A 55484-nucleotide genomic window follows, 5' to 3' on the forward strand; every position below is an offset into this window, starting at 1 on the left:
GAGAACTCGTAAAATAACGCCACTTGCGCCTCTTGCTTCGGTCCCAGCATCGCAGATCCCCCCGCTTCACTACCAAAAGTGAATCAGCGAACAGGCCCCAAATCAACAAGAGTTTTTCAACAAAATAGGCCGGGAGCGGACCGGGTCGATCTGGGCGGGAGGCCGACATTCTCCTCGGGTGCCAATGCATCAGGTGCAGACCGAATAGCGGACATTCGAGAGCCTCCTCAAGCTGCTTCGCCAGTTCAACGCCGCGAAGCAAACAGAAGCGTTCGCTCTGCGAAATCAGTCAGTTCGGCGTCGTTGTTTACTGCTGTCTGCCAGGCGGCGTTGGTGTCGTGGTGGGATTGGTTCGCATAGCCGAGCAGGACTTTCAGTTCCGCAATGTCGCCCGCTGACAATATCTCGGTGTGCCCGCCCACCTGACCACTACGCTGCACGCGTTGCTCGACGGTCATCCCGAAAGCCGCATCGACGAAGTCATGCGCTGAAACTTTGCAATCGCGTCAAGTCACGCCGCATAGAGGAGGTTTCAACACCAGCAGATGCCGGCGCCAGAATGCATCCCCATCGCATCTTGATGGATTTTCTAGGACTTCGCTTTCTCCATGGGCGCCGCCTCCAATGTCTGCGGGAATGTCGAGCCATTCCCGCTCGGCGGAGCGGCATCAAACCGTGACAAGCTCAAACTGTATCAGCGGAACAAGGGGATGCAGGGCTGGCAGGCTGCGACCGTTCATTCAAGCACTATCGCTAGATGTCTAGCTGCTCAGATCCGAAGAGAGACCACCATGACCGCGCCTTGGTTGAGGCCATCTATGACGATCTTGTGTCCTCGGACTTTGACCCCGTGCAGCTCAATGGGCGCATTACTGTGGTGGCTCGGAACGAAGGCCATTCCCAATTCAGTGCGCGGCTGGTCTCTCCGGCTCTGGGAAGACAGTTGCCGACGTATCCAGCTGCACAGCCAAATAGCTGCTTTGGGGAGGGGCGGGGTGTTATCCGGCGCTTCATCCTGTTCTGGGGCCGAACGTGTGTAAACAGGTGCTTTGGGATTGTGCGGAGGTGGCAGTCTGACTGTGATGGCGTCTCAGCGCGCTCCTATGGACGAGAGATGACGCGATTGCTCTGGGCGAGTCATTTCACTCTTCCACCTATCAGGTCTGGTCGACAACGGCGCATGATGCTGCCGGATAAACAACCTGCACTTAACGAATTAGTGCAATGCGGACTGCGGTGTGAAGTTTTCCTTTCGCATTCATGCGCCGGCAACCACTTGGCTGAACCTCCTAAGTCTTCTTTTGTGGGATCTGAGCTGTTCCGACTTAGAATGCGGAAGGCAAAAAATTCGTTTTGAGGCGAATTTTGTCAACATAAGGTAAACATAGGGTAAGCATCGGGCGCCTGTTGCTGTCGTTTTTGACCGGAATTCCAGCGGTGAATGTTTACGTCACAATCGCCAATGTTGACGGATGTAAACATGGCGTCAACATTCCTGTGCCATACATCTTGATATCTCCTGATGGTTGGGAGCCGGCGAAGCGCCGCGATGCAGCCATTCCCGCACCGCGACTTCGGTATTTCTTGCCCTTATGCCCTTCTGGTCTCACAGATGCGCCGCAACAGCTGCACGCGCCGCAAGGTGGGGCAAGGGTCGGTGTCATGGCTCACCTCTCTCAGGAAGCGCAGCCAAGCCCTCTCATTGGCTCTCAGTCCTTCACTCCCATACATTGCACTCACCTCCGAAAGATGGACCTGAGGGCCGTGCTGGACCTGCTGGTCATGCGTGGATCGCTGTTTCCGGAGGCGTCGCGGATCTCTTCGAGCCAGGCGCGTTCGTTGGCCGTAACGGCCGTGCCGAAGATTTCGAGGATCGCCTGGGCCGCGGTGTCGCCGACAGCCTGCTCAAGGGCGAGCCGCATCAGAAACGCGGGGTCACATTCGAGCGCGCGCGCCATCGATGGGACGCGGTCCAAGGCCAGCTTGCTCGAGCCAAGTTTGATCATGGTCACCATGTTCGGGTTCTTGAAACCAGCCGCATTGGCGATCTCCAGCTGAGACTTTTTCGATTTCAGCTCGAGCACGCGGCGCTCGATATACTTCGCCAGCTTGGTATCTTGGTGTGGCTTCTTTGGCATCGCTCTCTCCTGAAGTGACACAGCATGTGCTGCTTGCTTCAGTTATAGCGATGCTCTGAATGGGTATGCGCGGCGGGAAGCAGTCGGGCCGAATGGACCAGTTGGACCACAGACTGTTTGCAGGCAACATTTATGTGGTCCAACTGGTCCGAATATTGATTGATCGGCGGAACACGAAGCTTAGCTCTACTCCCCTGCCGCGACTACGCCGACTAAGTTGAGCCGAAGACACCTCTTCCCGCCCATCGTCAAGCGAGCCCCGCTCATGGATTGCGCCCTCGATATCGGTAGGAACACCATCGACAACGACGGGCTTCGTGCCGATGACCTTGGAGTCCTCCAAGACAAAAGCGTCGAAAGATCCATCGGTCCAACCCAAACGATCGGCGCTCAGATGACGTTTGTTAAGGCGCCAAGCGGCCGAAAGCTCCAGAACGCTTTTCGCGGCTTTATCTGCAGATGAGAGCATCAAGCCACATTCGAGCAGGCTATCCAGAACTACGCTCGAACCCTTCAAAACGTGCTTCTTGTCGAGGATGTGTTCATGCCAGACTCCGTCCGGCTCCTGAACAGCACGACACGGCCCCAACGTCCACCTTTTGCGGCTCGACAGATACCCTCGACAATCATTGGCGACCAAATCCGAACAGGGAGGACATCTTCGTCATCTTCCAAACGAAATTGAAAAACTCCCGTGGTCAATGAGAAATCCGAGGACATACCATCAGGCTCGCCTAGGGCGGCACACATCTCGGCCGGCTGCCGCGCGACCTGGACACTATTGGGAAGGCTGGTGACATTGCCGGTAGTGCCGAAGTCGGCGGGATTGGTCTGATTGGTCATTTGCTGCTCTCATGGCAAAGGTGAATTGTTCGGCGCGAGGGGCATCGCGCCGTTGGGTCAGTGCAGTCGCGCCCCTCAAGGGGCGCGACATAGGGATTGACTTAGGCTTAGACCGCTGCGGCTGTCTGTGGCCTGAAATCGAGGCTGGTCATAAAGCCGCTTACCAGGCAACCCTCCCACTCTTCGATGTCGCTAAGGCGCCAGCGCGTGGTCGTGCCGCCAAGCTTGACAGCGGCAGGGAAATCACCATCGCGCTTCCAGCGCCAGATGGTGTCCTTTGAGACGCTGAACCGCTTGGCGACCTGTTCAGCAGATAGATAAAGAGTATTCGAGGGCTGGCTCACTTCCGTATGTCTCCTGTTTGCGCACGCAAATTTGCCCTCTGCGGACGACAATAGCGCGTCCGGAGAAGATTGGTTTTGGTGCTGATTGAGTAGAACCGAGCTTATAGCATACTGTTTTGAGAATTTCCTGCGAATTCGGAGCGAATTCTCATTTTCCATACTTGGAAGTAGCAGCCAGAACACACTGAGCCAATGGCCGACCAGTTACATTGCTGACCTTGGAAGATCGCCAAGCTATGCTGTTGTTCTGCACAATGCAGCAGACCGTTGCAACAAACTGCGAACCAACGCGGACTTAATGGTGGTATGTATGGTGGCATAGCAGAATGAAAGTGAGTATAAACTATACTTTTCAAACGCTTAAAGGGAGGTTGTGGCGGACCGAGGAGGATTCGAACCCCCGACCCCCTGATTCGTAGTCAGGTACTCTATCCAGCTGAGCTATCGGTCCACGGGGGCAGCGTTTAGCGGCAGCGGTGGCGGTTGGCAAGGGGGGCGGGCGGAAAACTGCGGGCTCAGCCGATGTCGCCCTTGGGCAGGGTGATGACGAAGGTGGTCCCGTCGGGGCCGGTCTCCTCCAGCGTGAGCTCCCCGCCATGGCCGCGCACCAGTTCCGCGGAAATCGTGAGGCCGAGACCCGCGCCCCCCTTGCTCGCCCGTCCCTGGAACGGCTGGAACAGGTGTTCACGCGCCTTGGGCGGCAGGCCGGGACCGGTATCGGCGACGCGGATGATCCAGGCGTCCTCGGTCTCCTCGGCCGAGACCGCGATCTCGCCGGTCTTGCCGCTGGCGATGATGGCCTGGCGGGCGTTGCGCACGAGGTTGGCCAGCACGCGGTAGAGCTGTTCGCGGTCCGCACGGATCGAAAGCCCCGCGGGCACGTCCTCCGCAAAACTGATATCGGCGTCGTCCACCGACAGGCGCTCGCTCTCGATCACGTCGCCCAGGATGTCCCAGAGCAGGAAGCGGCCCAGCACCGGCGCCGGCTCTTCGGCCTTGCCGTAGGCGAGCGTCGATTCGCACAGGTGCACCGCGCGGGTGATGGAGTTCACCAGCTTGGGCGCCATGCGCTTGACGGCCGGGTCCTCGGACTGGCCGAGCCGGTCGGTAAAGAGCTGCGCCGAAGTGAGGATGTTGCGCAAATCATGGCTCACCTTGGCCACCGCCCCGCCCAGTTGCGCCAGCCGCTCCTTCTGGCGCAGCGCGCCGGTCAGCTCGGTTTGCAGAAGTTGCAGCGTCTCCTCGGCCTCGCGCAATTCGCGCACGCTGGCATTGGGTTCGATGAAGCCGCGGGCGTCCTCGGGGGCGAGCGCGTAGCTCTTCATCGAGTCGATCACCCGCTTGATGGGGCGCACGATGAAAAGCCGCGCGGCAAGAAATAGCAGCACCGCCGTGACCCCGGAAATCACCGCCGACAACATCAGGATGCGCAACCCGTAATCGATCATCGCGGCGCGCAGCTCCCCGGTGTCCATCGTGATCTCGATCAAGAGCCCCGCCATGCGCGAGGGCGCGCCGATCACCCGGATCACGCGCGGCCCGGGGTCGGCCAGCCGCGCCATCGCGTCGCGGATCAGAACGAGCGCCGAAGGATCGCGCAGGTCATAGGTCGCCGAGATCGGCGTCGGGATGGGCGAGGACAGGACGAGCTGGCGCGCCTCGTCGCGCCGCAACACCACGTTGAAGACCCCGGCGTTGAGCAGCAGTTCCTCTTGCAGATCATCGCTGATCTCGTCCGCCGCCAGCAGCGCCAGCGACGCGATCTGCGCGCGTTCCAGCCTTGATTCCAGGAAATCCGCGCGGAACCGCGCGACCGAGGGGACGAAGATCAATACTTCGGCCAGCATCACGAAGATCGCCGTCAGGATCAGGAAACGTCCCGAAAGTGTGTTCATGCCCGCGCGTTCCGGTTTCGGATCAGGGAAGCAGGCGCTGGACCAGGCCCACCGCCCGCCTGATCCACACATTATCGAAAAGCCGGGGCGAGAAATAGGCCCCCGCGGCGCGTTTGCCGACCTCGCCGATGGTCGGATAGGGCGACACCATCGCGGCGATGTCCTTCATCTTCATGCGGTTGGCCAGCGCCAGCGCCCAGAGGTTCGCGACCTCCCCCGCCTGCGCGCCCGCGATCGAGACGCCGACGGGGCGGCCGCGATGGACCATCACCTTGATGAGCCCCTCGGTCGCGCGACCGGCGATGGCCCGGTCATTATGGGCAAAGTCGAATCGCGCGACCTCGATATTGCCGTGCCGCTCGCGCGCCTGCGCCTCCGTGAGCCCGACCTGCGCCAGTTCCGGGTCGGTATAGGTGGCCCAGGGGATATGGTCGCTGCGCGCCTTCGAGGGCAGCGCGAAGAGCGCCGAGCGCAGGATGACGCCGGCATGGTAGCCCGCCACGTGGGTGAACTGCATCCCCCCCGCGACGTCGCCGATGGCGTAGACGCGCGGATTGGCGGTCTTGAGGCTGGCGTCGGTCCTGATGCCGGTCTTCGTCACCACGATCCCGGCCTTGTCCAGGTCGAGCCGCTCGGTATTCGCCCGCCGCCCCACCGCCATCAGCAGGTGCGAGCCGGCAAAGCTGCGCCCGTCCTTCGTCTCCACGGTGATGTCGCCGGGCTTGCCGCGGATCGTCGCGGCCAGCGCGTTCTCCGCGATCTCCACGCCCTCGGCGCGCAGCCGGTTCAGCACGATCGCGGCGGTCTCGGGATCGTCCTTGCCCAGCGCCCTCTCGCCCTCGATCACCGTCACCTTGCAGCCCAGCCGGACATGCGCCTGCGCCATCTCCATGCCGATGGGACCGCCGCCGACGATCAGCAGGTGGCGGGGACGCTCGCGCAGATCAAACAGCGTCTCGTTGGTGAGATAGGGCACATCCTCCAGCCCCGGCACGGGCGGCACCAGCGGCGACGACCCGGTGGCGATCACGATGCGCCGCGCGGTGATGACATGGTCGCCCGCCTGCACCTCGGTCGGTGAGAGAAAGCGGCCGTGCTCGCGGATCACGGTGACGCCCAGCCCCTCGAACCGCTCCTGGCTGTCGGTGGGGGCGATGGTGGCGATCACGCCCGCGACGTGGTCCATGACGGCGGCGTAATCCACCTTGGGCGCAACCGGGGCGACGCCGAACTTTTCAGAGGTCGCCTGCGCGTGGGCGGTCTTGGCGGCGGCGATCAGCGCCTTGGACGGCACGCAGCCGTAGTTGAGGCAATCGCCGCCCATCCTGTGCCCTTCCAGCAGCACCACCCGCGCGCCCATCTGCACCGCCCCGGCGGCGACCGACAGCCCGCCCGAGCCCGCGCCGATCACCAGGAGGTCCGTCTCGATCCTGTTCATTCACGGCCCCTTCCGGCCGCGCACGGCCCTTATCACGATGGGCAGCGCCGCCAGCGCGCTGAGGCCCAGCAGCGGGCCGATCACCTGCGGCTCCCACAAAAGGCTGAGGTCCGGGCGCTCGCCGCGGTCGAACACCTCGCCCAGGCCGACGCCAATCCAGGTGAAGACAAGCGCGCCGGGGATGATCCCGAGCACGGTGGTCAGCGCGAAGTTGCGGAACTTCACGCCCACCAGCGCGGGCAGCAGGTTGGCGACGAAGAAGGGCACCACCGGCACCAGACGCATCAGGAAAAGCACGCTGATCTCATTCTCGTGCAGCCCCCGCTTGATCCGCTTCAGCGCGCCGTCCGAGGCGTCCATCCGCGCGGCGAGCATCCGCCCCAGCCCGGCGCGCGCCGCCCAGAAGATGGCGAACGCGCCCAGCGAGGCGGCGATCACGTTGAACGCGGTCCCGAGCCAGAGCCCGAACAGGAAGCCGCCGGTGACCGAGGCCACCGCCGCGCCGGGCAGCGAAAAGGCGACGATCACGACGTAAAGCGCGACAAACGCCGCCGCCAGCACCCCGTAATGCGCGTCGCGGTAGGCCAGCAGCGCCGCGCGGTTCTCGCGCAGCGTCTCGAAGCTGAGGTAATCGCGCAGGGTAAACGCGCCAAGCGCGGCGACGACGAGGATCAAGGCCAGCGGCGCATGGCGCAGGATGGGGTGGCGGGTCCGGGGCGGGGCGTCGGCCATGCAGGGTTCTGGTCCTTCAGGATCGGGGCAATGTCCCTTGATGCCGGGCGCACGGGCAAAAAGATAGCGCGCTCACGCGCGGTTGATCGCCGGTGATGGAATCGGCAGGATTTGCAACATTGCCCGGGCAAAAACCATCGGCGCGGGGTTTGACTTGGGCCGATGCCGCCTCTATAGACCGGGCTTCAGAGACATCGGGACCACCCGCGCGATTCCCTTGCGCGGCGGCAACCCCAACAGACAGTCGGAGACGGAGCGATGAAACGCACCTATCAACCCTCGAACCTGGTGCGCAAGCGGCGCCACGGGTTCCGCGCGCGCATGGCCACCAAGGCGGGCCGCAAGATCCTGAACGCGCGCCGCGCACGTGGCCGCAAGTCGCTGAGCGCCTGAGCGCCCTCCCACCCGGAGCGACGACAGACATGACACCGCCGGAGGCCCCCGCCCGCAGCGCCGGGGACAGGCCCCCGGCGGTTTCGTTATGTCTAGACATAATCCGCAAACGCGCCGACTTTCTGCGCGCCGCGCGCGCGCGGCGGCAGGGCGCGGAATCGATGATGGTGCAGGCGCGATTCCGGGATGACGATTCGGACGCCGTGCGCGTCGGCTTCACCTGCTCCAAGAAGGTCGGCAACGCGGTCGCTCGCAACCGCGCGAAGCGCCGCCTGCGCGAAGCCGCACGCCTGGTGCTCCCCCATGCCGGGCGGCCCGGCTGGGATTACGTGCTGATCGGCCGGCGCGGCGCGACGGCGGAGCGCCCGTTCGAGGCGCTCAAGGCCGATCTCGCCCACGCCCTGCGCAAGCTGCACCGCGACGCATGACCCCGCTGGCCCATATCCTCGCCCTGCCGGTGCGCGCCTACCGCCTGGTCCTGAGCCCCTGGGTCGGGCACGGCTGCCGCTTCCACCCCACCTGCAGCGCCTACGCGCTCGAGGCGCTGGAGCGCCACGGCGCCTTGCGCGGCGGCTGGTTCGCCGCGCGGCGCATCCTGCGCTGCAACCCCTGGGGCGGCTCGGGCGTGGACGAGGTGCCGAAGTAGCCGGTCGGACCCGGCGCGCCCGGCCCCTTCTTCTTGCGGATCGCACCCTTGGCCATCCCGGCGCGCCGCCCTATCCTTGGGCGGGTCCGCATCCGGCAAGGAGACAAAATGGCGATCCGCAAACTATACGGCATCCTTGCCGACTCTCCTGAAGAGGCGGAGGCGGGCGAGCCGCGCCGCTTCATGCGCCATCTCGCATCGCTGAGCGCGACCAAGCTCGCCGACGGGCTGATCGACCCCAAGCTGGTGCTGGCCTGGCTGATGAGCGCGCTGGGCGCGCCCGCCTACCTGATCGGGGCGCTGGTGCCGGTGCGCGAATCCGGCGCGCTGCTGCCGCAGATCCTGCTGGCGCGCGAGATCCAGAAAAGCCGGGTGCGCAAGTGGTTCTGGGCCGCAGGGTCGTTCATCCAGGGGATCGCGGCGCTTGGCATCGGCGCGTCCGCGCTGCTGCTCGACGGGGCGGCGGCGGGCTGGGCGATCCTTGGCTGCCTCGCGGTGCTGGCGCTGGCGCGCGCCGCCTGTTCGGCCAGCTACAAGGACATCGCGGCGCGCACCCTGCGCAAGGGGTCGCGCGGCACGGTATCGGGCGCGGCCGGAACCGCGGCGGCGGTGCTGGTGCTGGCGTTCGCCGTCGCGCTGGCGCTTGGCGCGATCCCGCGCGAACCGGGGGCGATCGGGACCGTGGTGCTGATCGCGGGCGGGCTCTGGATCGCGGCTGCGCTGGTCTTTGCCGGGCTGGACGAGCCGGCGGGCAATGGCGACGGCGCGGCGATGGACAGCGCCGCCGCGTTGCTGCGCCCCCTGCGCGAGGATGACGAATTCCGCCGCTACGTGGCCGTGCGCGCGCTGCTCATTCCGACCGCGCTCGCCCCGCCCTTCATCGTGATGCTGAGCAACCAGGGCCAGGGGGAAAGCCTCGGCAATCTCGGCTCGCTGATGATCGCGTCGTCGCTGGCGACGATCCTGTCTTCCTACGTCTGGGGCCGGCTGTCGGACCATTCAAGCCGCCTTACCCTCGCGCTGTCCGCCGGCGCCGCGGCGGTCGCGCTTGCGGTCGCGGCGGGGTTCGGCGTGGCCACGGGCGGGACCGGGGGGCCGGTGCTGGCGGGGCTCTTCGTCTTCGTCGCGCAGATCGCCTACGAGGGCGTGCGCGCGGGGCGCAAGATCCACCTCACCGACATGGACACGAACGGGGCAAAGCCCGTTTACACCGCGCTGTCGAACACGCTGATCGGCGTGCTGCTGTTCCTCGGCGGCGGCTTCGGCCTGCTGGCGGACGCGGCGGGGCCGGCGGTGGTGCTGGCGGTCTTCGCCGGGTTCTGCGCCGTGGCGGCGGCGCTGGCGCTGGGCCTCAGCGAAGTGCAGCAGGAGAGCGGGGCCTGAGCGTCATGCGCGGCGCGCGCGAAGCGTCGGCCCGAGGCCAGTCGTGGCGAACGGCTAGCCGCCCGCGCCCTGGCTATCAAGCCTGGGGAGGGCCGGTTCGGCGCTGCTTTCGCTTGGCGCGCCGTCGTTCAGCGCAAGCCCGGCGAAGTCCCAGAGCTTCGGGTCGAGCAGATGCGAGGGGCGCGCGTTCATGAGCGCCCGGAACATCACCTGTCGGCGTCCGGGGCTGTTCTTTTCCCACCCGTCGAGGATCTGCTTGACCTGCTGGCGCTGCAGCCCGTCCTGGCTGCCGCACAGGTCGCACGGAATGATCGGATAATCCATCGCCCGCGCGAACCGCTCGCAATCGGCCTCGGCCACGTGGGCCAGCGGGCGCAGGACAAAGAGATCGCCCTCTTCGTTGACGAGCTTCGGCGGCATCGTGGCGAGCCGCCCGCCGTGAAAGAGGTTCATCATGAACGTTTCCAGGATGTCGTCCCGATGATGGCCAAGCACCACGGCGCTGCACCCTTCCTCGCGCGCGATGCGGTAGAGGTTGCCGCGCCGCAGCCGCGAGCAGAGCGCGCAAAAGGTCCGCCCCTGCGGCACCTTGTCGACCACGATGGAGTAGGTGTCCTGGTATTCGATCCGATGCGGCACGCCCATCCGTTCCAGGAACTCCGGCAGAACGGTCGCCGGAAAGCCGGGCTGGCCCTGATCGAGGTTGCAGGCCAGCAGATCGACAGGAAGCAGCCCGCGCCACTGAAGCTCGTGCAGGGCCGCCAGCAGTGTGTAGCTGTCCTTGCCGCCGGACAGGCAGACGAGCCAGCGCGCATTGCGATCCTGCACCATGCCGTATTGTTCGATCGCTTCGCGGGCCTGCCGCACGATCCGCTTGCGCAGCTTGCGGAATTCCGTCGACTGCGGCGCGCCGTGAAAGAGCGGGTGGATGTCGTCGTCCTGGGACATGGCCGCTGGCATAGAGCAAACCTTCGGCCACGAAAAGAGGCCGAGTTCCCGCCTGCCATGTTTCGCTCTTGATCCCTTGCGACAAGGACCGATCGCCCGTTGCGCGCCGCCACGCCGCCGTTTTCGCGGCGCCGGCCTGACGCCGCGGTCGCGCAACCCCCGAAAGGAGCGCGCGGCCGCTCGTTCGACGCCGCCGGGCCGGAACCGGACCCAGAGGTTTCCGGACCCATGGCCCTACGCAATCAGCGAGGATCCGGCATCATCCGCACAAGGGCGAACCGTGTTCGCAGTTTGCGGAGGATGTGGAAATGCGTGTCTTTGCCGGATTCATCAAGAGAATTGCAGGGGCCGCCTGTCTGGGCTTGGTCGGCATGGCCGCGCCCGCACAGGCCGAAATCCCGGACGAGCTCTTTGCCGCGCTGGGGCTGGAGCGCAACGCGGCGCCCAACGTGCTCTACGAGGCCATCGTCAAGCGCTACCGCGATCCCGAACAGGGCTACAGCAAGGGCGCCTTCGCCGATCTCTGGGAACCGATCGCCTTTTCGAAATACATGAGCCCCGGCCTGTTCTACGAGGGACCGGATCTCGATTTCGAGGTCTCCGCGCGGGAATGCGTGGAATGTCACCAGGGGGTGACCCCCGGCTGGGTTCATTCCTGGGAAAAGAGCGTTCACAGCGATCTTGACGAGATCCGCAGCCTGACCCCGGCGGATTCGCGGTTCTACAAGCAGGACCTGATCAAGCAGGTGGAAACGAACCTCGTGTCGATGGGCCTGCTGGACGAGGGGCAGCAGCTTGAGGAGGTCGGGTGCGTCGATTGTCACATGGGCATCGGCGCCGAGGGCGGCAACCACAAGACCGACCTGCACATGCCCGACGCCGGCGACTGCGGGCAATGCCACCTCCAGCAGTTCGCCGAGCGGGAATCCGAGCGCGACACGGCGATCTGGCCGCAGGGCCAGTGGCCGGACGGGCGCCCGTCTCATGCGCTGTCGATGCTGGCCAACTACGAAACCGCGATCTGGGCCGGGATGGAGGAGCGCGAGGTCGCCGAAGGGTGCACCATGTGCCACACCGCGCAGAACACCTGCAATTCCTGCCACACCCGGCACGAATTCTCGGCCGTGGAGGCGCGCAAGCCCGAGGCCTGCTCGACCTGTCACAACGGCGTCGACCACCCCGAGTTCGAGAATTTCATGATGTCCAAGCATGGCGTGGTCTATACCGCCCATGGCGACGAATGGGATTGGGAACTGCCGCTTAAGGAGGCGTTCGAGAAGGGCGGGCAGACCGGCCCGACCTGTCAGACCTGCCACTTCGAGAATGACGGCGAATATGGTCACAACCTCGTGCAGAAGGTCCGCTGGGGCTTCCAGCCGATGAAATCCATCGCCGACAATCTCGATCACGAATGGTTCGAGGACCGCAAGGAAGCCTGGATCGCGACCTGCAGCCAGTGCCATTCGGACCGTTTCGCCCGCAGCTATTTCGAGGTGATCGACAACGTGACGATCGACGCCGTGGAAAAGGTCGAAGAGGCGCGGACCGTGATGCAGGGGCTTTACGACGACAAGCTGCTGGTCGGCCAGACCACCAACCGTCCGCCGCCGCCCGAACCGTCCAAGGACGCCGCGGGAGGCTTCTACGCCCTGTTCTGGGCCGAGGGCAACAATCCCTCCGCCATCGAGTATGAGTTCACCGAGATGTGGGAACAGCGGCTGATGAGCGTCTTCAAGGGCGTCGCGCACGCCAACCCGGGCGGTTTCACCTACACCAACGCCTGGTCGCAGCTGCTGCGTCAGGGCATCCGGATCCGGGACGAGGACACGCGGCTGCGTGAACGCGCGGCGATGCTTGAGCGCATCCGCAAGCTCGAGAACCCGGAATGAAACGGCGGCCCCGGTCGATAGGCCGGGGCTTCGGGGGAGGTTGAGACATGGCTTTCACGCTGGCTGGAAAATGCATCGCCGTCGCGGGTATCGCGGCGGTTCTGATCGCGGGCGGGGCGTTCGGCGCGTGGCGTCTGTCGCAATCCGCCGAAGCGGCGTCGCCGCCATACGCCTATGAGGCCGACCAGGCCGAACCCTCCGCCGAGGCCGCAAAGCTCGCGGCTTTGGCGCCGGGGGCCACGGCCTCGGTCCTCGAAGTAAAGGCGCCGGGCTTTGAGCGCGCGGTCGCCACGGCGCAGGTGTTGACGCTGCCCGGCGCCGGCGACGTGATCGTCGGCTGGACAAGCGAGGTGGGCGAACCCGTCCTGCGCTCGGACATATCCGAGCGCGAGGAACTGGCGCTGATCACCGCCCTGAACAAGCATCTGCCGCAAGGCAGCACCGTTCTGGCGATGCCCGCCGTTTCCGCGCGGCTGGCGCATTTCGTGGCCGCCGATTTCCCGCTGGCCGCCGCCGTCGGGCAGGAAGCCCTGCGCGTGCCTGCGTCCTGGGCGGGGCGGGAGGACGAGATCGAGACGCTCGAGACGCGCTGGCTGGCGGATGGGGGCGCGCCGGACGGCAGCTATGCCGATTTCATCGACGCGCTGCTGGCCGAGGACGTCTATGGCGCCGCGCGGCTGCAAACGCTGGCCGGGCCACGAGACACCTACATCATCCTGCACATGCGCGACGTCTTCGACCTCGGGCTCGATTCGCCGGATCGCCTGCTGGTCGGGCTGCGCGATTTTCCGGCCGCAGGGCAAGTGCATGACAAGTCCCGCGCGGTCAAGGAATGGGCCAAGGCGCAGGGCCATGTCGCCTATGCGGTGGAGCGCCGCGAGGGCGGCGTCATCCGCGCCTACTATCTGACCGACGCCAAGGACAAGAGCACGCTTCTGGGCCAGTTGCTGCCCTTCAACACGGCCGACCTGGGCCGGGTGGCGGGCACGACGCTGGTGTTTCAGACCGGCGGTTACTGGATCTATCGCCTGCAACCCGTCGTGGACCGCACCTGAGCGCTGGACTCATGCAATTTGCCTCTGCTGGACCCATGAAAACATAAATTTTTCATGATACGGTGGGTCCGGTGGAGGTCCAGGCAATGCAGGTCGTGCTTGCAATAAACCCAGACGATACCCGCACCCTTCAGACACAGGTCTATGAAGAGTTCCGCAAGCTGATCCTTGACGGCATATTGCCAAGCGGCGCGCCGGTGCCCGGATCGCGGACGCTCAGCGAACAACTGGGCGTGTCGCGCAACACCGTCATCATCGCCTATGAAAAACTGCTGAGCGAGGGCTATATCGAAAGCCGCGCCAATGTCGGCACCTTCGTCAGCACCAACCTGCCCGAAGCCTCAATGCGCGCCGCCGGCTTTGCGGCGGGCGATGCGCTGACCCCGCAGGACACGCCGTTCCGCCCCGAGATCGCGCCGCCCTCGCGGATCCAGAAGGTGAGAAACCCCAAGGACACGCGCCTGACGACGGATTTCTGGATCGGCGGGACCGAGCCGAAAGCCTTTCCCGCCCGCGAATGGCGCCGCACGCTTGAGGCCAAGCTGCGCTACGGCGGGGGACGCATCGCCTGCTACACCGATCCGCAGGGGCTGCCGGAGCTGCGCCAGGCGATCACGGATCACATCGGCCCGGCGCGCGGCATCAGCGCCGAACCCGACGACATCGTCATCACCGGCGGCACGCAGGATTCCATGTCGCTGATCGCGCGGGCCTTTGCCGGGCGCCACAGGGCGTTCCTGCACGAAGACCCGACCTACCAGGGCGCGCGTTTCCTGTTCCACGCACTCGGCTACGCCTGCACGCCGGTGCCCATAGACCGCCACGGGATCGAGGTGGACAAGCTGCCCGACACCGGGCCTTCGCTGCTTTACGTCACGCCGTCGCACCAGTTCCCCATCGGCGTGACCATGTCGCTGGAGCGGCGTCTGCGGCTGCTGGACTGGGCCGTGCGCACCGACAGCCTGATCATCGAGGACGACTATGACGGCGAATTCCGCTATGAGGGCGCGCCGCTCTCGGCGTTGCGCGGGCTCGACCGGTCGGGGCATGTGCTCTACCTCGGCACGTTCGCCAAGTCGTTCGGGCCGGGGCTGCGGCTGGGCTTTGTCATCGCCTCGCCCGGCACGCGCCGCCTGCTGAGCGACTGGAAGCAGCTCTTCAGCAATGGCGCGCCCTGGCTGGAACAGGCGGCGATGGCCGATTTCATGGGCAATGGCGGGTTCCGCCGACACCTGCGCCGGATCCGCGCGATCTACATGGCGCGCCGCGACGTTCTGCTGGAAGAGATCGCGCAGCTTTTCCCAGGGTCCGAGACCTTTGGTCACCGCGCCGGGATGCACCTGTCCTGGCGCCTGCCGCAACCCGACGCGGCGGAACGCCTGCAAAAGCTGGCGGCGCTGCAACGCATCGGTGTCCACCTGCCGGGCACAAGCGCCTCGTGGATTTCGCCGCGGAACCGCCGCCACCGCGATCACCTGCTTATGGGCTATGCGGCGGTGGACGAGAAACGCATCCGGCTGGCGATGGCGGCCCTTGCCGGATGCATGCAAGAGGGGGCGCGGACGCAATGATCCTGACATGGGCCAAGCTCGGACAGGTGGCGACCAGCCTGGCGCTGGTGCTGTGCCTCTTCGCGATCGCGCAGGCGGTGCTGTCGGTGCGCCGGGCCTCGCCCGCGCGGCTGACGGCGGCGCGCAACGCGATGTACGCCAATTTCGTCCTGCTGAGCCTTGGGGCGGCGACGCTGATCCATGCCTTCGTGACCTCGGATTTCAGCGTCGCCTACGTGGCGCAGAACAGCAATCTCGACCTGCCGCTGCTCTATCGCCTCACCGCGCTCTGGGGCGCGCATGAGGGTTCGCTGCTGTTATGGGCATGGTATCTGGCGCTGTTCACCGCCGCCGCGCTCTGGCTGCACTGGCGCGATCACCCGCTGTCGATGCCCTGGATCATCGTCACGCTGGCCGCCATCCAGTTCGGCTTTCTCGCCTTCATCGTGTTCCTGTCGAACCCTTACCTGAGCCTGACGCCGGTTCCGGCCAATGGCCGCGACCTGAACCCGCTGTTGCAGGATCCCGGGCTCGCCTTTCACCCGCCGGTGCTCTATCTCGGCTATGTCGGCTTTGCGGTGCCGTTCGCCTTCGCCGTCGCCTCGCTGATCCGTGGGCAGGTAGGGCTGGAGTGGGTGACGGCGGTGCGCCGCTGGACGCTCTTCGCGTGGACGGCGCTGACCTCCGGCATCATCTTCGGCGGCTACTGGGCCTATTACGAGCTCGGCTGGGGCGGCTACTGGGCCTGGGACCCGGTCGAGAACGCCTCGCTGATGCCGTGGCTTGCGGGCACGGCGCTGCTCCATTCGATGATGGTCCAGGAAAAGCGCCGGATGTTCCGCACCTGGAACGTGTTCCTGGTGATCACGACCTTCCTGCTGACGCTGCTGGGCACGTTCCTCGTGCGGTCGGGCGTGCTGACCTCGGTGCATGCCTTCGCCGTCGATCCGGGGCGGGGCGCCTATATGCTGGGATTCCTGTTCGTCGCGATGGTGGTGGGCTACGGGCTGATCATCTGGCGCGCCGAGATGCTGGAATCCGAGGGCGAGCTTGAAAGCGCGCTGTCGCGCGAGACCGCGATCCTGGCCAATTCCGTGTTGCTGCTGATCGTGGCCGCGACGGTGCTGATCGGCACGCTGTTCCCGCTGGCGGTCGAGGTGTTCACCGGGCAGAAGCTCAGCGTCGGCGCGCCCTATTTCAACACGGTGGTCGTGCCGATCATGGTGGCGCTGCTGTTCCTGATGGCGTTCAGCCCGTCGATCCCCTGGCGCGGCATGGCGCCAGCCCGCGTGCTGCGCCATTTCCGCGCGCCGCTGGCGGTGGCGGCGCTGGCCGTCACGGCCTGCCTCGCGATCGGGCTGCGCGCGCCGCTGACGGTGCTGGCGATCGCGGGCGTCGGCTTTACGGCCACGGCGACGCTGGGCGACATGCGGCTGGGGATCGCGGCGCGGCATCGCTCGGGCGGCGTATCCTGGCTCGGCGCGGCGGGAATCGTGCTGGGCCGGTCGCGCCGCCGCTTCGGCGGGCTGATCGTGCATCTGGGGATGGTGGCGATCGCCGCCGGTATGGTCGGTTCCGGCCTGTTCCAGTCCCAGGCCACGGTCGAGATGCGGCGCGGCGATTCCGTCGCGATAGCCGGCTACATCGTCACCCTGCGGGACCTGGAAAACATCACTGATCCGAACTACCGGGGCCGCCGCGCGACCTTCAGCGTGGCCAGGGACGGCCAGCCGCTGTTCGAGCTGGCGCCCGAGAAACGTTTCTATCCGATCCGCGAAATGACCACCACCGAGGTCGCGCTGCGCCAGCTCTGGGGCGGCGACCTCTATGCGGTGATGGGCGACGAATCCCCCGACGGGCGGCTGGTGGCGCGGATTTTCTGGAACCCGCTGGTGTCGTGGATCTGGGCCGGCTGGGCCATCGTGCTGCTGGGCGCCGGCCTGTCGCTGAGCGAGCGCACGCGCACCCGCCGCTCCGCGCGCAAGCCCGCGCCGGAACCCGAAGGAGTGCCCGCGGAATGACCGATACCGTACACCCCGCGAAACGCCCGATCCGCTGGAAGTATTTCCTGGGCGCGCTGATGCTGGCCCTGCCCGTGCTGCTGGCCGTCGGGCTGACGCGCGACCCCGGCAAGCTGCCCTCGGCGCTGGAAGGGCGGTCCATGCCGAGCTTCGAGATCCCATACCTCGCGCAGGAAGGCACGCTTGACTCGGCCGCGTTCAAGGGCAAGCCCTTGGTGCTGAACTTCTGGGCGTCCTGGTGCGTGTCCTGCCGGCACGAACATGACGAACTGATCCGGCTGGGGCTGAGAAGCGCGGCGCAGGGCGATTTCCGGGTCGCCGGCGTCAACTACCGCGACGATCCGGACCGCGCGCAGGGCTACCTGGCGCGCGAAGGGGCCTTTCCCTATCCGTCGGGCTATGACGGCAAGGGGCGGCTGGGCATAGATTTCGGCGTCTATGGCATGCCCGAAACCTTCTTTGTCGATGCAGGCGGCACCGTGCAGATGCGCCATGCCGGACCGTTGACCGACGCGGTTCTGGCAAGGGCGTTGCCCAAAATCGGGGTGACGCCATGAGACATGTGTTGATCCTGATCGCGCTGCTGCTGGCGGCGCCGCTCGATGCCGGGGCGCTGGTGGGGGAAGACCCGCAAGAGGCCCGCGTGCGCGAGGTCGCCACGCAACTGCGCTGCCCGGTGTGCCAGAGCGAGAACATCCTCGATTCCCATTCCGGCACGGCGCGCGAGATGCTGGATCTCGTGCGCGAACAGACGGCGGAGGGGCGCAGCAATGCCGAGATCATGTCGTTCTTCCAGACCCGCTATGGCGATTACGTGCTGCTGTCGCCGCCCGCCTCGGGGCCGGGTTTCGTGATCTGGTGGATCCCGGCGCTGCTGGCGGTCGGCGGCGCGGGGCTGGGCCTTGTCCTGGTCCGGCGACTGAAACGGCGCGGCCCGGCCGCTGGCCCGTTGCGCAATCCGCTGTCGGTTCGCGATCTGGAGGAGATGGAGCCATGATGACGATCCTCGCGGCATGCCTCGTGCTGCTGGCCACCGGCCTTGTCGTGGCGCCGCTGTTCCGTCCCGCCGCCAACCGCGCGATGGGCCTTGGCGTGGAAAGCCGCGATCCGGTGGCGCGGTGGCAGCACGAAAAGGACCGGCTGACCGATCAGCTGCGCGACAATGACATCGCCCTGGCCGAAGGGCGGATCGACGCGGCCGTCCACGGCCGCAACAACGCCCGCCTCGCCGCCGAGGCCGAAGGCGCGCTCAAGGCCCTGCGCCGTGCGCGCGAGGCCTTCGCCCCCGCCGCGCTGCGGGATACGCATATGCCCGGGGGCGTCGCGTCGGCGTTGACCGCCGCCTGCATCGTCGCGGCGGCGTTCGGCGTCAGCGCCGTCGCCTCGTCCGAGGATATCGACATGACCCGCTCGCCGCACGAGGACGGCGGCGTTCCGATCGCGACCCCCGCGGGCATGCCGGTGGACGCCGATGGCGCGCCCGACATCGCGGCCATGGTCGCGCGCCTGGAAGCGCGCGTCTGGGACGGCGATGCCTCGCCCGACGATTACCGCATGCTTTTGCGCAGCTATGGCGTGCTGGGCCGCGAGGCCGAGGCGCCCGAGGTGCTGAAAGCCGCCGCCGATCAGTATCCCGATGATCTGGAATTCCGCATGAATTATCTGCGCATGGTGGTGGAATCCCCGGACGCGCCGCCGGCCGTCGAACTGCTGGCGCAGGTCGAGGACGTGCTTGAGGCCGTTCCCGACATGGCCGAAGCGCGCTGGTATCGCAGCCTGCTGAACCTGCAATTGGGCCGACCGACCGCGGCAAAGACCGACCTGGAATGGCTGGTCGTGCGTTTGCAGCCGGATCATCCGGCCGCCGGGGAGGTAAGGACATTGCTGACCGAAATCGGGGGAGGAAAGCCATGACGTTCGACGACAGCCATCCCGGCATCGCCGGATTGCCGGATTACGCCGGCCTGATGCAGCAATCGGTGGACACCCTTTTGAGCGAAGGTCGCTATCGCGTCTTTCAGGAACACAACCGCATCGTCGGCAGCTTTCCGTGGTCGATGGCCGTGGCGGGGGCCGAGAACCGCCGCATCGCCGTCTGGTGCTCCAACGATTACCTCGGGATGGGCCAGCATCCAGAGGTGCGCGCCGCGATGAAGCGCGCGATCGACGATTTCGGCGCCGGCGCGGGGGGCACGCGCAACATTTCCGGCAATCACGGGCCGATCGTGGCGCTGGAGCGTGAACTGGCCGCGCTGCACGGCAAGGAGGGCGCGCTGGTCTTCGGCTGCGGCTACCTCGCCAATCTCGCCACCATCTCGACGCTGGGGCAACTGCTGCCGGATTGCGTGATCCTGTCGGACGCGCTGAACCACGCCTCGATGATCCAGGGCGTGCTGGCCAGCCGCGCGGAAAAGCGCATCTTCCGGCATAACGACATGAACCACCTGCGCGAGTTGCTGGCGGAGATCCCGCGCGAGCGGTGCAAGATCATCGCGTTCGAGTCGGTCTATTCGATGGATGGCGACATCGCCCCCATCAACGAGATCGTGGACATCGCCCGCGACTTCGGCGCGCTGACCTATCTCGACGAGGTGCACGCCGTGGGCATGTACGGCCCGACCGGCGCGGGCGTCGCCGAACGCGAGGGGCTGGCCGACCGGATCGACATCATCCAGGGGACGCTGGCCAAGGCCTACGGCGTGATCGGCGGCTACATCGCGGCGCGCGCCTCCGTCATCGACGCGATCCGCAGCCACGCCAACGGCTTTATCTTCACCAGCGCCATTCCTCCCGCCGTGGCCGCGGGCGCGCTGGCTTCCGTCCGCCACCTGCGCCAGAGCGAGACCGAACGCGCGGCCCTGCGGGAACGCGCCACGCGCCTGCGTGGCCTGCTGCGCGACAACCGGATACCCTTCCTCGACGCGCCCAGCCATATCGTGCCGGTAATTGTGGGCGACCCGGTCAAGTGCAAGGCGCTGTGCGACCGGCTGCTGGACAACCACGCCATCTATCTTCAGCCGATCAACTATCCCACCGTTCCGCGCGGCGCCGAACGGCTGCGCATGACCGCCTCGCCGCTGCATACCGATGCGATGATGGACGATCTGGCGGCGGCGCTGGCGCAATGCTGGAAGGAGTTGCAACTGCCCTTTGTCCATGCCGGGAGGGCGCCCTGATGGCCAGCCTGCGCAAAGCCCGCCGCGTCCGGCTGATCGCGTTCGCCAGCGTCGCGCTTGTGCTGGCGACGACGCTGATCGGCTATGCCATGCGCGACGGCATCCAGTTCTTTCGCACCCCGTCCCAGGCGCTGGCCACCGCGCCCGACGCCGCCGAAATTTTCCGGCTGGGCGGCATGGTGGAACCGGGAAGCCTCGTGCGGGACGGCGCCTCGGTCCGGTTCAGGCTGACGGACGGGGAGCAGGCCATCGCGGTATCCTACAGCGGCCTGCTGCCCGATCTGTTCGCCGAAAACGAGGGCGCCATCGCGACCGGCGCCCTGCGGGACGGGGAATTCCGGGCGACGGAAATCCTCGCCAAGCACGACGAGGATTACATGCCGCGCGAACTCGCCGATCTTTCGCCCTGAGCCGGATCACTAAAATACGACGGAGATTCCAGCGCGCCGCCCGGTTTGCGTTAAGCATGCATTGAGCCGCGCGCGCTAGCGTCACGAGGCAAGCTCGAAGGGGAATTGCCTTATGAAACCGTGGCGCAACCCGTTTCCGCCCGAACTGGGCCAGCATCTGCGCGATGGCCTTCTGGGGCCGCCCGCGCTGGCGCTGCTGCCGGCCGGGGTGCTCGCCGGGTTCTGGATCGGCGGAGAGGCGGCGCTGATCGCGGTCGCGCTGGGCTACCCGGCCTGCCTTGCGCTGGCCCGGTTGCGACCGCCCCCGGCCCCCGCGACGGGCGAGGTCGAGGGGCGCGCCGGATTCGCCGAAGCGGTCGCCGCCAACCTGCGCGTTGCGGTGGATTCCTCGCGTCATACGGGGTGCATCCTGTTCGAGCTGGACGATCACGCCGAATTGAACGCGCGCCACGGGCAGGCCGCCACCGATGAGATGATGCAGACGCTGTTCGCGCGGATGCAGTCGGTTCTGCGCAGCCGCGACGTGACCTGCCGGCTCGATCCGCCGCTCTTCGCGGTGTCGGTCGCGCCCGTCCGGCGGCTCAACCTCGGCGACGGGTTGCACATGGCCGGCCGGGTGCAGGCCGCGCTGGAGGAGCCTCTCGTGCTTGACGGAACGACCGTCTATGTCAGCGCGTCCGCGGGCCTCGCGCTCGACACGCAACTGCGCCGCAGGACCGGCCCCGCGCTGATCGAGGCCGCGGAAACCGCGCTGGCCGAGGCGCGCCGCCACGGCCCCTCGGCGCTGCGCGCCTATTCGCCCGAGATGCACGCGCCCCCCGTCCTGCGCGACGCGGCGTTCGCCGACGCCGCATGCGAGGCGCTCGAGAACGGGCAGATCGGCCCGTGGTTCCAGCCGCAAATCTCAACCGATACCGGCAAGGTCACCGGGTTCGAGGCGCTGGCGCGCTGGAACCACCCGGTCCGCGGCATGGTCTCGCCGGCGGAATTCCTGCCGGCGCTGGAACAGGCGAGCCGCCTCGAGCGGCTGGGCGAGGTGATCCTTCACGGCGCGCTGGGCATGGTGAAATCCTGGGACGCCGCGGGAATCGACGCGCCCACTGTCGGCGTCAACTTCGCGCCCGACGAACTGCGCAATCCGCAGCTGCCCGAACGGATCGAGTGGGAACTGGACCGCTTCGGCCTCGCGCCCGAGCGGCTGACGGTGGAGATCCTCGAAACCGTGGTGTCGACCGCGCCGGACGATACGGTGGCGCGCAATATCGCCGCGTTGTCGCGGCTCGGCTGTCGCATCGACCTAGACGATTTCGGCACCGGCCACGCCTCGATCTCGTCGATCCGCCGGTTCGACGTGCAGCGTCTCAAGATCGATCGTTCCTTCGTGATGAAGGTCGACCGCGATCCCGAACAGCAGCGGATGATCGCGACCATCCTGCTGATGGCCGAGCAGCTGGGGCTCGACACGCTGGCCGAAGGCGTGGAAACCGCCGGAGAACACGCGATGCTCGGGCAGTTGGGCTGCGGGCACGTGCAGGGTTTCGGCATCGCCCGCCCGATGCCGCCCGAACGGACCATCGACTGGGTCCGCGCCCACCTGCAGAAGCTGGACCTGCCTCCGCGGATCGGCCGCCGCACCGGCTGAGGTCGCGCGCGGCGTGGTGAAACCCGCGCGGGCGACGGGGATTCAGGCAAATCCGCTTGACCTTTGGCCGCACAAATCGTTGAACCCTCCCGACCCTCATAAAACAAGTGGTGGCCGGCCGGCATGGACGATCAGAACAAGAACCTCATTCTCGCAACCGCGCTCAGCTTCCTCGTGATCCTGATCTGGTTCGTGCTCTTCCCGCCGCCCGAGCAGGCGCCGGTCGAGCCGAACGCGCCGATCAGCGCGCAGGACGACCAGGCCGCGGCGGATGCGAACGCCCCGGCCTCGGCCCCGGCCGCGGCGGACGGCGTTGTCACGGAGGAAACCCCTGCCCCCGAGGCCAAGGCGAGCGACGCGCCGCGCATCGCCATCGACACGCCCAGCATAGAGGGGACCATATCGCTCGAGGGTGGGCGGATCGACGATCTGTCGCTCAAGAACTACCACGAGACGATCGATCCCGAATCGCCGGACGTGGAGCTGCTGACCCCAGTGAGCGGCAAGGAGCCGCATTACGCGTTGTTCGGCTGGGCGCCGGGCCAGGGCCTGAGCGCGGACACGGTGCCGGGCGCCAACACCCTCTGGACGCAGGAGGGAACCGGCGCGCTGACCCCGGATACGCCGGTCACGCTGACATGGGACAACGGCGCGGGGCTGACCTTCCGCCGGGTGATCTCGGTCGACGACAACTTCATGTTCAACGTCACCCAATCGGTCGAGAACACCGGTGACGCGACCGTGACGCTCGCGCCCTACGGCATCCTCGCGCGGCACGGGATTCCTTCGGACATCAAGCAGTTCTTCATCCTGCACGAAGGCGCGATCCGCATGGTCGACGGCCAGCTGAGCGAAATCGACTACGACGATTTCGAAAGCGCCGGAGAGCACAAGAATATCGCGGTCGCCGCCAATGGCTGGACCGGGTTTACCGATCACTACTGGATGACGACGCTCATTCCCGAGCCGGGAAAACCCTTTTCCCTCAGCATGTTCGAGGACAAGAGGCGCAACATCTACCAGACCACGACCAAGCAGCCGACCGTCAGCCTCGCCCCCGGCGCGAGCGCCAGCGCCGAAACCCGCCTCTTCGCCGGCGCCAAGGAATGGGACACGATCCGCCATTACCAGAACGAGGAGGGCGTCGAGGGCTTCGTCGATTCGATCGACTGGGGCTGGTTCTTTTTCCTGACCAAGCCGATCTTCGCCGTGCTGCACTGGCTGAACCAGCTCATCGGCAACATGGGCTGGGCGATCATCGGCCTGACCGTTCTGATCAAGGCGCTGCTGCTGCCGCTGGCCTATAAATCCTACGTCTCCATGGCGCGGATGAAAGAGCTTCAACCCGAGATGGAGAAGATCAAGGAGCGCGCCGGCGACGACAAGCAGGCGATGCAGAAAGAGGTGATGGCGCTCTACAAGAAGGAAAAGGTGAACCCCGCCTCGGGCTGCCTGCCGATCCTGTTGCAGATCCCGATCTTCTTTTCGCTCTACAAGGTGATCTTCGTCACGCTCGAGCTGCGCCACGCGCCGTGGATCGGCTGGATCCGCGACCTGAGCGCGCCCGATCCCTCGTCGCTCTACAACCTCTGGGGACTGCTGCCCTGGGCCGCGCCCGAACCCGGCTCGATCCTGGCGCTGATCTTCATCGGCGTGCTGCCGCTGTTCCTCGGGATCTCTATGTTCCTGCAACAGAAGCTGAACCCGTCGCCGACGGACCCGACGCAGAAGATGATCTTCGCCTGGATGCCCTGGGTATTCATGTTCATGCTGGGCAGCTTCGCCAGCGGGCTGGTGCTCTACTGGATCGCGAACAACACGATCACCTTCATCCAGCAATACGCGATCATGCGCAGCCAGGGCTACAAGCCCGACGTCTTTGGCAACATCAAGGACAGCTTCGCCCGCAGCCCGTCCGGAAAATCCGGCGACGGCGGCGGCAAGACGGACAAGGGGGGAGGAAAGTAAATGGCCAATGTCGCCGCGCTCTGGCGCCACCCGATCAAGAGCCACGGCCGCGAGGCGCTGCAAAGCGTCGAGCTGACCGCCGGCGGCACGCTGCCCTGGGACCGCCGCTGGGCCGTCAGCCACGAGGCCACCCGCGCGGAGCCGGGCGAATGGGGGCCGTCGGCCAACTGGACCATCGCCGCGAAGGTGCTGCCGCTGATGGCGATCACCGCCACGTCGGACGAGGCCGCCGGAACCGTCACCCTGCGCCACCCGGAGCGGCCCGATCTGACCTTCGATCCCGACACCGAGGTCGACGCCTTCCTCGAATGGGAAAAGCCCCTGCTGCCCGAGAACCGCGCCCAATCCACCGGCATCGTGAGAGCGCGGGAGCGGGCGATGACGGATACGGAGTTCCCCTCGGTCAGCATTCTCAACCTCGCCAGCAGCACCGATCTGGGGATGCACATGGGGCAGGCGCTGTCGCCGCATCGCTGGCGCTGCAACATCCACCTCGAGGGGCTGGCCCCCTGGGAGGAGAACGGCTGGATCGGCAAGACGCTGCGCATCGGCGAGGCCGAGTTCGAGGTACGCGAGCCGATCGAGCGCTGCCGCGCGACCACCGCGGACCCCGAGACGGGGCGCGCGGACGGCGACACGCTCAAGGCGCTGAACGCCAATTTCGGCAACCAGAACTGCGGCGTCTACACTTTCGTCACGAAGGGCGGGCGGGTCAGCGTCGGGGACGAGATCGAACTGCCGTGAGCGCCCTGCCCTTTCCCCTGGCGAAGACGCCCGACGCGGAGATCGCCGAGCGGGGGCGGCGGCTCTTCGCGGGCGAAACGCGCTTTGTCAAAGGCGTCGTCGACATGGCCGGCCTACCCTCCGGCGACCGCCCCGAGGTGTGTTTCGCCGGGCGTTCGAACGTCGGCAAGTCGACGCTGATCAACGCGCTGACCGGACGCCGCGCGCTGGCGCGGGCGTCCAACACGCCGGGGCGCACGCAGGAGATCAACTTTTTCGCACTGGGCGAGGAATGCTACCTCGTCGATCTGCCGGGCTATGGTTATGCCAACGCGCCGCTGCCGGTGGTCGAGAAATGGCAGCGCCTGCTGAAAAGCTACCTGTCGGGGCGTCAGACCCTGCGCCGCGCCTTCGTGCTGATCGACACCCGCCACGGCGTGAAGCCGGTGGACGAGGAGATCATGGCGCTGCTCGACAGCGCCGCCGTCACCTTCCAATGCGTGATGACCAAGGCCGACAAGGTCAGGGGCGCCGAACGCGACCGCGTGCTGGAACAGGTGCGCGCCGCGCTCGCCAAACATCCCGCCGCCTTCCCCGAGATCGTGCTGACCTCGGCCGAGAAGGGCGAGGGCGTCGACGTGCTGCGGTCCATCATCGCCGGCATCGACTGAGCGGCGCGGCCTTGCGCGCCGTCGCGCCAGCGGCGATAACGGCGCGACGAGGGACAACGAGATGAAGCAACGCGACATGAACCGCGACTGGATCGCCACCGCCCGCACGCTGTCCGAGGCGCTGCCCTACCTGCAACGCTATGACGGCGCGATCGTGGTCATCAAGTTCGGCGGTCACGCGATGGGCGACGACACGGCGATGGAGACCTTCGCGCGCGATGTGGTGCTGATGCGCCAGGTCGGGGTGAACCCGGTGATCGTGCATGGCGGCGGCCCGATGATAAACGAGATGCTGGCCAAGCTCGCGATCAAATCCGATTTCGTCGGCGGCAAGCGCGTGACCGACGCGGCGACGATGGAAGTGGTCGAGATGGTCCTGTCGGGCCGCGTGAACAAGCGCATCGTACAGGCGATCAACGCGCAGGGCGGCCGCGCGGTGGGGCTGTCGGGCAAGGATGCGAACCTCGTGACCTGTACGCCCGCCGACCCGGCGCTCGGCCTTGTCGGCACGCCCTCAAAGATCGACCCACGCCTGTTGCACACGCTGTTCCAGGACGATGCGATCCCGGTGATCGCGCCGCTTGGCGCGGGAGAGAGCGGCGAGACGTTCAACATCAACGGCGATACGATGGCAGGCGCCATCGCCGCCGCGCTCAGGGCCGACCGGCTGTTGCTGCTGACGGACGTGGACGGGGTGCGCGACGCCTCGGGGCGGGTGGTCACGGAACTGACGGCGGACCAGATCCGCCGCATGACCGCCGAGGGAGTCATCGCCGGCGGCATGATCCCCAAGACCGAGACCGCGCTCGCCGCGATCGAGGGCGGGGTGCGCGCGGTGGTGATCATCGACGGCCGCGCGCCCAACGCGACGCTGCTGGAACTGTTCACCGATCACGGCGCGGGGTCGATGATCCGCGCCGAGTGAGGGCCTTGCGCGTTCTCCGGTTTCACATAGGTTCAAGGCATGGAGCATGAGACGATCCTGCGGCTGGGGTTCTTCCTTGGCCTGTTCGCGCTGTTCGCGTGGCTCGAACAGCGCGCGCCGCGCCGCGCGCGGGCAGAGCCGCTGCGGCGCCGCTGGTTCACCAACTGGGGGATCGTCGTCCTTGACACATTGACGCTGCGCGCGCTCGCCCTGGGGCTGCCGCTGCTGGCGGTGGGCGCCGCGATCGATGCCCAGGCGCAGGGCTGGGGGGTGATGAACGCGCTCGGCCTGCCGCTGTGGCTTGGCGTGGTGCTGACGGTCCTGATCTTCGACCTGGCGATCTGGGCGCAGCATCTCGTTACCCACAAGGTGCCGATCCTGTGGCGCATCCACCGGGTGCATCACGCCGACCGGGATATCGACGTCAGCACCGCGATCCGCTTTCACCCGGTCGAGATCGGGCTGTCGATGCTGCTGAAGATCGGGCTGGTCTACCTGCTGGGGCCGCCCGCCATCGGGGTCGTCGCGTTCGAGATCGTGCTCAACGGCACGGCGATGTTCAACCATGCCAACCTCGCGCTTCCCGGCTGGCTCGACGCCGCGCTGCGCAAGGTGCTGGTCACGCCCGACATGCATCGGGTGCACCACTCCGACATCCGCGCCGAGCATGACAGCAATTACGGCTTTGCCCTGTCGGTCTGGGACCGGATCTTCGGCACCTATCGCGCGCAGCCGGGCAAGGGACACGAGGGGATGACGGTCGGCCTGGAATGGCAGGACGACCGCCCGACCAAGCTGGGGTGGAGCCTGTGGCTGCCGTTTCGCCGGGACTGAGCGGCGTCATCGACGCCGCCGCAAAGGCGCGGCTGATGGTGATGGGCGGGCTGCGCGAGGGCGGCGGCACGATCGTCCTGCTGGGGCCGGGGCGCGGCTTCTGGCCGCATTTCCGCGACGCGCCCGAGATGCGCGACGGCGCGCCCGACCCGGTCGACCGCTGGTCGCAGCGGGTGATCGGGGCGATGGCGGCGGAATTGGGCGCCGAGGCGCTCTTTCCCTTCGGCGGGCCGCCCTACCAGCCGTTCCTGCGCTGGGCCATCGCGTCGGGGCGCGCGTGGCAGAGCCCGGCGGGGATGCTGGTGCATGACGAGGCCGGCCTGATGGTGTCCTATCGCGGCGCGCTGCGGTTTGACCATGTCATCGCGCTGCCCGCACCGCCCGACGCCGCGCCTTGCGCGACATGCGATGGACAGCCTTGCCTGACCGCCTGCCCCGTCGATGCGCTAAGCGCCGCGCGCGGCTACGACGTGGCGGCGTGTCACGCGCATCTCGACCGCCCGGCGGGCCGGGACTGCATGGAGGAAGGCTGCCGCGCGCGTCGTGCCTGCCCTGTCAGCCAGCGGTTCGACCGCACGGCCGAGCAATCGGCCCTGCACATGCGCGCCTTTCATCCCGCCGGCAAGGGCGGTGGATGAATCCTCTCAGTGGCCGAGAATCTGGCTCAGGAACAGCTTGGTGCGGTCGGATTGCGGGTTGTTGAAGAACTCCTCGGGTTCGTTCTGCTCCACGATCTGGCCGTCATCCATGAAGATCACCCGGTTCGCCACCTGTCGGGCGAACCCCATCTCGTGCGTGACGCAGAGCATGGTCATGCCCTCCTCGGCAAGCTCGATCATGGTGTCGAGCACCTCCTTGATCATCTCGGGGTCGAGGGCGGATGTGGGTTCGTCGAACAGCATGATCCGCGGCTTCATGCAGAGCGAGCGGGCGATCGCGACGCGCTGCTGCTGCCCCCCCGAGAGCTGCCCGGGATACTTGTCCGCCTGTTCGGGAATCTTCACCTTTTCGAGGAAATGCATCGCGGTTTCCTCGGCCTCCCTCTTGGGAATCTTGCGCACCCAGATCGGGGCCAGGGTGCAGTTCTCGAGGATGGTGAGATGCGGGAAGAGGTTGAAGTGCTGGAAGCACATGCCGACCTCCGAGCGGATCTTGTCCACGTTCTTGAGGTCCGAACTGAGCACCGTGCCGTCCACCTCGATCCGGCCCTTCTGATGCTCTTCGAGCGCGTTGATGCAGCGGATCAGCGTCGATTTGCCCGACCCCGAGGGGCCGCAGATGACGATCCGTTCGCCGCGATAGACGGTGAGGTCGATGTCGCGCAGCACGTGGAAGGTGCCGTACCACTTGTTCATGTTCTGGATCGAGATCGCGACCTCGTCCGAGACCTTCATTTTCGGTGCAGCTTCTGCCATGTCGTGTGGCCTCCTGTTTTTATTGCCCTGTCGCTTGCGCTTCTTGCGGGCCTGTTACCTGTGATCGGTGGTGAGGCGACGCTCGAGCCACTGTGAATATTGCGAAATGCCGTAGCAGGTGATGAAGAACAGGACCGAGGCGAAGCCGAACAGCTCCCAGTAGACGCCGTTCCAGTCCGACGAAGCGAGGATCGGGCCGCGGATCATGCCGACCAGGTCGAACATCGTGATGATCGAAACCAGCGTGGTGTCCTTGAACAGCCCCACCGACACGTTGACGATCCCGGGGATCGAGATCTTGAGCGCCTGCGGCAGGATGATCAGGCGCATCGACTGCGCGTAGTCGAGACCCAGCGAATCCGCCGCCTCGTACTGCCCCTTGGGGAGCGCAGCGAGGCCGCCGCGGATCACCTCGGCGATATAGGCCGAGGCGAACATCGTGATCATGATGATCACCCGCAGGATCAGGTCGAAACTCGTGCCCGGCGGCAGGAAGTAGGCCAGCACCACGTTCGCCACGAACAGCAGCGTGATGAGCGGCACGCCGCGAATGAACTCGATGAAGACGACGCTGATCCACCTGATCAGCGGCATGTTCGACTGCCGCCCCAGCGCCAGCGCGATGCCGAACGGCAGCGACAGCGACACGCAGACCACCCCGAGGATCATGTTCAGCATGAAGCCGCCCATGTCGCGCGACTGCACCGCCGGCAGCAACGGATCGTCGGAGGCGATCAGCGGCACGATGTAATCCGCGAGGATCCACACCACCAGCGCCGCCGCGATCCCGCCGAGAAAACCGGTGGCGAAGTTCTGGTTGCCGAAGCGGTCGAAGATCACGTAGCCGGCCACAAGCCCGAGCGCGGCGAATACCGGCGCCCAGATCGTGCCGCCCCAGATCAGCCAGTAGGCGAGGAACGGATAGACCGCCGTGAACAGCAGCAGCTTGCGCGGCAGGTCGAAGAACAGCACGGGCGCCGCGGCGAGGAACAGCAGGACGAAGGCCAGGCTCGGGCGCCAGTAGAATTCGTCCGGGTACTTGAACCCGAAGATGAGCTGGTTCCACCGCTCGGTCAGCACCGAGAAGCAGGCGGCGCTGCGGCCCTGTAGCACCTCGCGGCATTCCGTGAGGCTGTCGGTCGTCCAGACGCCGCCGAGCACCCAGGGCAGCGTCGCCGCCAGGACCAGGTAGATCGCGTAGAGCGCCGCGATGGTCAGCGCCGCGTTGGCCCAGGTGGCGAACAGGTTCTGACGGAGCCAGCCGACGACGCCGGCCTCGGTGACGGGCGCAGGAGCGGGCGGGATTGCGGTTTCGCGGACGTAAGCGACGGATTCGGCATGCGTATCACTCATGGCTCAGCGCTCCTTCAGCTTCATCTTGCTGTTGTAGATGTTCATGATGACCGAAATGCTGAGCGAGATCGCGAGGTAGAACAGCATCAGCAGCAGCACGCATTCGATGGCGCGGCCCGTCTGGTTGAGCGTGATCCCCCCCAGCGTCGCGGTGATGTCCGCGTAACCGACCGCGATGGCGAGCGAGGAGTTCTTGGTGATGTTGAGATATTGCGAGATCAAGGGCGGGATGATGACGCGAAGCGCCTGCGGCAGGATCACGAGGTTCATGATCCGGCGCGGGCGCAGGCCGAGCGCCGCCGCGGCCTCGGTCTGTCCCTTGCTCACGGCGAGGATGCCGGCGCGCACGTTCTCGGCGATGAAGGCGCCGGTGTAGACCGACAGCGCGAACCAGAGCGCGATCAGCGGCGCCCCGACCTTGATCCCGCCGCCAAAGTTGAATCCCTTGAGCTCGGGAATATCGAGCCCGATGGGCCGGCCCAGCACGAGGAACAACAGGATGGTCGGCACGAGCAGGATCGCCAGCGACGGCCAGCCCGTCGGCAGCAGTCTGCCGGTGCTGAACAGCAGTTTCTTGGCGTAGGAGCGATAGGCGAACACGGCGATGATCGAGGCGACGAAGGTCGCAACCACGATCATCGAACCGGGCCCCCAGACCGGGGCGGGGATATAGATCCCGCGGTTGGTGAACGCGAAGAGGTTGAACAGCATGCTCGATGTGGGGTTATCGCCGCGGAAAGCGCTTGGCGCCGGCAGCGACACCGTCATGATCCCGTAGATGATGAGGATCCAGATCAGCACCGGGATATTGCGGAAAATCTCGACATAGACCGACATCAGCTTGCGCACGAGCCAGTTCTTCGACAGCCGCAGCACGCCGGCGATCACGCCGAGAACGGTCGCGGTGATGCAGCCCAGCACGGCGACGAGGAGGGTGTTCAGGATCCCGACCCAGGCCGCCTGAAGGTTCGATGAGCGGCTGGTATAGGGGATCAGCGTCTGGTTGATGTCATATCCCGAAGGATCTTCGAGAAAACTATAGCTGATGTTCAGCCCTGCGGCGGCGAGGTTCCGGACCAGGTTTGAACCGAGATAGGCGAAAAGCGAAATCACCAGGATAAGCGCGATCGCCTGGAAGGTCAGCGACCGGTACCGCGTGTCGTTGATCAGCATCGACAGGCGGAACGACTCCCTTTGAGGGTCGGTGAGTGCGGTCATGTATTTTCATCCCTGTTGTCCGGCCCTTGTTGTTGTGATGGCGTCGATGCGCCGGGGGCCTGGATTGTCTTGACGCTTGAGGTGCGAAGGGCGCGGCCTTGACCGCGCCCCTGCTTGTCTGTCCTAGCGGAACGGGGGGGCGTAGAGCAGCCCGCCATCGGTCCACTGCGCGTTCAGGCCGCGGGCGAGGCCGATCGGAGTGTTTTCACCGATGTTCTTCTCGAAGATCTCACCGTAGTTGCCGCCCGCCGCGATGGCGCGCACCGCCCATTTGGCGTCGAGGCCCATCATCTCGCCGAGGTTGCCCTCGGTGCCGAGCAGGCGGTTGATCTCGGGGCTGTTGCCCGCCTCGGCCGCCATGTCGTTGACGTTGGCGGAGGTGACGCCGAGCTCTTCGGCGGCGATCAGCGCGTTCAGCGTCCAGCGCGCCACGTCGGCCCACTCGTTGTCACCGTGGCGGACCAGCGGCGCGAGCGGCTCTTTCGAGATGATCTCGGGCAGGATCACGTGATCGCCCGGGTTCTCGAAGGAGGCGCGCAGCGAGGCGAGGCCCGATGCGTCGGTGGTGTAGGTGTCGCAGGCGCCGGCGAGGTATTGCTGCGCGCCCTCGGCGCTGGTTTCGATCGGGACCGGCTCATAGCTGATGTTGTTCTTGCGGAAGTAGTCCGCGAGATTCAGCTCGGTCGTGGTGCCGGTCTGGATGCAGACGGTCGCGCCGTCCAGTTCCTTGGCGGAGCTGACGCCCAGCGATTTCGGAACCATGAAGCCCTGGCCGTCATAGTAGTTGACGCCGACGAATTCGAACTTGAGGTCGACGTCGCGGCTGAAGGTCCAGGTGGTGTTCCGCGCGAGCAGGTCGATTTCGCCCGAGGCGAGGGCGGTAAAGCGGGTTTTGCCGGTGGTGGGAACGAATTCGACCGCCGTGGGGTCGTTCAGAACCGCGGCGGCGACGGCGCGGCAGACGGCGACGTCAAAGCCTTTCCATTCGCCGTTGGCGTCCGGCGCGGCGAAGCCGACAAGCCCGGTGGTGACGCCGCAGTTCAGCTTCCCACGCGCCTTGACGTCGTCGAGCGTCCCCGCCGCGGCAACGCCCGCGGCAAGCCCGGCGATCGTCAGTGCGCCAAGAAATACGGATTTTTTCATGATTACCTCTTCCTGATTGTCCACCCACTATGACAGGGCGGTTTGCGCGGCCTCAAGGAGAGGCCGGGGTGAAACGTAAGAGGGTTTGTCCCCCCTCAGCGGAGCCGAGTGTGGATGGATTCATTCTCAAAGGTCAAGGGTCGCGTCACGAAAAGTGGCGATTCACGCGCGCGCCTGACCTCGCGTAAGGTTAGCGCGAAGCGTCAGGTTGCAACCCGGCCAAGGTCGAAAAACCGCTTTGCATGCAAAAATGCCTCAGCCTTGTGCGCCGCGGCCTGCGCCGCCTCTTCGTCCTCGCCCCAGATCGAGATTTGCCAGTTCTCGTCGAGGCGGGAGATTTCCCAAAGTGTCTTGATATCCTGCGCGTCCCGCATGGCGGCGATCCCGATCACGAGAGAACCGGACAGGCTCACCAGGTCGTGCAGCGCGGTCAGCGCGAAATCATCGAGCGCATGCACCTCCGCGCGCAGTTTCCGCAACGCGGCGGGGTCTTGCGGTTCATGCATCACGCCGGTTCGCGGCCCGAGCCGCGCCCCCAGTTCCGAATCAGCCCAGTCGAGCAGCGGATCCCACGCGGCGGCCTGCTGCGCGACCAGTTCGGCGGGCGCCGCGGCGCGATAGCAGAGCAGGTCCGCATCGCCATAATCCGCGAGCATGTCGGCCACTGCGGCGCGTTGCGGCGCGACCTTGTCGATGGCGGAATTGGCCGAGCGCGTCACCGGCATGCTGAGCGGCGCGATCACCTCTTCCTGCGCGTCCCATTCGGCGGCGATCGCCTCGGCCATCGCGCGGGTGGGGACGATCAGCGCCGATTTCAGCGGCGTGCGCACCGGGCGGCCATCCAGCTCGATGGTATGGCCGCCCTTCGCGCGCGCGACTTCGGCGCGGGTCCAGAAGCGCCGGGATTTCCATTCGCTCATGTCACGCTCTCCCACAGGCTGTCGAGAAGCGGGGGCAATTCGGCGAAGGCGGCGATGAACGCCGACGCCGCGCTTAGCGCGCTGCGCGGATGATAGCCCCAGCCGACGCCGATGCCGCGCACGCCCGCCGCTTGCGCCATGTCCATGTCAAAGCTCGTATCCCCGATCATCACCGCGTCGCGGGCCGCGATCCCGGTCTCGGCCAGCGCGGCGAGGATCATCGCGGGATGCGGCTTGGAGGGGTGGAAATCGGCCACCTGCTGGGTGACGAAGAGGTCACGCAGGTCATGCGCCTCGAGCAGTTTGTCGAGGCCGCGGCGCGATTTGCCGGTCGCCACGCCGAGAAGGACGTCGGGCGCGGCGGCGAGGGTTTCCAGAACCTCGCGCGCGCCGGGATAGAGCGGCGAGGATTGCGCAGCGCCCGCCAGCGCGCGCAGGTCCATGTAGGCGTCCTTGTAGCCCTCGACCATCCGGCCATGCGCGGCCGCATCCAGTTCGGGCGCGAGCCGCGCCATCGCGACGGGAAGCGACAGGCCCACGATGCCGAGGATATCGGCCCGCGCAGGCGCCGGCAGGCCGACCGCGCCGAACGCATGGGTCATCGCCGCGACGATGTCGCCCTGGCTGTCCACCAGCGTGCCGTCCACGTCAAAGAGGATGAGACGCGGCGGCGCGCTCATGTCTCCGCCTCGTCGGCGAAGGGGTCGGCCGGCGCGTCGGCGGCGGACCACTGGAACAGATCCCACGTATGCGCCATGTGCGGCGGCAGCGGCGCGGTCAGGTGCAGCATGGCGCGGGTGACGGGGTGTTCGATTATCAGGCTGCGGGCGTGCAGGTGCAGCTTCTTCGACAACTCCCCGCCCAGTTGCGCGCCCCAGCCGTCGCCGAGGTTCTCCTGCCCCGACCCGCCATATTTGCCGTCGCCGATGATCGGATGGCCCAGTTCGGCCATGTGCGCGCGCAATTGGTGGGTGCGTCCGGTGATGGGCGCGAGCGCCGCCCAGGCGGTGCGGCTGCCCGCCGCCTCGAGCACGGCGTAATCGGTGGTTGCGTGTTTCGCGCCCGGCGTGGCGTCGACGTCGCGGGGATGGATGCAGTGCATCTTCTCACCCTCCCCCTTCGCGCCGTGGCCGGGCGCCTTGACCAGCCCGTAGCGCACGGTGCCCATGCGCGGGCTGGGCACGCCGGCGAGCGCGGCCCAGTAGATCTTGCGCGTGCCGCGGTGGCGGAAGGCGGCCGTCAGCCCCTTCGCCGCGGCGCGGGTGCGCGCCAGGACCAGCACGCCCGACGTGTCCTTGTCCAGCCGGTGCACGAGGCGCGGCTTCTCATCCAAGCCGAAGCGCAGCGCCTCGGCCAGCTCGTCGACGTGGCGCGCCTGTTTCGAGCCGCCCTGCACCGGCAGGCCCGGCGGCTTGTCGAGGGCGATCACGTGATCGTCGCGGTAGATCACGCATGCGCGGATCATCTTCGCGTCCGCATCCGTGATCTGCGCGCGGCCGCGCGCGGCGGCCTCTTTCGGGTCGGGCAGCGGCGGAACGCGCACCGCCTGACCGACCGCGAGGCGCGTCGCGGGCTTCACCCGCCCGCCTTCGACGCGCAGCTCGCCCTTGCGGCACATCTTCTCGATCCGGCCCTGGCTTAGATGCGGAAAGCGGCGGCGCAGCCAGCGGTCGAGCCGCTGGTCGCCCTCGTCGCGCGCGACATGGAGGATCTGCACGCCGCTCACGTCCCGAGACCCCGCGTGATCCAGATCGCCAGCATGAGCGCGGCGATCGAGCCCAGCACCGACAGCGCCACGTAGACCAGCGCGGCGAAGATCTGGCCGCGCTCGATCAGCGTGAAGGTCTCGAGCGAGAAGGCCGAGAAGGTGGTGAACCCGCCCAGCATCCCGGTCATCACGAAGGGCGCGAGATGCGCCAGCCCCCGTTCCCATGACAGCACGGCGAAAACGCCCATTACGAAGGAGCCGAGAACATTGACCGCGAGGATCGCCACCGGGAAGCCCGGCTCGCCCAGGCGGGCGAGCGACAGCCCGACGCCAAAGCGCGCCATCGCGCCCAGCGCGCCGCCGAGCGCCACCTGGAGAAAGGTCAAGAACATGGCCGCGTCTGTCGCGCGCCGCCCTGCCATTGTCAAGACGCCCCCCCTTACGCCCGCCCGCCGCGGCCTGTAGCATGCCCGCGCCCGACAAGTAGGATGCCATACCCATGCAAGACGCCCCCGCTCTCCTCCACCGCCTGTTCGAACGCGCCGTCGCGGTCGCCGACCCGATGCAGAGTCTCGCCCGCGTGCTGCCGCCCCGCCCCGATGGCCGGGTCGTGGTCGTGGGCGCGGGCAAGGCGTCCGCGCGCATGGCCGAGGCGGTCGAAGCCGCTTGGGGCCCCTGCGAGGGGCTGATCATCACCCGCTACGGCTATGGCCGGCCAACCGCGGGGATCGAGATCGTCGAGGCGGCGCACCCGATCCCCGACGCCGCCGGAGCCGAAGCGACCGCGCGGATGCTGGCGCTGCTCGAGGGGCTGGGCGAGGGGGATTTCGTGCTCGCGCTCATCTCAGGCGGCGGATCGGCCCTGCTGACAGCGCCCGCGGGCGACATCACGCTGGCCGAGAAACAGGCGCTTACCGACGCTCTGCTGGCCAGCGGCGCCCCCATCGGGACGCTCAACGCCATCCGCAAGCAGATCAGCCAGGTGAAGGGCGGCAGACTGGCCGCCGCCGCGTGGCCGGCGCGGATGCTGGCGCTGATGATCTCGGACGTGCCGGGGGACGATCCCGGCGATATCGCCAGCGGCCCGACCGTGGGGCAGGCCGGCGACGCCGCCGGCGCGCTCGCCGCGCTCGACCGCTGGAGCGTCAAGGCGCCGGATTCGGTCACCGCCTTCCTGCGCGCGGGCGGCGATCCTCTCGCCCCCTCGGATCCGCGCCTCGGCGGGGTCGAGAACGTGATCTTCGCCGCGCCCGCGCAATCGCTGGCGGCGGCGGCAGAACTCGCGCGCGAGGACGGGATCGAGGCGCGCATCCTCGGCGACGCGCTCGAGGGGGAGGCGCGCGAGGTGGCGCGCGCGCATGCGGCGCTCGCGCTCGAGACGCAGGCCGGGATGGCGGCGGAGGACGCGCCGGTGCTGCTGCTTTCCGGCGGTGAGCTGACCGTCACGCGAACCGGCGACGGCACCGGCGGGCCGAACGCGGAATACGCGCTGGCGCTCGGGATCGCGCTGCAAGGCGCGCCGGGCATCCATGCGCTGGCCTGCGACACCGACGGCGTCGATGGCGCGGCCGAGGTGGCGGGCGCCGCGTTCGGCCCCGACCTGCCGGAGCGCGCCCGCGCCCGTGGCATCGATCCCGAAGCGGCGCTCGCGCGCAACGACGCGCACGGGTTCTTCGCCGCGGTGGACGGGCAGGTGGTGACGGGGCCGACGCTGACCAACGTGAACGATTTCCGCGCGATCCTGGTTCACCCCCCGGCTTGAGGCCCAAGACTTTTCAGGGAAAAGTCTTGTGAATTCTCTTTTGATAAAGAGAATTCTAGCCCGGCGCGCGCAGAAGCGTGATGCGCGTCTCCCCGTAGCGGCGTTCGTCCAGCATCTCGCAACCCATGGGCGGCGTTATCTCGGCGCCTTCCTCCCACGCGATCAGCGCGCCGGGGGCGATCCAGCCGCCCGCCATCGCCGCCGCCAGCGCCGCTTCGCCCAAATCCCGCCCATAGGGGGGATCGAGAAAGACCAGACCGCAGGGCGCGCCCTCCACCCTGCCGATGCGGCGCGCGTCGCGGCGCAGCACGCGCGCGACGCCTTCGGCGCGGCACAGCGCGATGTTCTGCCCGAGCAGCGCCAGCGCCTTGCGACCGTTTTCGACAAAGACCGCGCCGGCCGCCCCGCGCGAGAGCGCCTCGAGGCCCAGCGCCCCGGTCCCGGCGAAAAGGTCGAGCACACGGGTCTCATTCGAGGGCAGGTCATGACTGCGCAGCACGTTGAACAGGCTCTCGCGCACCCGGTCGCCGGTGGGGCGCAGCGCCGCCGCCGCGTCGCCCTTGCCCACCGAGGCGAGCCTGCGCCCGCGATTGGCCCCGGCGATGATCCTCACCCGCGCAGCAGCGACTTGAGCTCGACGCCCGGATCGGCCACCACCGAGGGGTCGGGCGATTTCCCGGCCTCGATCAGCCGCTTGCCGACCATGTAGGCGCGCGGCTCGTTCATCGCGTCGACCGCGAGCAATCGCGGGCCGCGGTAATACCAGTAGGACACCGCGCCCTCGCCGTCGCCCGGGCGGGTCACGATCCGGTCATAGCCGGTGTTGAGGCCGGCGATCTGCAACTTCACGTCATACTGGTCCGACCAAAACCACGGCTGCGCGACGTATTCACGCCCCGCGCCCATGATGTTGTCCGCCACGCATTCGCCCATGTCGATGGCGTTGGGCACGCTCTCCAGCCGGATCCGCCCGCCCCCATGCGGGAAGGACGCGCAATCGCCCGCCGCCCAGATGTCCGGGTCGCTGGTCCGGCCCAGCGCGTCCACCCTGATGCCGTTGTCGATCGTCAGCCCGGACAGTTCGGCCAGTTGCGTGGCGGGTGCGATGCCGACGCCGACGATGACGAAATCGACCGCCAGTTCGCTGCCGTCGCTGAGCCGCGCTCCGCGCACCACGTCCTCGCCCAGCAACGTGTCGAGCCCGACGCCCTCGCGGATGTCGACGCCATGCGCGGCGTGCAGCGCGCGGAAATAGTCCGAGGTTTCCGGCGCCGCGACCCGTTGCAGGATGCGGTCGGCCATCTCGACCAGCGTGACCTCCAGACCCTTCTTCGCCGCCACCGCCGCCGCCTCGAGCCCGATATAGCCGCCGCCGACGATCAGCACGCGCCGGCCCGGTTCAAAGCGCGGCGCCATCGCGTCCACGTCGGCCAGGTCGCGCACGGTGAACACGCCCGCCAGATTGCCCCCGATCGAGGCGGGCAGGCGGCGCGGCGTCGACCCGGTGGTGAGAACGAGGTGATTGTAAGCGATGACCTCGTCGCCCAGGCGCACCTCGCGGCCCTGCCGGTCAATCGCCTCGACCCGCCGGCCAAGGCGCAGATCGATGCCGTTCTCGGCGTAAAAACTCTCGGGGCGCAGGTAGAGCCGCTCGAGCGCCATCTCGCCCAGCAGGTATTTCTTGGACAGAGGCGGGCGCTGGTAGGGCGGCGCGGGTTCGGCCCCGATCAGGGTGACGGGCCCCTCAAAGCCCGCATTGCGCAGCTTCGCGACAAGCGACGATCCCGCCTGCCCCGCCCCGATGACGACAACACTGGACATGGCGCCCCCCCTGGTTTCATGGTCGACTCTGGTTCGGACCCTATATCCGGAACCAAGGCAGACGCAATTCCATGACAGGAGCGAAAATGAGCATTTCCAAGGGCGACAGACTTCCCGACGCGACGCTGGCGGGCATGGGGACGGACGGGCCGGAGGCGGTCGACCTCGGCCAGCGCCTGAAAGGGCGCAAGGTGGTGATCTTCGCCGTGCCCGGCGCCTACACCCCGACCTGCCATTCCGCGCATGTGCCAAGCTTCATACGCACCAAGGCGGATTTCGACGCCAAGGGCGTGGACGAGGTCATCTGCCTCAGCGTGAACGACCCCTTCGTGATGCAGAGCTGGGGCGAGGCCACGGGCGCGAGCGCGGCGGGCATCACCATGCTGGGCGACCCCGAGGCGGGTTTCACCAAGGCGATCGGCATGGATTTCTCGGCCCCGCCCGCCGGCCTGATCGACCGCTCGCGCCGCTACGCGATGCTGGTCGAGGATGGCGCGGTCACATTGCTGCACGCCGAGGAAAACCCCGGCGCCTGCGAGGTCTCCGCCGGCGAGGCGCTGCTCGCGGCGATCTGAGGGAACGCACAGGGCTGCTTTCTGTCTCGAATATCCCAGGGGGTCCGTTGAACTCGCCTGCAAATTCAACGCCAGGGGGCAGCGCCCCCTGCCCCGAAACCTGTGCGCCGCAAGGCGCTCTATCGGATCACGCCTCGCGCGCCCCGCGACTCAGCTCGCGAGCGATTCCATCTTGCGGGCGAGCTTGGTGTCCAGCGCGCTCAGCCCGTCGACGTCATGGGTGGTGAGCGTCACCTTGACCGTGTTGTAGACGTTGGACCATTCCGGGTGGTGGTTCCATTTCTCGGCCCAGATCGCGGCGCGGGCCATGAAGCCGAAGGCATCGGCGAAATCGGCGAACTTGAAGGTGCGGGTGATCGCGTCGCGCCCCTCGACCATCTCCCAGCCGCCCTCGAGCAGCGGGGCAAGCATGGTGTCGCGCGCGGTGTCGCTCAGTTTCTCGGTCATCGGGGCTCCTCCAGCGTGGTTTTGCGGAACGGTCCGTGATCGGTGAGGATGTCGATATCCTCCTCGACCGCGTCCCGCTCCGCCTTGAGATAGTGCTCGACCGCGTCCCTGAAACCCGCGTCGGCCAGCCAGTGCAGCGAATGGGTGGGCGTCGGCATGTATCCGCGCGCCAGCTTGTGTTCGCCCTGCGCGCCGGCCTCGACGCGCGCCATGCCATGCGCGATGGCGTAGTCGATGGCGCGGTAGTAGCAGAGCTCGAAATGCAGGCAGGGGTGATCCTCGATGCAGCCCCAGTAGCGGCCAAAGAGCGTCTGCGCCCCGATCATGTTGAGCGCCCCGGCCACCGGCGCGCCCTCGCGGATCGCAAGGACGAGCAGGATATCGTCGCGCAGCGTCTCCTGCGCGATGTCGAAGAAATCCCGCGTGAGGTAGGGCGTGCCCCATTTGCGCGCGCCGGTATCCTGGTAGAAGCGCCAAAACGCGTCCCAGTGTTCGGCGCGGATCGCGTCGCCGGTCAGTTCCACGATCTGCCCGCCGAACCCCTGCGCGGCGCGGCGCTCCTTGCGGATGTTCTTGCGCTTGCGCGCGCTTAGCTGCGCGAGGAAGGCGTCAAAATCCGCGTACCCGTCGTTCAGCCAGTGGAACTGCTGGCTGGTGCGCGCCAGCAGGCCGAGATCCGCGCCCGCGCGCGCCTCCTCTTCGGTGCAGAAGGTCACGTGCAGCGACGACAGCCCGTTGCGCTGCGCCAGTTGCATCGCGCCCTGCGCCAGCGCGGGCCGCCCGATCTCTTCGAAGCCGGGGCGCACGAGGAACCGCCGCCCGGTGGCAGGGGTGAAGGGCACGGCGATCTGCAATTTCGGGTAATACCGCCCGCCCGCGCGTTCGTAGGCGTGCGCCCAGTTGTGATCGAAGATGTATTCGCCCTGGCTGTGCGCCTTCGCGTAGAGCGGCGCGCAGGCGATCATCCGCCCGCCCGTATGCGCGGTCAGGTAGAGCGGCTGCCAGCCGCTGCCGGCGCCGACCGAGCCGCTGTCCTCAAGCGCCTTGAGAAAGCGATGCGTGGTGAAGGGATCGCGCGCCCGCCCGCCCTGTGCGGCCTCGGGGCAGGCGCAGGCGTCCCAGTCCGCAGCCGCGATGGCGCTGAGGGTGTCATGCGTCTCGACCGTGATTTCCGTGCTGGGCAATGCGTCCTCCCCCGTCCGTCCCAATCTGTGCCTCGCCGGCGCGGGATCAAGCCGTGAGCGGCGGCAGGTAGCCCTCAAACGTGATGTTGTCGGCGACGCGACGGGCGGCGGCCTCTTCCTGCGGGGAACGGATCGTCCAGCAGAGAACCGCCGCGCCCTCCGCCTTGAGTTCGGCCACGCGGGGGCGGGCGAGGTCGTCGGCCTCGTGGCTGATGAAACACGCGCCGGCCGCGGCGTAATCGGGGACGGCGCGCAGGCGGTCGCGCGTCGCCTTGGTGAGCTCGGGCCAGTCCCGCGCGCGGTAGGCGCTGGTCACGATGCCGCGCGGCGCGTCCGGGCAGAGCCGGGCCAGCGCAATCACCTGGTGCGGGTTGAAGGACATGAGCGCCAGCGGCCCCGCATAGCCCCGCAGGGCGGCGGCGACGGCGGCCTCGAGCCTCTCGTCGCTGCCCTCCATCGCGCCCTGCTGGTCCTTCAGTTCCACCAGGAGCGGCACGCGTCCGCCCACCATGTCGAGCACCTCGGCGAAACCCGGCGCGCCGTCCTCACCGCCCAGCAGCGGCAGGCGCGCGAGTTCGGCGGCGGAGATGTCCTGCACGCGGCCCGCCCGGCCGGTGAGCCGGTCGAGCGCGTCGTCGTGGAACACCACCGCCTGCCCGTCGCGCGTGCATTGCAGGTCGATCTCGATCCCGTAGCCGGCATCGACCGCCGCGCGGATCGCGGCGCGCGAGTTCTCGGGGCGTCTCGCCTGCCTGTCATGCAGCGCGCGATGCGCGAGCGGCACGGCGCGCAGCGCCTCGGGCAGCGGGGTCATGCGAGTTCGAATATCCCGTCGATCTCGACCGCGACGCCCAGCGGCAGCGACGCCGCCGACACGGCGGCGCGGGCATGCTTGCCGACATCGCCCAGCGCCTCGGCCATGAGGTCGGAGGCGCCGTTGATGACCTGCGGCTGCTCGGTGAAATCGGGCGTGGAGTTGACGAAACCCGTCAGCCGGACCACCCGTTTCAGCCGGTCGAGATCGCCGTCGCACGCCGCCTTGACCTGCGCCAGCAGCGCGATGGCGCAGACCCGGGCCGCCGCCGCCCCCGCTTCGGTGTCCATGTCGGCGCCCAGCTTGCCGGTGATGAGCCCGTCCTCGCCCTTGGAGATCTGCCCCGAGACGTAGAGCAGATTGCCGCTCTGCACGAAGGGCACGTAATTGGCCGCCGGCGCGGGGGCCTCGGGCAGGGTGATGCCCAGTTCGGCCAGCTTGTCCTCGAATTTGCTCATGATCCATTTTCCTTTCGGCAGTGTGACGTCGCCCGGACGCTATCGCCGCGGCGCGCGAAAGGGAAACCGGAATCTGCCGCGCGCCCCGCCTAAAGCTTGCATGAAATCGCGTTAGACTGTAATTCGCGGGCGTGGTTTGGGCGGCTTCATGTTCGAGTGACGGGTCGTGGTCTGGCCACGGGCGCCGGGCTGCGCCCGTGATCCCGTGTTTTCGGGCTCCGGGCCGCATATCCCGATATCCTGAACGACGAGACACCGAAGAAGGCCGGAATTCGATCACGTGAACATGCCGACCCCCTCCAGCAGAACGGGCCGCGCCAGGGCGGCGCTCGCGTTCGTCTGCGCGCTGGTGCTGACGGCGTGCGGCGCGCCGGACCCCGCGCTGAACCGCGATGCGCCATACGACCCCTACGAGGCGGAAAACCGGCGGATGCATGCGTTCAACCGCAGCCTTGACCGCACCCTGATCCGTTCCGCCGGCAAGGGCTACTCCTCGGCGGTGCCGGACGATATCGAGATGGTGATCGGCAATTTCGCCGATAACATGTCGCTTCCCGTCGCCATCGTGAACAACATCCTGCAAGGCAACGGCAAGAGCGCCAGCGAGGATTTCTACCGCTTCCTCGTCAACAGCACGATCGGGCTGGGCGGGCTTTTCGACACGGCGACCGAGCTGGAAATGCCCGCGCCGAGCGGCGCGGATTTCGGCCAGACGCTCTATGTCTGGGGGGTGCATGAAGGCCCCTATATCGAACTGCCCTTGCTGGGCCCGTCGACCACGCGGGACGCGGTGGGACGGACGGTGGACCTGTTCGCCAATCCGCTGAAATACGCGCTCGAGTCGCCGGAATCCTACATCCCGACGGCCGCTTCGGCCTCCAAGGCGCTGACCACGCGCGGACGCTACAGCGAGACGATCGATTCGGTGCTCTACGACAGCGCGGACAGCTACGCGGCGTCCCGCTCGCTTTACCTGCAAAACCGCAGGTTCAAGGTAGGCAGGGGTAGCAGCGACGCCTATCTTGATCCCTACGACACCGGTTCGGGCGCCCAGACCAGCCCGGGCGACTCCTACGAGGACCCTTACGATGAATGACGTCACCCGCCGCACCGCATTGGTCACCGGGCTCGCCGCCGCGCTGGCCGCCAGCCTGCCCGCAGCGCCGGCCCTGGCGCTGACCGAGGCGCGCGCCAAGGCGCTGGTCGAACAGGTCGTGCGCGATATCAACGCCGTGATCGCCTCGGGCCGACCGCTGTCGCAGATGATCGCGCAGTTCGAGCATATCTTTCGCCGCTACGGCGACGTGAACATCATCGCCCGATCGACGCTCGGGGCGGACTCCCGCCGCGCGACCCCGGCGCAGATGCGCGCCTACACGAATGCGTTCCGCGGCTACATCGCGCGCAAGTACGGAAAGCGCTTCAACGAGTTCAAGGGCGGGCGCATCGAGGTGCGCGGCGTGCGCAAGGTCAAGTCCTGGTACGAAGTCATCACCACCGTCTACCTCCCCGGCGCAGCGCCCTTCGAGGTGCGCTTCCTCATATCGGACCGGTCGGGCAAGGACCTGTTCTTCGACATGGTGATCGAGGGCGTCAGCCTGCGCCTGAGCGAACGCACCGAGATCGGCTCGATGCTGGACCGGCGGCGCGGCAATATCGACGCGCTGATCCAGGACCTGAAAACCGCCGGGTAGGGTGCGTCGCGGCCATGGCGGGCCGCGACCCGCTCACCCGCCCAGCAACCGGCGCAGGATGTTCTCGATCGGGTTCACGCGCTCGCGCCCGCCCTGCGGCTGCGGTGTGGACTGGCCGGGGCGCGGGCGCTCGTCCTCGTAGAGCGGCGAGGCGGTTTGCGGCTCGGGCTCGGCGGGGCGTTCCCGGACGCGCAGCATCGGCAGCGGTTTCACCGGCATGCCCTCCTCGACCCGCTTCATGGTTTCCTGCCAGATTTCCGCCGGCAACCCGCCGCCCGTCACCCCGGTCAGCGGCGTGTTGTCGTCATAGCCCATCCACACGCCGGTCACGTAATCGGCGGTGAAGCCGAGGAACCAGGCGTCGCGCGCCGCCTGCGTGGTGCCGGTCTTGCCCGCCGCCTCGCGATCCGACAGTTTCGCGCGCCGCCCGGTGCCGGCCTCGATCACCTGGTGCATCATCCAGATCAGTTCCTTCGCCGCCGCCTCGCGGATCACCCGCTCGCCGATGCCGCCGCCGGCGCCCATCAGCGGTTCGTCCTGGCCCAGCAGCCGCAATTCGACCAGCCCGTAGGGCGTCACCGAGGAGCCCCCGTTGAGGATGCCCGCATACGCGCCCGTCATCTCGAGCAGCGTGCTCTCGGACGCGCCCAGCGCCAGCGCCGGCCCGGCGGCGAGGTCGCTCTTGATGCCGAATTCGCGCGCGACGCGACTGACGAGGTCGCGCCCGACGCTTTCGGACACCTTCACCGCCGGGATGTTGTAGGAATGCGTGAGCGCCTGGGCGAGCGTCACCCGCCCGTGATACTTGTGATCGTAATTGTCCGGGCACCAGCGGCCCGAGCCGGGAATGTCGATGCAGTAGCGGTCGTCCACCACCGTCGCCTGGCTGGAATAGCCCAGATCCAGCGCGGTCGCGTAGACGAAGGGCTTGAACGCCGATCCGGTCTGCCGGCTGGCCTGCGTGGCGCGGTTGAAGGCGCCGCTAACCTTGGTTTCGCGCCCGCCGACCATGCCGCGCACGGCGCCGTCGGCGGACATCACCACGATCGCCGCCTGGGCCTTGGACCCGTCGCGCACCTTGGTCTCGAAGATCTCGTGCATGGCGTCTTCCGCCGCCTTCTGGATGCGCTGGTCGAGCGTGGTGCGGATGATCACGTCCTCGGTCGTGTCGCGGGTAAAGAATTCGGGGCCGGACGCCATCACCCAGTCGGCGAAGTAACCGCCCGCCTGCGCCTCGGCCGCCTCTGACAGTTCGGCGGGGTTGGCGCGCGCTTCGCGCAGTTCGGCGTCCGTCAGATACCCCTGATCCGCCATCAGCCCGATCACCACCGCGGCGCGGTTTTGCGAACGCTCTATATTGCTGGTGGGGGCCAGCGTCGAGGGCGCGGTCAGCAGCCCGGCCAGCATCGCGCTTTCCGCCACGCTGAGGGTTGACGCCGATTTGCCGAAATAGCGCTGCGCGGCGGCCTCGGCGCCATAGGCGCCGCCGCCAAGGTAGGCGCGGTTGAGATAGATCGACAGGATGTCGGCCTTGGTGTACTTGGCCTCCATCGCCAGCGCATAGACCGCCTCCTTGGCCTTGCGCCAAAGCGAGGTCTGGCGGCAGTCCTGCACGTAGGCGGCTTCGCTCTCCCAGTCGTCGGCGTCGTATTTCACGCCGAGGCAGAGCAGCTTGGCCGTCTGTTGTGTGATTGTCGACCCGCCATGCCCGCTGAGCGGCCCGCGCCCTTCGCTGAGGTTGATGCGCACGGCGCTGGCGATGCCGATGGGATCGACGCCGGGGTGCATGTAGAACCGTTTGTCCTCGGTCGCGATGACCGCGTTGCGCAGGTGGCGCGACACGGTCTCGGCCCGGACGGTTCCGCCGAACTGGTCGCCCCGCCAGGCGAACACGTCCCCGTTGCGATCCAGGAGCGTCACCGATCCGCGCGCCCGCCCGTCGAGCAACTGCGCGACATCCGGCAGGGTGGTATAGACATAACCCGTGGCCAGCCCGACGATCAGCAGCACGACAAAGGCGACGCGCCAGCCGATCCCCCACACGACGCGCCAGATCCAGCGCAGCACCGCCAGCACGCCGCGCGTGAGCGGGTTGCCGCGCTTTCGCGCGCGACGCGCCGCGGGCTTCGCCTTCCGCCGCGCGGTCTTCGGGTTGGGCTTTGCTTTCGCCTTGGGTCTGCGCTTGTTCGCCACCAGCGGCGGCTTCCTGCGTCCTGAATTCGCCATGCCTGTCCTGCCTGCCCGGCCCTGCCTTAGCCATCGTTTTGCCCGACATTACCGCGCCCGGCACGGAATGTAGAGACGTCTTGAACCGCCCGCGTTCTAGCGCGTTTCGCAGCAAAGCTGAATTCCGGAATCTCACGCGATTCACGGCTCCGCGCAGCTCCTGTAGGTACCTGGTAAGAATACCCGACTCCGCCCGCTGCCGAAAACGCCGGCGCCGGTGTGTTTCGCCGCCGGTTCCGGCTGGCAGAATCGCCCGCAGTCATGCTAGGTCTTGTGGTATGGCCCAGAGCGTACCCAATATCGGCGACCCCCGCCCGCAAATCCGCCAACTGGACGAGGCCGCGATCAACCGCATCGCGGCCGGCGAAGTGGTCGAGCGGCCGGCGAGCGCCGTCAAGGAGCTGGTCGAGAATGCCATCGACGCGGGCGCGCGGCGGATCGACGTGGCCTACGGCGACGGCGGTAAGACGCTGATCCGCGTTACCGATGACGGCTGCGGCATCGCGCCGGACGACCTGCCGCTGGCGCTGGCGCGTCACGCCACGTCCAAGATGGACGGCTCCGACCTGCTCGCCATCCATACCTTCGGGTTCCGGGGCGAGGCGCTGGCCTCGCTGGGGGCGGTCGGGCGGCTCACCCTCGCCTCGCGCGCGGCGGGCGAGGACGCCGCCGAGATGAACGTCACGGGGGGCGCGGCGAGCGCGGTCAAACCCGCCGCGCTCAACGGCGGCACGGTGGTCACGCTGCGCGACCTGTTTCACGCCACGCCCGCGCGGCTCAAGTTCATGCGCACCGACCGGGCCGAGGCGCAGGCGATCGGTGATGTGGTCAAGCGGCTGGCGATGGCCGAACCCTTTGTCGGCTTCACCCTGCGCGACGTCTCGGGCGGCGGGGCGGGGCGCACGGTGTTCCGCGCCGACCCGGAGAGCGGCGATCTGTTCGACGCGATGAGCGCGCGACTGGCGCGGATCATGGGGCGCGAATTCACCGACAACGCGATTCGCATCGACGCCGCGCGCGACGGGCTGGGCATGACCGGCTTCGCGGGCCTGCCGACCTATTCGCGCGGCTCCGCGCTGGCGCAGTATCTGTTCGTCAACGGCCGCCCGGTGCGCGACCGGATGCTGACCGGCGCGCTGCGCGCCGCATATCGCGACCTGCTGAGCCGCGACCGCCACCCGGCGGCGGCCCTCTTCATCGAGTGCGACACCGCGCTGGTGGACGTGAACGTGCACCCGGCCAAGTCCGAGGTCCGCTTTCGCGATCCAGGCGCCGCGCGCGGGCTGATCGTATCGGGGCTGCGCCACGCGCTGGCCGAGGAAGGCCACCGCGCTTCGGGCACCGTGGCCGACGCGACGCTGGGCGCCTTCCGCCCCGATCCGGGCGGCGCGCGCATCTACCAGATGGACCGCGCCGGGCGGCCATCCATGCCGCGCCCCGCCGGCTTTGCCGAGATGCAGGGCAGCTACGCCGCGCGGGTCGAGGACAGCTCGCCAGAGGTGGACGAGACGCCTGCCGAAGCCGCGCCGCAGGATCTTCCCCTCGGCGCCGCCCGCGCGCAATTGCACGAGAACTACATCATCGCCCAGACCGCCGCCGGCATGGTGATCGTCGATCAGCACGCCGCGCATGAACGGCTGGTCTACGAGCGGCTCAAGCGCCAGATGGCGGAAAGCGGCGTCGCGGCGCAAGCGCTGCTCATCCCCGAGATCGTCGATCTGCCCGAGGACGAGCGCGCCACGCTGATCGGGGCGGCGGATGATCTCGCGCGGCTCGGCCTCGGGATCGAACCCTTCGGCGGCGGCGCCGTCGCGGTGCGCGAAACGCCCGCCTTGCTGGGGCCGGTGGATGCGCGCGCGCTGGTGCTCGACATCGTTGATGAACTGCGCGACGCCGGCGACAGCGACGCGCTCGCGACCCGCATCGACGCGATCCTGAGCCGGGTGGCCTGTCATGGCTCTGTCCGCTCGGGTCGCCGGATGCAGGCCGACGAGATGAACGCGCTGTTGCGCGAGATGGAGGCGACCCCGCATTCCGGCCAGTGCAACCACGGGCGCCCGACCTACGTGTCGCTTGCGCTTTCCGATATCGAACGGCTCTTCGGGCGCAGATGATCGAACTCGGCGGCGCGTCCCTTTCGCTCGACGATCCCCGCGCGCTGGCCGCGCTCGCGGGGCTGGCGGCGGTCGTGCTGGTGCTGTTCCTGCTGATCGCCGCGGTGCGCGCGGCGTCCCGCTCGGCGCGGCAGGTGGCGCTGATGGAGCGCCGGCTCCGCTCTCTCGGCGACGGCCAGCAGCAGCTTGCCGGGGGGCTCACCCATGTCGCGGAGGCGCAGTCGGCGGCGCAGACCAACATGCTGCACCTCATGGAAAAGCGGCTCTTGGAGGTGAGCGAGCGGATGAACGAGAACCTGCACGGCTCGGCCCGGCGCACCGCGCAGAGCCTTGGCGATCTGCAACAGCGGCTGGAAACCATCGACAAGGCGCAGGCCAACATCACCCGGCTTTCGGGCGACGTGCTGACGCTTCAGGACATTCTCAGCAACAAGCAGACCCGCGGCGCGTTCGGTGAAATCCAGTTGCACGACATCGTGCTCAAGGCGCTGCCCTCGGACAGTTACAGCCTGCAACGGACGCTCTCCAACGGGAGGCGCGCCGATTGCCTCATCCACCTGCCCAACCCGCCGGGGCCGATCTGCATCGACAGCAAGTTCCCGCTCGAGGCCTACGAGGCGCTGCGCCGCGCCGCGACCGACGCCGAGGCCGCCGAAGCCGCGCGGTTCCTGCGCGCCTCGGTGCGCAAGCATATCCGCGACATCGCCGAACGCTACATCCTCGACGGCGAGACGGCCGACGGCGCGCTGATGTTCCTGCCCTCCGAGGCGGTCTATGCGGAGCTGCACGCCAACTTTCCCGACCTCGTGCGCGAAGGGTTCGCCGCGAAGGTGTGGATCGTCTCGCCCACCACCTGCATGGCCACGCTGAACACCATGCGCGCCATCCTCAAGGACGCGCGGATGCGCGAACAGGCGGGCGCCATCCGGCGCGAGTTGGGGCTGCTCTTCGCCGATGTGGACCGGCTTGGCGCGCGGGTGGAGAACCTCGACCGGCATTTCGGGCAGGCGTCGAAGGATATCGCCGAGATCAAGATTTCCGCCGACAAGGCAGGGCGACGCGCACGGCGGCTCGACAATTTCGATTTCGAGGAACTGGCGCCGGAATCGGACCCCGCGATCCCCGAACTGCCCGCGGGCGAGTAGGCGTTTGGCGGGCGATCCGCCGCTACATCGTCTCGAGGCAATGACGCCGGAACGCGCGTTTCAGCATGTCGAGCTCCTCGCGCAGCAAGGTCACCTCGGCGCGGATGTCGTAGGCCAGCGCCTCGCCCGACATCAGCGCGAAATTGCCCAGCACGGTATCCGCCTGCGCGTCGCGGATCAGAAAGGTCTGCACGCCGTCGGCGATCATCTCCGCCGGGATCGGCACCCGCACGACCCAGTGGGCGGCGTCGGCGTTCTCGATCACCTCGACGCCCTTGACCCGTTCGTTCAGGTGCGTGACCTCGATCTTCGGCTGGGCGTTGCCCTCGCCTTCGTGGGTGAGCATGCCTTCCCAGACGCCCTCGAAGAGCCGGGTCTTGGTCAGGGTGAATTCGCTCATCTCGCTCGCTCCTTTCAGAACTCGGCGCGCTGGCGGCGGCTCAGCGTGACGTCGCGGAGCGTGACCTGGCTCATCTCCGGGTTCTCGAAGATGAGGTCGAGCCAGGCGCGCTCGATCCGTTTCTCGTTGAGGTTGGAATAGGCCAGGTCGAATTCCACCACGATGTCGTCCTCGTGCAGCGGCAGTTCGCGCACGATCTGTTCGGTGTTCGGCCCGTGCTTGATGTTGAGCCGCGCGAAGATCTCGAGCGGCTTCTCCATCTCGACGATGGTGTTGAGCCGGATCAGGTGCTTCTTCTTCAGTCCGTCCACCGCGCCTTCCGGCAGGTCGAGCACGACCGACAGGAACGACCCGTCGAAGCTGAACACGTCCATGCGCAGCCCGTAGGGCGCGAGATCGGCCTCGCGCGTGTTGCGCACCTGGCGCAAGGTCAGCTCCGAGCGTTCGCAATCGTGAAACAATACCAGTTCGTCGCCCAGCTTTGACTTGCTCTGCGCCGAGGACATGCCGGGGCTGGGCAACGGCAGGCACCAGAGCGCCGGGCGCCAGGCCCAGTCGGTCCCGTGCGGCTTGGAAAAGGCGTTAGAGCCGATCATCGGCAACGCCAGCCGGTTGTCGGCGACGGCCACCAGTTCATTCAAGGAATGCAGCAGTTTGCGCGCCTTGAAGCGTTCGCGGCGCAGATCGCTCACGGTCATGTCGGGCGCCTGCCGCGCGGCGCGGGTCCAGCGACGTTCGGCGCGCCGCTGCACGATCCAGTCCATCAATGCGCTGCGCACCCGCATCTTCGTCCGCCCCTCCTCGCTTCCGGTTTTCTACCTTGCCTCGGCGCTCCCTTCCAGAAGATTAACCCTCCTCCGGAAACAATCCTGGAAACATGCCGCGAAGGCCACGCGTCCGGGGTTTCGCGCTCACAGTCCGCGCGGGATCATCAGCGGCCGCCGCGGGCGGCGCGGCTGGCGGGCTGGCGGCGCGGATGCGCGCGGCGAGGTCGCGCAACAGGGCGCCCCCTTCCGGCCCGGCCACGGCGCTGCCGCGGCGGCCATAGGCGGCAAGGCCGACGAGATGCCCGCCGACGACCATGCTCGCGCGCCAGTAGCGCGGATCGCCCCCCGGCACCCCGCGGTCGCCGCCCTGCGGCAGATGCAAGAGCGCGATGCCCTTGCCGTCCCTTGCCGCCAGCGGCTTGACCGGGGCGAAACGCGCGGCGATCTCTGACGCCCTGGGCTGGCGCGCGGTCGCGTCGAAGGGCAGCACCGACACGGTGATGACGGCGGGAGAGGCCGGCGGGGCGGCCTCATCACTGAGCGCCGCGCAGGTGGTCAGCAACGCGAAACCCCCGCCAGCCCGCCGCCGCACGGTGCGCCTGTCAACGCAATAGCCCGCCGGCCCCGACACCACGACCGCCCCGCCATAGAAGCCGGCGGAGGCAAGCGCCTCATCGCCGCCAGTGTCGCCGCAGGCCGTCAGCGCCAAAAGGGCGAGGACGGGCGGGACGGGCCAGCGGCGCATCAGATATCCATGTAGATGTGACGCTCATCGTCGGCGCCGGGATGGGTCACCGCGCCCTTGTAGGTCGCCCCCACGAGCTGCGCGTATTTCCAGAGCGCGCCGGTGGAATACATGGTTTCGCGCGGGCCCTTCCACTCGGCCTTGCGCGCGGCCAGTTCATCGTCGGACAGATCGACCGATAGCGCGCCCTTGATCGCGTCGATGGTGATCATGTCGCCGTTCCGCAGAAGCGCGATCGGCCCGCCCTGCGCCGCCTCGGGGCCGACATGACCGACGCAGAAGCCCCGCGTCGCGCCCGAGAAGCGCCCGTCGGTGATGAGCGCGATCTTCTTGCCCATGCCCTGACCGGAAAGCGCGGCGGTCGTCGCCAGCATCTCGCGCATCCCCGGCCCGCCCGCGGGGCCTTCGTTGCGGATGACGATCACCTCGCCCTCCTCGTAGCTGCGCGCCTTGACGGCTTCGAACGCCTCTTCCTCGCACTCGAACACCCGCGCGGGGCCGGTGAAGACCTGGTTCTGCGACGGGATGCCCGCAACCTTCACGATGGCGCCCTCGGGGGCGAGGTTGCCCTTGAGCCCTACGACGCCGCCGGTCTTGGTCAGCGGCGCATCGATGGGATAGATCACCTTGCCGTCCGCCTCGCGGTCGATGCGGTCGAGCTCCTCGCCGATGCTGCGCCCGCTCGCGGTGATGCAGTCCTCGTGGATGAGGCCGGCCTTGCGAAGTTCCTTCATCACCACGGGGATGCCGCCCACGTCAAAGAGATCCTTGGCCACGTATTGCCCGCCCGGTTTCAGGTCGACGAAATAGGGCGTGTCGCGGAAAATCTCGCACACGTCGTCGAGGAAGAAGTCGATGCCGGCCTCGTGCGCGATGGCGGGCAGGTGCAGGCCGGCATTGGTCGATCCGCCGGTGCAGGCGACGACCCGCGCGGCGTTTTGCAGGGATTTCAGCGTGACCACGTCGCGCGCGCGGATGTTCTTTTCCAGAAGCGTCATCACAGCGCGCCCCGACGCCTCGCCATACTGGTCGCGGCTCTCGTAGGGGGCGGGCATGCCGGAGCTGTTCATCAGCGCGAGGCCGATCGCCTCGGACACGCAGGCCATCGTATTGGCGGTGAACTGCCCGCCGCAGGCGCCCGCGCTGGGGCACGCGACCCGTTCGAGCATCTCGAGCGCGGCTTCGGACATGGTGCCGTTCTGGTGCCGGCCGACCGCTTCGAACATGTCCTGAACGGTGAGGTCGCGCGTGCGGAAATCCTCGGGGATCTCGTCGACCTGGGGCGCCTTGCCCGGCAGGATCGACCCGCCGTAGATGAAGACCGACGGCGTGTTGAGCCGCACCATCGCCATCATCATGCCCGGCAGGCTCTTGTCGCAGCCGGCAAGCCCGACCAGCGCGTCATAGGCGTGACCGCGCATCGTCAGTTCCACCGTGTCCGCGATCGCCTCGCGCGAGGCGAGGCTGCTGCGCATGCCCTCATGCCCCATCGCGATGCCGTCGGTGACGGTGATCGTGGTGAATTCGCGCGGCGTGCCATAGGCCTGTTTCACGCCCATCTTGACCGCCTGCGCCTGGCGGTTGAGGGCGATGTTGCACGGCGCGGCCTCGTTCCAGCAGGTGGCGACCCCGACCAGCGGCTGATGAATTTCCTCTTCGCCAAGGCCCATCGCGTAAAGGTAGGACCGGTGCGGCGCGCGCTCGGGGCCTTCGGTGACGTAGCGGCTGGGCAGTCTGGACTTGTCGAATTTCTTCATGGCTTGGCCTCGCGATGCTCTTGTCCCGCAAAGGCATAGGCGAGCGGCGCGCAGCGCGCAAGCGCGCGTCGGCTCCTTGCGCCAGCATGGCGCAGAACCGATTGCGCCGCGCAATCGCGCGCACTAAAGCGTTGCGGCATGCGCTATGGCCCCCATCAGTTCCTGATCGCCCCGGCCCGCGGCAGCGAAGAGCCGTGGCGGCTTCTGGCCGGGTGCGCGCTGATCGTGGCGCTGTTCCTGCTGATGTCGCTGTTCTACAGCCGGATCATCGCCGTCGCGCTCCCCGACTCGGCCTGGGGCGCGAACGGGCGCGGGGTCGAGGACGCCTCGACGCCCTGGGGGGCGCTGGCCAATCTCTATATCTTCGGCCTCGTGATCCTCGCGCTCTGGGTGGTGCTGACGGTTCTGCATACCCGCACCCTGTCGAGCCTGCTGGGCGCGAGCCGCCCGGCATGGCGTCAATTCCGCCGCGTGCTGGTCGCGCTTGCCCTGCTGACCGCCGCGGTGCTGCCCCTGCCCGCGCCCGAGGCGCTGACGCCGGGGCCGCATCTTGCGCTGCCGACCTGGCTGGCCTTCTTGCCGCTCGCGCTCTTGGGCCTTGCGATCCAGACCGGCACCGAGGAAATCGTGTTCCGCGGCTACCTGCAAAGCCAGCTTGCCGCGCGGTTTCGGCGCCCGCTGGTCTGGATGGGGCTGCCATCGGCGCTGTTCGCGGCGCTGCATTACGCGCCTGGCAACATGGGCGACAACGCCTGGCTGGCGGTGATGTGGGCGTTCCTCTTCGGCCTCGCGGCGGCGGATCTCACCGCGCGCAGCGGCACGCTGGGGCCCGCCATCGCGCTGCACATCGCCAACAATTTCAGCGCGATTCTGCTTGCCGCGCCGGAGGGGAGCTTTGACGGTCTGGCGCTCTACACATACCCTTTCGCGCTGCATGACACGGCGATCATGCGAACCTGGGCGCCGATCGACATGATGATGCTGCTCTGCAGCTGGCTCGCCGCGCGGTTGGCGCTGCGGGCCTGATTGCAATCCGCGCGCGCCCGCCTTATTTCAGGGCCAACCGCTACCCAGGAGGGCCGCACGGCATGAACTGGATCACCAACTACATGCGTCCGCGCATCAACTCGATCTTCTCGCGCCGCGAGATGCCCGAGAACCTGTGGACAAAGTGCGACGACTGCGGCTCGATGCTGTTTCACCGCGAGTTGAAGGAAAACCTGAACGTCTGCACCTCGTGCGGGCATCACCTGCACATCGCCCCGCGCGATCGGTTCAAGGCGCTGTTCGACGGCGGCGCGTTCTCCGAAGTGACCGTGCCCGCGCCGAAACCCGATCCGCTGCACTTTCGCGATCAGAAGCGGTATCCCGACCGGATGAAGGCGGCGCAGAAGGCCACCGGCGAGAAGGAGGCGATGCTGGTCGCCACCGGCGAGATCGGGCGCACGTCCATCGTCGCGGCGGCGCAGGATTTCAGCTTCATGGCCGGCTCGATGGGCATGTATGTGGGCAACGCGATCATCAAGGCCGCCGAGGAGGCGGTCAAGCTGAAACGCCCGCTGATCCTGTTTTCCGCCGCCGGCGGCGCTCGCATGCAGGAAGGCATCCTGAGTCTGATGCAGATGCCGCGCACCACCGTCGCGGTGCAGATGCTCAAGGAGGCCGGGCTGCCCTATATCGTGGTGCTGACGCATCCCACCACGGGCGGCGTGACGGCAAGCTACGCGATGCTGGGCGACGTGCAGATCGCCGAGCCGGGCGCGCTCATCTGCTTTGCCGGGCCGAGGGTGATCGAGCAGACCATCCGCGAGAAGCTGCCCGAAGGGTTCCAGCGGGCCGAATACCTGCTCGATCACGGGATGCTCGACCGGGTGACGCCGCGCCCGCAGCTGCGCGACGAGCTGATTTCGATCACGCGGATGCTGCTCGGCCTGTCGCCCGCGGTGGCGGGCGATCTGCCCGCGCCCGACCCGTCCGAGCTGAGCGATGCAAAGACGCCGGATACGGCGGAGGAGCCGCCCGAAGCAGAACCGCAGGCCAAGCCCGCCAAATGAGCGCGCCGTCCTCGGACGTCATCCTCGAGCGGATGATGATGCTGCACCCCAAGATCATCGACCTCACGCTCGACCGTGTGTGGCGGCTGCTCGACGCGCTCGGCAACCCGCAGGAGGCGCTGCCGCCGGTGATCCATATC

At 67.4% G+C, this 55484-nt stretch carries 57 protein-coding genes and 1 tRNA gene (1 of these 58 running past the window's edge); 29 read left to right on the top strand and 29 right to left on the bottom strand.

Annotated elements, in window-relative coordinates:
* Window positions 1–245: 245 nt before the first annotated feature.
* The 9 genes from D6850_RS15110 to D6850_RS15145 form a co-directional block, all read right to left on the bottom strand.
* Window positions 246–458 (bottom strand): hypothetical protein, encoded by a 213-nt coding sequence (locus D6850_RS15110; RefSeq protein ID WP_121168454.1) that lies wholly within the window; start codon window positions 456–458, stop codon window positions 246–248.
* Between the two features lie 1278 nt (window positions 459–1736).
* Window positions 1737–2138: an XRE family transcriptional regulator gene (locus tag D6850_RS15115; RefSeq protein ID WP_121168455.1), complete on the bottom strand. Its 402-nt coding sequence runs from the start codon at window positions 2136–2138 to the stop codon at window positions 1737–1739.
* 130 nt (window positions 2139–2268) lie between these two features.
* The gene (locus D6850_RS19945; RefSeq protein WP_425452407.1) at window positions 2269–2727 is read right to left on the bottom strand and encodes a DUF927 domain-containing protein; all 459 of its coding nucleotides are present in this window, start codon (window positions 2725–2727) and stop codon (window positions 2269–2271) included.
* The gene (locus D6850_RS19740; protein ID WP_245964206.1) at window positions 2652–2981 is read right to left on the bottom strand and encodes a hypothetical protein; all 330 of its coding nucleotides are present in this window, start codon (window positions 2979–2981) and stop codon (window positions 2652–2654) included. Before D6850_RS19740 ends, D6850_RS19945 begins: the two co-directional genes overlap by 76 nt.
* Window positions 2982–3088: 107 nt before the next feature.
* A complete protein-coding gene (locus D6850_RS19745; protein ID WP_245964207.1) occupies window positions 3089–3325 on the bottom strand; it encodes a helix-turn-helix transcriptional regulator in 237 nt (78 codons plus the stop codon).
* 374 nt (window positions 3326–3699) lie between these two features.
* Window positions 3700–3776, bottom strand: a tRNA-Arg gene (locus tag D6850_RS15130).
* A gap of 64 nt (window positions 3777–3840) precedes the next feature.
* Window positions 3841–5220 (bottom strand): sensor histidine kinase, encoded by a 1380-nt coding sequence (locus tag D6850_RS15135; protein ID WP_121168458.1) that lies wholly within the window; start codon window positions 5218–5220, stop codon window positions 3841–3843.
* Window positions 5221–5242: 22 nt separating this feature from the next.
* Window positions 5243–6658: a dihydrolipoyl dehydrogenase family protein gene (locus tag D6850_RS15140; RefSeq protein ID WP_121168459.1), complete on the bottom strand. Its 1416-nt coding sequence runs from the start codon at window positions 6656–6658 to the stop codon at window positions 5243–5245.
* Entirely contained in the window at window positions 6659–7390 is a 732-nt protein-coding gene (locus D6850_RS15145) for a TVP38/TMEM64 family protein (protein WP_121168460.1), read from the bottom strand.
* Between the two features lie 258 nt (window positions 7391–7648).
* On the opposite strand from D6850_RS15145, the gene rpmH reads away from it, so the two are divergent.
* The 4 genes from rpmH (at window position 7649) to D6850_RS15165 (ending at window position 9812) form a co-directional block, all read left to right on the top strand.
* Window positions 7649–7783 carry a 50S ribosomal protein L34 gene (gene rpmH, locus D6850_RS15150; protein ID WP_005980833.1) on the top strand — a complete coding sequence of 45 codons (135 nt, stop codon included), beginning with the start codon at window positions 7649–7651 and terminating at the stop codon, window positions 7781–7783.
* A gap of 29 nt (window positions 7784–7812) precedes the next feature.
* Window positions 7813–8211, top strand: coding sequence for a ribonuclease P protein component (rnpA, locus tag D6850_RS15155; protein WP_121168461.1), 399 nt, complete (start codon window positions 7813–7815; stop codon window positions 8209–8211).
* A complete protein-coding gene (gene yidD, locus D6850_RS15160) occupies window positions 8208–8429 on the top strand; it encodes a membrane protein insertion efficiency factor YidD (protein WP_121168462.1) in 222 nt (73 codons plus the stop codon). Before rnpA ends, yidD begins: the two co-directional genes overlap by 4 nt.
* Before the next feature lie 108 nt (window positions 8430–8537).
* Window positions 8538–9812, top strand: a complete 1275-nt coding sequence (locus tag D6850_RS15165; RefSeq protein WP_121168463.1) for an MFS transporter — start codon at window positions 8538–8540, stop codon at window positions 9810–9812.
* A 54-nt stretch (window positions 9813–9866) separates the two neighbouring features.
* Here the strand turns inward: D6850_RS15165 and ttcA are convergent, their stop codons facing one another.
* Entirely contained in the window at window positions 9867–10760 is an 894-nt protein-coding gene (gene ttcA / locus D6850_RS15170) for a tRNA 2-thiocytidine(32) synthetase TtcA (protein ID WP_121168464.1), read from the bottom strand.
* 308 nt (window positions 10761–11068) lie between these two features.
* Here ttcA and D6850_RS15175 point away from each other — a divergent pair, with 308 nt between their 5' ends.
* From D6850_RS15175 to D6850_RS15250, 16 genes are all read left to right on the top strand, one after another.
* Window positions 11069–12649 (top strand): multiheme c-type cytochrome, encoded by a 1581-nt coding sequence (locus D6850_RS15175; RefSeq protein WP_121168465.1) that lies wholly within the window; start codon window positions 11069–11071, stop codon window positions 12647–12649.
* Between the two features lie 47 nt (window positions 12650–12696).
* On the top strand, window positions 12697–13704 hold the full coding sequence (haoB, locus tag D6850_RS15180) for a hydroxylamine oxidation protein HaoB (protein WP_121168466.1): 1008 nt from the start codon (window positions 12697–12699) through the stop codon (window positions 13702–13704).
* 71 nt (window positions 13705–13775) lie between these two features.
* The gene (gene pdxR / locus D6850_RS15185; protein ID WP_245964208.1) at window positions 13776–15275 is read left to right on the top strand and encodes a MocR-like pyridoxine biosynthesis transcription factor PdxR; all 1500 of its coding nucleotides are present in this window, start codon (window positions 13776–13778) and stop codon (window positions 15273–15275) included.
* Window positions 15272–17275 carry a heme lyase CcmF/NrfE family subunit gene (locus tag D6850_RS15190; protein ID WP_121168468.1) on the top strand — a complete coding sequence of 668 codons (2004 nt, stop codon included), beginning with the start codon at window positions 15272–15274 and terminating at the stop codon, window positions 17273–17275. Before pdxR ends, D6850_RS15190 begins: the two co-directional genes overlap by 4 nt.
* Entirely contained in the window at window positions 17272–17832 is a 561-nt protein-coding gene (locus tag D6850_RS15195) for a DsbE family thiol:disulfide interchange protein (RefSeq protein WP_121168469.1), read from the top strand. Before D6850_RS15190 ends, D6850_RS15195 begins: the two co-directional genes overlap by 4 nt.
* The gene (locus D6850_RS15200; RefSeq protein ID WP_121168470.1) at window positions 17829–18272 is read left to right on the top strand and encodes a cytochrome c-type biogenesis protein; all 444 of its coding nucleotides are present in this window, start codon (window positions 17829–17831) and stop codon (window positions 18270–18272) included. The genes D6850_RS15195 and D6850_RS15200 overlap by 4 nt, the downstream gene beginning before the upstream one ends.
* Window positions 18269–19189, top strand: a complete 921-nt coding sequence (locus D6850_RS15205; protein ID WP_121168471.1) for a tetratricopeptide repeat protein — start codon at window positions 18269–18271, stop codon at window positions 19187–19189. The genes D6850_RS15200 and D6850_RS15205 overlap by 4 nt, the downstream gene beginning before the upstream one ends.
* A complete protein-coding gene (gene hemA, locus D6850_RS15210; protein ID WP_217510733.1) occupies window positions 19186–20451 on the top strand; it encodes a 5-aminolevulinate synthase in 1266 nt (421 codons plus the stop codon). The genes D6850_RS15205 and hemA overlap by 4 nt, the downstream gene beginning before the upstream one ends.
* Window positions 20451–20861, top strand: a complete 411-nt coding sequence (gene ccmE / locus D6850_RS15215; protein ID WP_121168472.1) for a cytochrome c maturation protein CcmE — start codon at window positions 20451–20453, stop codon at window positions 20859–20861. Before hemA ends, ccmE begins: the two co-directional genes overlap by 1 nt.
* A 112-nt stretch (window positions 20862–20973) precedes the next feature.
* On the top strand, window positions 20974–22503 hold the full coding sequence (locus D6850_RS15220; protein WP_121168473.1) for a putative bifunctional diguanylate cyclase/phosphodiesterase: 1530 nt from the start codon (window positions 20974–20976) through the stop codon (window positions 22501–22503).
* A 123-nt stretch (window positions 22504–22626) separates the two neighbouring features.
* Window positions 22627–24471 carry a membrane protein insertase YidC gene (gene yidC / locus D6850_RS15225; RefSeq protein WP_121168474.1) on the top strand — a complete coding sequence of 615 codons (1845 nt, stop codon included), beginning with the start codon at window positions 22627–22629 and terminating at the stop codon, window positions 24469–24471.
* The gene (locus D6850_RS15230; protein ID WP_121168475.1) at window positions 24472–25215 is read left to right on the top strand and encodes an MOSC domain-containing protein; all 744 of its coding nucleotides are present in this window, start codon (window positions 24472–24474) and stop codon (window positions 25213–25215) included.
* Entirely contained in the window at window positions 25212–25865 is a 654-nt protein-coding gene (gene yihA, locus D6850_RS15235) for a ribosome biogenesis GTP-binding protein YihA/YsxC (protein ID WP_121168476.1), read from the top strand. Before D6850_RS15230 ends, yihA begins: the two co-directional genes overlap by 4 nt.
* A 61-nt stretch (window positions 25866–25926) precedes the next feature.
* On the top strand, window positions 25927–26790 hold the full coding sequence (gene argB, locus D6850_RS15240) for an acetylglutamate kinase (RefSeq protein WP_121168477.1): 864 nt from the start codon (window positions 25927–25929) through the stop codon (window positions 26788–26790).
* Between the two features lie 39 nt (window positions 26791–26829).
* On the top strand, window positions 26830–27624 hold the full coding sequence (locus tag D6850_RS15245) for a sterol desaturase family protein (RefSeq protein ID WP_121168478.1): 795 nt from the start codon (window positions 26830–26832) through the stop codon (window positions 27622–27624).
* On the top strand, window positions 27600–28262 hold the full coding sequence (locus D6850_RS15250; protein ID WP_342769547.1) for a ferredoxin: 663 nt from the start codon (window positions 27600–27602) through the stop codon (window positions 28260–28262). Before D6850_RS15245 ends, D6850_RS15250 begins: the two co-directional genes overlap by 25 nt.
* A gap of 6 nt (window positions 28263–28268) precedes the next feature.
* Here the strand turns inward: D6850_RS15250 and D6850_RS15255 are convergent, their stop codons facing one another.
* The 8 genes from D6850_RS15255 to crcB form a co-directional block, all read right to left on the bottom strand.
* Window positions 28269–29039 (bottom strand): amino acid ABC transporter ATP-binding protein, encoded by a 771-nt coding sequence (locus D6850_RS15255; protein WP_121168479.1) that lies wholly within the window; start codon window positions 29037–29039, stop codon window positions 28269–28271.
* Window positions 29040–29093: 54 nt separating this feature from the next.
* Window positions 29094–30392 carry an amino acid ABC transporter permease gene (locus D6850_RS15260; protein WP_121168480.1) on the bottom strand — a complete coding sequence of 433 codons (1299 nt, stop codon included), beginning with the start codon at window positions 30390–30392 and terminating at the stop codon, window positions 29094–29096.
* Between the two features lie 3 nt (window positions 30393–30395).
* The gene (locus D6850_RS15265) at window positions 30396–31610 is read right to left on the bottom strand and encodes an amino acid ABC transporter permease (RefSeq protein WP_121168481.1); all 1215 of its coding nucleotides are present in this window, start codon (window positions 31608–31610) and stop codon (window positions 30396–30398) included.
* A gap of 123 nt (window positions 31611–31733) precedes the next feature.
* Window positions 31734–32753 carry an amino acid ABC transporter substrate-binding protein gene (locus D6850_RS15270; protein WP_121168482.1) on the bottom strand — a complete coding sequence of 340 codons (1020 nt, stop codon included), beginning with the start codon at window positions 32751–32753 and terminating at the stop codon, window positions 31734–31736.
* Between the two features lie 203 nt (window positions 32754–32956).
* Entirely contained in the window at window positions 32957–33673 is a 717-nt protein-coding gene (locus tag D6850_RS15275) for an ATP12 family chaperone protein (protein WP_121168483.1), read from the bottom strand.
* On the bottom strand, window positions 33670–34353 hold the full coding sequence (locus D6850_RS15280) for an HAD-IA family hydrolase (protein WP_121168484.1): 684 nt from the start codon (window positions 34351–34353) through the stop codon (window positions 33670–33672). Before D6850_RS15280 ends, D6850_RS15275 begins: the two co-directional genes overlap by 4 nt.
* The gene (locus tag D6850_RS15285) at window positions 34350–35399 is read right to left on the bottom strand and encodes an RluA family pseudouridine synthase (protein ID WP_121168485.1); all 1050 of its coding nucleotides are present in this window, start codon (window positions 35397–35399) and stop codon (window positions 34350–34352) included. The genes D6850_RS15280 and D6850_RS15285 overlap by 4 nt, the downstream gene beginning before the upstream one ends.
* Window positions 35396–35773, bottom strand: coding sequence for a fluoride efflux transporter CrcB (gene crcB, locus D6850_RS15290; RefSeq protein ID WP_121168702.1), 378 nt, complete (start codon window positions 35771–35773; stop codon window positions 35396–35398). The genes D6850_RS15285 and crcB overlap by 4 nt, the downstream gene beginning before the upstream one ends.
* A 107-nt stretch (window positions 35774–35880) precedes the next feature.
* On the opposite strand from crcB, the gene D6850_RS15295 reads away from it, so the two are divergent.
* Window positions 35881–37143: a glycerate kinase type-2 family protein gene (locus D6850_RS15295; RefSeq protein ID WP_121168486.1), complete on the top strand. Its 1263-nt coding sequence runs from the start codon at window positions 35881–35883 to the stop codon at window positions 37141–37143.
* Window positions 37144–37198: 55 nt separating this feature from the next.
* Here D6850_RS15295 and rsmD read toward each other — a convergent pair whose 3' ends face one another.
* Together rsmD and D6850_RS15305 are read right to left on the bottom strand one after the other, a co-directional pair.
* Window positions 37199–37756 (bottom strand): 16S rRNA (guanine(966)-N(2))-methyltransferase RsmD, encoded by a 558-nt coding sequence (rsmD, locus tag D6850_RS15300; protein WP_121168487.1) that lies wholly within the window; start codon window positions 37754–37756, stop codon window positions 37199–37201.
* Window positions 37753–38964 carry an NAD(P)/FAD-dependent oxidoreductase gene (locus tag D6850_RS15305; protein WP_121168488.1) on the bottom strand — a complete coding sequence of 404 codons (1212 nt, stop codon included), beginning with the start codon at window positions 38962–38964 and terminating at the stop codon, window positions 37753–37755. The genes rsmD and D6850_RS15305 overlap by 4 nt, the downstream gene beginning before the upstream one ends.
* 86 nt (window positions 38965–39050) lie before the next feature.
* On the opposite strand from D6850_RS15305, the gene D6850_RS15310 reads away from it, so the two are divergent.
* Window positions 39051–39539 (top strand): peroxiredoxin, encoded by a 489-nt coding sequence (locus tag D6850_RS15310; protein WP_121168489.1) that lies wholly within the window; start codon window positions 39051–39053, stop codon window positions 39537–39539.
* A 150-nt stretch (window positions 39540–39689) separates the two neighbouring features.
* Here D6850_RS15310 and D6850_RS15315 read toward each other — a convergent pair whose 3' ends face one another.
* Genes D6850_RS15315 through D6850_RS15330 form a run of 4 tightly spaced genes read right to left on the bottom strand, consistent with a single transcriptional unit; the run spans window position 39690 to window position 42442 of the window.
* Window positions 39690–39986, bottom strand: coding sequence for a 4a-hydroxytetrahydrobiopterin dehydratase (locus tag D6850_RS15315; protein WP_121168490.1), 297 nt, complete (start codon window positions 39984–39986; stop codon window positions 39690–39692).
* A complete protein-coding gene (locus D6850_RS15320; protein ID WP_121168491.1) occupies window positions 39983–41170 on the bottom strand; it encodes a GNAT family N-acetyltransferase in 1188 nt (395 codons plus the stop codon). The genes D6850_RS15315 and D6850_RS15320 overlap by 4 nt, the downstream gene beginning before the upstream one ends.
* Window positions 41171–41216: 46 nt before the next feature.
* Complete coding sequence (locus D6850_RS15325) at window positions 41217–41984, bottom strand: glycerophosphodiester phosphodiesterase family protein (RefSeq protein ID WP_121168492.1); 768 nt, start codon at window positions 41982–41984, stop codon at window positions 41217–41219.
* Window positions 41981–42442 carry a RidA family protein gene (locus D6850_RS15330; RefSeq protein WP_121168493.1) on the bottom strand — a complete coding sequence of 154 codons (462 nt, stop codon included), beginning with the start codon at window positions 42440–42442 and terminating at the stop codon, window positions 41981–41983. Before D6850_RS15330 ends, D6850_RS15325 begins: the two co-directional genes overlap by 4 nt.
* Window positions 42443–42728: 286 nt before the next feature.
* Here D6850_RS15330 and D6850_RS15335 point away from each other — a divergent pair, with 286 nt between their 5' ends.
* Both D6850_RS15335 and D6850_RS15340 read left to right on the top strand, forming a co-directional pair.
* Window positions 42729–43538 carry an MlaA family lipoprotein gene (locus tag D6850_RS15335; RefSeq protein ID WP_121168494.1) on the top strand — a complete coding sequence of 270 codons (810 nt, stop codon included), beginning with the start codon at window positions 42729–42731 and terminating at the stop codon, window positions 43536–43538.
* Window positions 43531–44136, top strand: a complete 606-nt coding sequence (locus D6850_RS15340) for an MlaC/ttg2D family ABC transporter substrate-binding protein (protein ID WP_121168495.1) — start codon at window positions 43531–43533, stop codon at window positions 44134–44136. The genes D6850_RS15335 and D6850_RS15340 overlap by 8 nt, the downstream gene beginning before the upstream one ends.
* A gap of 33 nt (window positions 44137–44169) precedes the next feature.
* On the opposite strand, the gene D6850_RS15345 is transcribed toward D6850_RS15340, so the two are convergent.
* Window positions 44170–46362, bottom strand: a complete 2193-nt coding sequence (locus D6850_RS15345; RefSeq protein WP_121168496.1) for a transglycosylase domain-containing protein — start codon at window positions 46360–46362, stop codon at window positions 44170–44172.
* Between the two features lie 278 nt (window positions 46363–46640).
* Here D6850_RS15345 and mutL point away from each other — a divergent pair, with 278 nt between their 5' ends.
* Window positions 46641–48476, top strand: a complete 1836-nt coding sequence (gene mutL, locus D6850_RS15350) for a DNA mismatch repair endonuclease MutL (RefSeq protein ID WP_121168497.1) — start codon at window positions 46641–46643, stop codon at window positions 48474–48476.
* Complete coding sequence (locus tag D6850_RS15355; RefSeq protein WP_121168498.1) at window positions 48473–49621, top strand: DNA recombination protein RmuC; 1149 nt, start codon at window positions 48473–48475, stop codon at window positions 49619–49621. Before mutL ends, D6850_RS15355 begins: the two co-directional genes overlap by 4 nt.
* A 22-nt stretch (window positions 49622–49643) precedes the next feature.
* Here the strand turns inward: D6850_RS15355 and D6850_RS15360 are convergent, their stop codons facing one another.
* The 4 genes from D6850_RS15360 to ilvD all read right to left on the bottom strand — a co-directional run bounded on the left by D6850_RS15360 (window position 49644) and on the right by ilvD (window position 53290).
* On the bottom strand, window positions 49644–50021 hold the full coding sequence (locus tag D6850_RS15360; protein WP_121168499.1) for a hypothetical protein: 378 nt from the start codon (window positions 50019–50021) through the stop codon (window positions 49644–49646).
* A 14-nt stretch (window positions 50022–50035) separates the two neighbouring features.
* Entirely contained in the window at window positions 50036–50806 is a 771-nt protein-coding gene (locus D6850_RS15365; protein WP_121168500.1) for a DUF6478 family protein, read from the bottom strand.
* A 61-nt stretch (window positions 50807–50867) separates the two neighbouring features.
* Window positions 50868–51533 (bottom strand): hypothetical protein, encoded by a 666-nt coding sequence (locus D6850_RS15370; RefSeq protein ID WP_206019296.1) that lies wholly within the window; start codon window positions 51531–51533, stop codon window positions 50868–50870.
* Window positions 51533–53290, bottom strand: a complete 1758-nt coding sequence (ilvD, locus tag D6850_RS15375) for a dihydroxy-acid dehydratase (RefSeq protein WP_121168501.1) — start codon at window positions 53288–53290, stop codon at window positions 51533–51535. The genes D6850_RS15370 and ilvD overlap by 1 nt, the downstream gene beginning before the upstream one ends.
* A 138-nt stretch (window positions 53291–53428) precedes the next feature.
* Between ilvD and D6850_RS15380 the strand changes: the two genes are divergently transcribed.
* The 3 genes from D6850_RS15380 to D6850_RS15390 form a co-directional block, all read left to right on the top strand.
* Window positions 53429–54316 carry a CPBP family intramembrane glutamic endopeptidase gene (locus D6850_RS15380; protein ID WP_121168502.1) on the top strand — a complete coding sequence of 296 codons (888 nt, stop codon included), beginning with the start codon at window positions 53429–53431 and terminating at the stop codon, window positions 54314–54316.
* A 62-nt stretch (window positions 54317–54378) separates the two neighbouring features.
* Window positions 54379–55344 carry an acetyl-CoA carboxylase, carboxyltransferase subunit beta gene (gene accD, locus D6850_RS15385; protein WP_121168503.1) on the top strand — a complete coding sequence of 322 codons (966 nt, stop codon included), beginning with the start codon at window positions 54379–54381 and terminating at the stop codon, window positions 55342–55344.
* A protein-coding gene (locus tag D6850_RS15390) for a bifunctional folylpolyglutamate synthase/dihydrofolate synthase (protein ID WP_121168504.1) crosses the window boundary here: on the top strand, window positions 55341–55484 show its start. Its footprint extends 1131 nt past the window's final position; 144 of the gene's 1275 nt are visible here — the first part of the coding sequence; the start codon lies at window positions 55341–55343; its stop codon lies off the right edge, out of view. Before accD ends, D6850_RS15390 begins: the two co-directional genes overlap by 4 nt.

Origin of the sequence: Roseovarius spongiae, from assembly GCF_003651245.1 — a bacterium.
GTDB lineage: Bacteria > Pseudomonadota > Alphaproteobacteria > Rhodobacterales > Rhodobacteraceae > Roseovarius > Roseovarius spongiae.

Excerpts from the sequence above, each read along its gene's own strand:
- D6850_RS15110 (WP_121168454.1), bottom strand. The coding sequence starts at position 458 with ATGACCGTCGAGCAACGCGTGCAGCGTAGTGGTCAGGTGGGCGGGCAC.
- D6850_RS15115 (WP_121168455.1), bottom strand. The coding sequence starts at position 2,138 with ATGCCAAAGAAGCCACACCAAGATACCAAGCTGGCGAAGTATATCGAG.
- D6850_RS19740 (WP_245964206.1), bottom strand. The coding sequence starts at position 2,981 with ATGACCAATCAGACCAATCCCGCCGACTTCGGCACTACCGGCAATGTC.
- D6850_RS15135 (WP_121168458.1), bottom strand. The coding sequence starts at position 5,220 with ATGAACACACTTTCGGGACGTTTCCTGATCCTGACGGCGATCTTCGTG.
- D6850_RS15140 (WP_121168459.1), bottom strand. The coding sequence starts at position 6,658 with ATGAACAGGATCGAGACGGACCTCCTGGTGATCGGCGCGGGCTCGGGC.
- D6850_RS15145 (WP_121168460.1), bottom strand. The coding sequence starts at position 7,390 with ATGGCCGACGCCCCGCCCCGGACCCGCCACCCCATCCTGCGCCATGCG.
- rpmH (WP_005980833.1), top strand. The coding sequence starts at position 7,649 with ATGAAACGCACCTATCAACCCTCGAACCTGGTGCGCAAGCGGCGCCAC.
- rnpA (WP_121168461.1), top strand. The coding sequence starts at position 7,813 with ATGACACCGCCGGAGGCCCCCGCCCGCAGCGCCGGGGACAGGCCCCCG.
- yidD (WP_121168462.1), top strand. The coding sequence starts at position 8,208 with ATGACCCCGCTGGCCCATATCCTCGCCCTGCCGGTGCGCGCCTACCGC.
- D6850_RS15165 (WP_121168463.1), top strand. The coding sequence starts at position 8,538 with ATGGCGATCCGCAAACTATACGGCATCCTTGCCGACTCTCCTGAAGAG.
- ttcA (WP_121168464.1), bottom strand. The coding sequence starts at position 10,760 with ATGTCCCAGGACGACGACATCCACCCGCTCTTTCACGGCGCGCCGCAG.
- D6850_RS15175 (WP_121168465.1), top strand. The coding sequence starts at position 11,069 with ATGCGTGTCTTTGCCGGATTCATCAAGAGAATTGCAGGGGCCGCCTGT.
- haoB (WP_121168466.1), top strand. The coding sequence starts at position 12,697 with ATGGCTTTCACGCTGGCTGGAAAATGCATCGCCGTCGCGGGTATCGCG.
- D6850_RS15190 (WP_121168468.1), top strand. The coding sequence starts at position 15,272 with ATGATCCTGACATGGGCCAAGCTCGGACAGGTGGCGACCAGCCTGGCG.
- D6850_RS15195 (WP_121168469.1), top strand. The coding sequence starts at position 17,272 with ATGACCGATACCGTACACCCCGCGAAACGCCCGATCCGCTGGAAGTAT.
- D6850_RS15200 (WP_121168470.1), top strand. The coding sequence starts at position 17,829 with ATGAGACATGTGTTGATCCTGATCGCGCTGCTGCTGGCGGCGCCGCTC.
- D6850_RS15205 (WP_121168471.1), top strand. The coding sequence starts at position 18,269 with ATGATGACGATCCTCGCGGCATGCCTCGTGCTGCTGGCCACCGGCCTT.
- hemA (WP_217510733.1), top strand. The coding sequence starts at position 19,186 with ATGACGTTCGACGACAGCCATCCCGGCATCGCCGGATTGCCGGATTAC.
- ccmE (WP_121168472.1), top strand. The coding sequence starts at position 20,451 with ATGGCCAGCCTGCGCAAAGCCCGCCGCGTCCGGCTGATCGCGTTCGCC.
- D6850_RS15220 (WP_121168473.1), top strand. The coding sequence starts at position 20,974 with ATGAAACCGTGGCGCAACCCGTTTCCGCCCGAACTGGGCCAGCATCTG.
- yidC (WP_121168474.1), top strand. The coding sequence starts at position 22,627 with ATGGACGATCAGAACAAGAACCTCATTCTCGCAACCGCGCTCAGCTTC.
- D6850_RS15230 (WP_121168475.1), top strand. The coding sequence starts at position 24,472 with ATGGCCAATGTCGCCGCGCTCTGGCGCCACCCGATCAAGAGCCACGGC.
- argB (WP_121168477.1), top strand. The coding sequence starts at position 25,927 with ATGAAGCAACGCGACATGAACCGCGACTGGATCGCCACCGCCCGCACG.
- D6850_RS15245 (WP_121168478.1), top strand. The coding sequence starts at position 26,830 with ATGGAGCATGAGACGATCCTGCGGCTGGGGTTCTTCCTTGGCCTGTTC.
- D6850_RS15255 (WP_121168479.1), bottom strand. The coding sequence starts at position 29,039 with ATGGCAGAAGCTGCACCGAAAATGAAGGTCTCGGACGAGGTCGCGATC.
- D6850_RS15260 (WP_121168480.1), bottom strand. The coding sequence starts at position 30,392 with ATGAGTGATACGCATGCCGAATCCGTCGCTTACGTCCGCGAAACCGCA.
- D6850_RS15265 (WP_121168481.1), bottom strand. The coding sequence starts at position 31,610 with ATGACCGCACTCACCGACCCTCAAAGGGAGTCGTTCCGCCTGTCGATG.
- D6850_RS15270 (WP_121168482.1), bottom strand. The coding sequence starts at position 32,753 with ATGAAAAAATCCGTATTTCTTGGCGCACTGACGATCGCCGGGCTTGCC.
- D6850_RS15275 (WP_121168483.1), bottom strand. The coding sequence starts at position 33,673 with ATGAGCGAATGGAAATCCCGGCGCTTCTGGACCCGCGCCGAAGTCGCG.
- D6850_RS15280 (WP_121168484.1), bottom strand. The coding sequence starts at position 34,353 with ATGAGCGCGCCGCCGCGTCTCATCCTCTTTGACGTGGACGGCACGCTG.
- crcB (WP_121168702.1), bottom strand. The coding sequence starts at position 35,773 with ATGTTCTTGACCTTTCTCCAGGTGGCGCTCGGCGGCGCGCTGGGCGCG.
- D6850_RS15295 (WP_121168486.1), top strand. The coding sequence starts at position 35,881 with ATGCAAGACGCCCCCGCTCTCCTCCACCGCCTGTTCGAACGCGCCGTC.
- D6850_RS15305 (WP_121168488.1), bottom strand. The coding sequence starts at position 38,964 with ATGTCCAGTGTTGTCGTCATCGGGGCGGGGCAGGCGGGATCGTCGCTT.
- D6850_RS15310 (WP_121168489.1), top strand. The coding sequence starts at position 39,051 with ATGAGCATTTCCAAGGGCGACAGACTTCCCGACGCGACGCTGGCGGGC.
- D6850_RS15315 (WP_121168490.1), bottom strand. The coding sequence starts at position 39,986 with ATGACCGAGAAACTGAGCGACACCGCGCGCGACACCATGCTTGCCCCG.
- D6850_RS15325 (WP_121168492.1), bottom strand. The coding sequence starts at position 41,984 with ATGACCCCGCTGCCCGAGGCGCTGCGCGCCGTGCCGCTCGCGCATCGC.
- D6850_RS15330 (WP_121168493.1), bottom strand. The coding sequence starts at position 42,442 with ATGAGCAAATTCGAGGACAAGCTGGCCGAACTGGGCATCACCCTGCCC.
- D6850_RS15335 (WP_121168494.1), top strand. The coding sequence starts at position 42,729 with ATGCCGACCCCCTCCAGCAGAACGGGCCGCGCCAGGGCGGCGCTCGCG.
- D6850_RS15340 (WP_121168495.1), top strand. The coding sequence starts at position 43,531 with ATGAATGACGTCACCCGCCGCACCGCATTGGTCACCGGGCTCGCCGCC.
- D6850_RS15345 (WP_121168496.1), bottom strand. The coding sequence starts at position 46,362 with ATGGCGAATTCAGGACGCAGGAAGCCGCCGCTGGTGGCGAACAAGCGC.
- mutL (WP_121168497.1), top strand. The coding sequence starts at position 46,641 with ATGGCCCAGAGCGTACCCAATATCGGCGACCCCCGCCCGCAAATCCGC.
- D6850_RS15355 (WP_121168498.1), top strand. The coding sequence starts at position 48,473 with ATGATCGAACTCGGCGGCGCGTCCCTTTCGCTCGACGATCCCCGCGCG.
- D6850_RS15360 (WP_121168499.1), bottom strand. The coding sequence starts at position 50,021 with ATGAGCGAATTCACCCTGACCAAGACCCGGCTCTTCGAGGGCGTCTGG.
- D6850_RS15365 (WP_121168500.1), bottom strand. The coding sequence starts at position 50,806 with ATGCGGGTGCGCAGCGCATTGATGGACTGGATCGTGCAGCGGCGCGCC.
- D6850_RS15370 (WP_206019296.1), bottom strand. The coding sequence starts at position 51,533 with ATGCGCCGCTGGCCCGTCCCGCCCGTCCTCGCCCTTTTGGCGCTGACG.
- ilvD (WP_121168501.1), bottom strand. The coding sequence starts at position 53,290 with ATGAAGAAATTCGACAAGTCCAGACTGCCCAGCCGCTACGTCACCGAA.
- D6850_RS15380 (WP_121168502.1), top strand. The coding sequence starts at position 53,429 with ATGCGCTATGGCCCCCATCAGTTCCTGATCGCCCCGGCCCGCGGCAGC.
- accD (WP_121168503.1), top strand. The coding sequence starts at position 54,379 with ATGAACTGGATCACCAACTACATGCGTCCGCGCATCAACTCGATCTTC.